35 protein-coding genes (1 of these 35 running past the window's edge) are annotated in these 41,116 nt (G+C 42.3%); 13 read left to right on the top strand and 22 right to left on the bottom strand.

All coding sequences use genetic code 11. From position 1 onward, the window contains the following. From CAN34_RS06275 to CAN34_RS06230, 10 genes are all read right to left on the bottom strand, one after another. On the bottom strand, nucleotides 1–1,137 hold a 1,137-nt coding region (locus tag CAN34_RS06275; protein WP_089554925.1), incomplete at its 3' end, for a triacylglycerol lipase. A 229-nt stretch (nucleotides 1,138–1,366) separates the two neighbouring features. After that, nucleotides 1,367–3,580, bottom strand: coding sequence for a PhoX family phosphatase (locus CAN34_RS06270; RefSeq protein ID WP_089554921.1), 2,214 nt, complete (start codon nucleotides 3,578–3,580; stop codon nucleotides 1,367–1,369). 264 nt (nucleotides 3,581–3,844) lie between these two features. Beyond that, nucleotides 3,845–4,561 carry a fumarylacetoacetate hydrolase family protein gene (locus CAN34_RS06265; RefSeq protein WP_089554920.1) on the bottom strand — a complete coding sequence of 239 codons (717 nt, stop codon included), beginning with the start codon at nucleotides 4,559–4,561 and terminating at the stop codon, nucleotides 3,845–3,847. An 81-nt stretch (nucleotides 4,562–4,642) separates the two neighbouring features. After that, on the bottom strand, nucleotides 4,643–5,368 hold the full coding sequence (locus CAN34_RS06260) for an ABC transporter permease (protein WP_089554919.1): 726 nt from the start codon (nucleotides 5,366–5,368) through the stop codon (nucleotides 4,643–4,645). Nucleotides 5,369–5,382: 14 nt separating this feature from the next. Continuing rightward, nucleotides 5,383–6,117 (bottom strand): ABC transporter permease, encoded by a 735-nt coding sequence (locus CAN34_RS06255; RefSeq protein ID WP_079690827.1) that lies wholly within the window; start codon nucleotides 6,115–6,117, stop codon nucleotides 5,383–5,385. Between the two features lie 415 nt (nucleotides 6,118–6,532). Continuing rightward, nucleotides 6,533–7,519 (bottom strand): ABC transporter substrate-binding protein, encoded by a 987-nt coding sequence (locus CAN34_RS06250; protein WP_089554918.1) that lies wholly within the window; start codon nucleotides 7,517–7,519, stop codon nucleotides 6,533–6,535. Between the two features lie 90 nt (nucleotides 7,520–7,609). Beyond that, the gene (locus tag CAN34_RS06245; protein WP_089554917.1) at nucleotides 7,610–8,545 is read right to left on the bottom strand and encodes a transporter substrate-binding domain-containing protein; all 936 of its coding nucleotides are present in this window, start codon (nucleotides 8,543–8,545) and stop codon (nucleotides 7,610–7,612) included. Between the two features lie 141 nt (nucleotides 8,546–8,686). After that, complete coding sequence (locus tag CAN34_RS06240) at nucleotides 8,687–9,487, bottom strand: transporter substrate-binding domain-containing protein (protein ID WP_174668345.1); 801 nt, start codon at nucleotides 9,485–9,487, stop codon at nucleotides 8,687–8,689. 334 nt (nucleotides 9,488–9,821) lie between these two features. Continuing rightward, a complete protein-coding gene (locus CAN34_RS06235; protein ID WP_089554915.1) occupies nucleotides 9,822–10,619 on the bottom strand; it encodes an ABC transporter ATP-binding protein in 798 nt (265 codons plus the stop codon). A gap of 197 nt (nucleotides 10,620–10,816) precedes the next feature. Beyond that, complete coding sequence (locus CAN34_RS06230) at nucleotides 10,817–11,155, bottom strand: hypothetical protein (protein WP_089554914.1); 339 nt, start codon at nucleotides 11,153–11,155, stop codon at nucleotides 10,817–10,819. Between the two features lie 520 nt (nucleotides 11,156–11,675). On the opposite strand from CAN34_RS06230, the gene CAN34_RS06225 reads away from it, so the two are divergent. From CAN34_RS06225 to CAN34_RS06210, 4 genes are all read left to right on the top strand, one after another. Beyond that, nucleotides 11,676–12,977 carry a glutamate-5-semialdehyde dehydrogenase gene (locus CAN34_RS06225; protein ID WP_089554913.1) on the top strand — a complete coding sequence of 434 codons (1,302 nt, stop codon included), beginning with the start codon at nucleotides 11,676–11,678 and terminating at the stop codon, nucleotides 12,975–12,977. A 161-nt stretch (nucleotides 12,978–13,138) separates the two neighbouring features. Beyond that, nucleotides 13,139–13,909: a ribonuclease domain-containing protein gene (locus tag CAN34_RS06220; RefSeq protein ID WP_089554912.1), complete on the top strand. Its 771-nt coding sequence runs from the start codon at nucleotides 13,139–13,141 to the stop codon at nucleotides 13,907–13,909. Nucleotide 13,910: 1 nt separating this feature from the next. Further along, a complete protein-coding gene (locus tag CAN34_RS06215; protein WP_089554911.1) occupies nucleotides 13,911–14,249 on the top strand; it encodes a barstar family protein in 339 nt (112 codons plus the stop codon). Nucleotides 14,250–14,351: 102 nt separating this feature from the next. Next, complete coding sequence (locus CAN34_RS06210; RefSeq protein WP_079690819.1) at nucleotides 14,352–15,623, top strand: sodium/glutamate symporter; 1,272 nt, start codon at nucleotides 14,352–14,354, stop codon at nucleotides 15,621–15,623. A 79-nt stretch (nucleotides 15,624–15,702) separates the two neighbouring features. Here CAN34_RS06210 and CAN34_RS06205 read toward each other — a convergent pair whose 3' ends face one another. The 7 genes from CAN34_RS06205 to CAN34_RS06175 form a co-directional block, all read right to left on the bottom strand. Next, the gene (locus CAN34_RS06205) at nucleotides 15,703–15,999 is read right to left on the bottom strand and encodes a hypothetical protein (protein WP_123891907.1); all 297 of its coding nucleotides are present in this window, start codon (nucleotides 15,997–15,999) and stop codon (nucleotides 15,703–15,705) included. 68 nt (nucleotides 16,000–16,067) lie between these two features. Continuing rightward, nucleotides 16,068–16,634 (bottom strand): IS630 family transposase, encoded by a 567-nt coding sequence (locus CAN34_RS06200; protein WP_121509224.1) that lies wholly within the window; start codon nucleotides 16,632–16,634, stop codon nucleotides 16,068–16,070. Beyond that, nucleotides 16,561–16,914, bottom strand: coding sequence for an IS630 transposase-related protein (locus CAN34_RS06195; protein WP_089554908.1), 354 nt, complete (start codon nucleotides 16,912–16,914; stop codon nucleotides 16,561–16,563). Before CAN34_RS06195 ends, CAN34_RS06200 begins: the two co-directional genes overlap by 74 nt. Before the next feature lie 59 nt (nucleotides 16,915–16,973). Continuing rightward, nucleotides 16,974–17,753 carry a hypothetical protein gene (locus tag CAN34_RS06190; RefSeq protein ID WP_089554907.1) on the bottom strand — a complete coding sequence of 260 codons (780 nt, stop codon included), beginning with the start codon at nucleotides 17,751–17,753 and terminating at the stop codon, nucleotides 16,974–16,976. Between the two features lie 154 nt (nucleotides 17,754–17,907). Further along, nucleotides 17,908–19,164 (bottom strand): serine hydroxymethyltransferase, encoded by a 1,257-nt coding sequence (gene glyA, locus CAN34_RS06185; RefSeq protein WP_079690817.1) that lies wholly within the window; start codon nucleotides 19,162–19,164, stop codon nucleotides 17,908–17,910. 402 nt (nucleotides 19,165–19,566) lie between these two features. Continuing rightward, on the bottom strand, nucleotides 19,567–20,073 hold the full coding sequence (locus CAN34_RS06180; protein ID WP_089554906.1) for a chorismate lyase: 507 nt from the start codon (nucleotides 20,071–20,073) through the stop codon (nucleotides 19,567–19,569). A gap of 245 nt (nucleotides 20,074–20,318) precedes the next feature. Next, nucleotides 20,319–21,674 carry a GNAT family N-acetyltransferase gene (locus CAN34_RS06175; RefSeq protein WP_089554905.1) on the bottom strand — a complete coding sequence of 452 codons (1,356 nt, stop codon included), beginning with the start codon at nucleotides 21,672–21,674 and terminating at the stop codon, nucleotides 20,319–20,321. A 650-nt stretch (nucleotides 21,675–22,324) separates the two neighbouring features. On the opposite strand from CAN34_RS06175, the gene CAN34_RS06170 reads away from it, so the two are divergent. Beyond that, nucleotides 22,325–24,544 (top strand): NADP-dependent isocitrate dehydrogenase, encoded by a 2,220-nt coding sequence (locus tag CAN34_RS06170; RefSeq protein WP_089554904.1) that lies wholly within the window; start codon nucleotides 22,325–22,327, stop codon nucleotides 24,542–24,544. 378 nt (nucleotides 24,545–24,922) lie between these two features. On the opposite strand, the gene icd is transcribed toward CAN34_RS06170, so the two are convergent. Continuing rightward, nucleotides 24,923–26,182: an NADP-dependent isocitrate dehydrogenase gene (gene icd / locus CAN34_RS06165; protein ID WP_089554903.1), complete on the bottom strand. Its 1,260-nt coding sequence runs from the start codon at nucleotides 26,180–26,182 to the stop codon at nucleotides 24,923–24,925. 216 nt (nucleotides 26,183–26,398) lie between these two features. Here icd and CAN34_RS06160 point away from each other — a divergent pair, with 216 nt between their 5' ends. From CAN34_RS06160 to CAN34_RS06150, 3 genes are all read left to right on the top strand, one after another. Next, nucleotides 26,399–27,025, top strand: a complete 627-nt coding sequence (locus CAN34_RS06160; protein WP_089554902.1) for an rRNA large subunit pseudouridine synthase E — start codon at nucleotides 26,399–26,401, stop codon at nucleotides 27,023–27,025. Nucleotides 27,026–27,228: 203 nt separating this feature from the next. Further along, on the top strand, nucleotides 27,229–28,020 hold the full coding sequence (locus tag CAN34_RS06155; RefSeq protein ID WP_089554901.1) for a DUF305 domain-containing protein: 792 nt from the start codon (nucleotides 27,229–27,231) through the stop codon (nucleotides 28,018–28,020). A gap of 168 nt (nucleotides 28,021–28,188) precedes the next feature. Further along, on the top strand, nucleotides 28,189–28,554 hold the full coding sequence (locus CAN34_RS06150; protein WP_089554900.1) for a glutathione S-transferase N-terminal domain-containing protein: 366 nt from the start codon (nucleotides 28,189–28,191) through the stop codon (nucleotides 28,552–28,554). Nucleotides 28,555–28,703: 149 nt separating this feature from the next. Here CAN34_RS06150 and CAN34_RS06145 read toward each other — a convergent pair whose 3' ends face one another. Next, nucleotides 28,704–30,599: a M61 family metallopeptidase gene (locus CAN34_RS06145; RefSeq protein WP_089554899.1), complete on the bottom strand. Its 1,896-nt coding sequence runs from the start codon at nucleotides 30,597–30,599 to the stop codon at nucleotides 28,704–28,706. Between the two features lie 328 nt (nucleotides 30,600–30,927). Here CAN34_RS06145 and CAN34_RS06140 point away from each other — a divergent pair, with 328 nt between their 5' ends. Together CAN34_RS06140 and CAN34_RS14230 are read left to right on the top strand one after the other, a co-directional pair. Then, complete coding sequence (locus CAN34_RS06140) at nucleotides 30,928–31,413, top strand: peptidylprolyl isomerase (protein WP_079690809.1); 486 nt, start codon at nucleotides 30,928–30,930, stop codon at nucleotides 31,411–31,413. A gap of 190 nt (nucleotides 31,414–31,603) precedes the next feature. After that, complete coding sequence (locus tag CAN34_RS14230) at nucleotides 31,604–31,813, top strand: hypothetical protein (RefSeq protein ID WP_165767620.1); 210 nt, start codon at nucleotides 31,604–31,606, stop codon at nucleotides 31,811–31,813. Between the two features lie 96 nt (nucleotides 31,814–31,909). Here CAN34_RS14230 and CAN34_RS06135 read toward each other — a convergent pair whose 3' ends face one another. Continuing rightward, nucleotides 31,910–34,120, bottom strand: a complete 2,211-nt coding sequence (locus CAN34_RS06135) for a carboxy terminal-processing peptidase (RefSeq protein WP_079690808.1) — start codon at nucleotides 34,118–34,120, stop codon at nucleotides 31,910–31,912. 473 nt (nucleotides 34,121–34,593) lie between these two features. Between CAN34_RS06135 and nagZ the strand changes: the two genes are divergently transcribed. Further along, complete coding sequence (gene nagZ, locus CAN34_RS06130) at nucleotides 34,594–35,685, top strand: beta-N-acetylhexosaminidase (RefSeq protein WP_089554898.1); 1,092 nt, start codon at nucleotides 34,594–34,596, stop codon at nucleotides 35,683–35,685. A gap of 134 nt (nucleotides 35,686–35,819) precedes the next feature. Here the strand turns inward: nagZ and CAN34_RS06125 are convergent, their stop codons facing one another. Further along, the gene (locus CAN34_RS06125; protein WP_089554897.1) at nucleotides 35,820–37,496 is read right to left on the bottom strand and encodes an OmpA family protein; all 1,677 of its coding nucleotides are present in this window, start codon (nucleotides 37,494–37,496) and stop codon (nucleotides 35,820–35,822) included. Nucleotides 37,497–37,981: 485 nt separating this feature from the next. Further along, complete coding sequence (locus tag CAN34_RS06120; protein ID WP_089554896.1) at nucleotides 37,982–39,532, bottom strand: hypothetical protein; 1,551 nt, start codon at nucleotides 39,530–39,532, stop codon at nucleotides 37,982–37,984. A gap of 479 nt (nucleotides 39,533–40,011) precedes the next feature. On the opposite strand from CAN34_RS06120, the gene CAN34_RS06115 reads away from it, so the two are divergent. Together CAN34_RS06115 and CAN34_RS06110 are read left to right on the top strand one after the other, a co-directional pair. After that, a complete protein-coding gene (locus CAN34_RS06115; RefSeq protein WP_089554895.1) occupies nucleotides 40,012–40,620 on the top strand; it encodes a rhomboid family intramembrane serine protease in 609 nt (202 codons plus the stop codon). 120 nt (nucleotides 40,621–40,740) lie between these two features. Then, nucleotides 40,741–41,116 carry the 5' portion of a metallophosphoesterase gene (locus CAN34_RS06110; RefSeq protein WP_089554894.1) on the top strand. 569 nt of this gene lie beyond the right edge of the window, so only the first 376 of its 945 coding nucleotides appear in the window; the start codon lies at nucleotides 40,741–40,743; the stop codon falls past the right edge of the window.

Below are 41,116 nucleotides of genomic sequence, written 5' to 3'. Positions count from 1 at the left end.
CAAACGCGTCGGATGACGAAACTCTGCTGGGAGGACGCTGCGCCCTTCTAAAGACTTCCAGTCAGCATCCCGAATACTGCCGTAACGTAAGTCAATAATACCGGCACTACGCAAATCGCCCAATGTCGCCAATGACCCTGCAAATGGCAGCTTCGCGATTTTATCTTGGACAAAATTACCAATGCGCTCTAAGCTTGCGCCATGATGCGGCGAGCCTAAAGTAACGAGATTACCCACGCGTTTTACCCAGCTAAAACCCTGTTCTTTACCATAAAACAGCGCACTACGGCTCACCAAACCACCCATACTATGACCGATTAGATCAATCTGATTGATGTCTGGATTATCTTCAACTAAGTTTTGCAGAACTTTAGCAAAGTTACGTCCGTTACTTGAGATACGGCGACCGGTATTGTAATTTAAATAGAGAACGGTCGAATTTGGCAAGCTGCTGACTAGCGTATTACCTAGATTATTCTCTCCAGATATCTGCCAGCTTAAGTGACTCATGCAAAGCCCGTGGCATAAAACAATTACTCGCCCTGACAATGCACCGCTTTGCACATAATTATTCTTATCATACAAAGTCATCGAAACTGCTAGTGGATTGTCATGATTGACCAGATGATCGCCCATCACCCCATTTAAGATATTGACCATGCGTCGCAAGTTTTTCGGTAGCGGTTGTACTTTTTTTGGCTTCAAAATATTGTTATAAAGGCGAAGACCAACAGCGATGTTATTTCCAACCAATTGCATCGTATTGCGTACTGCGCCATAAATTCGTCCGGTGATACCGCGCTGCCACTGGTCAAGATTACCATCATTAAAACGCCCTAAAGGACGCAATAGAATCTCGCGGTGGACAGCCTCTACAATATCAGTAACCTCAACCACACCCATCGTTGCCAGTTGAGCCAAGCCTTCAAAAAAATCAACCAAAGAAATTGGCTGATACGGCTGAGTGTCACTGTTATCTACGTTTTCTGCGCTCAGCTCATCCACATAAATATACTCAAGTTTATCCAACTCTTCATAGACATCGCCTTGAAAGTCAGATTCGCTATCGGCACCAGGTGGACGCCGAGTCGTGGCAAATAAATCATGAATGGAATTTAGAGGTTTTGGACTGCGCATAGTTTTCATATATCAAGTAATGAAGGGAGTTTGCTATATTATCCTGTAAAGGCGACAAACAGAAGAAGATGATTTAACCATCAAGTACGTTTATTGTCAAAGAAGTACTCAATCTTCTAACATCAAAGCTTGCACATTAGCGACTATTGCCCAAAACATAAAAATCCCAAGCCATGACTTGGGATTTTTATGTTTATTAAGACATATCCGTACTGATGTAAATATTTAACTAGACAAACGACTCTGCCAGTATGACATCGCCATCCTCGCGTGTAATCATCACGGTTGCTGAGCGCGGCGTACTGCCTCCGGCAACAGCGCCCCAATTATTACCCGGGTGCTGAATATTAATAAATAATGTTTTAAAGTCTGGAGTCATGGTAATACCTGTGACTTCGCAGCCTTCAGGACCGACAAAGAAACGTTTGATATTGTCATTATTAGCAGGCATACCGACTCGGGTGTGTTGTCCTGCCGAAGTCGTGGTAAGCGTGCCATCGCTGACATTACCGGGTAGCGCCGCCAGCAACATACAGCTGCTGGTATCGGTATAAGCGCCATCATCCGTTTGAATCCACAATACGCCACGTGGATCGAAGTACAAACCATCGGGTGAAGAAAAATCGTTATTATCATTCAATTGTGATAAGTTTTCTGCTGGCAAATCACTCGGCGCAGCAAATAAATAAATATCCCATTCAAAACTCGTTGCTGCATGGTCGCCACCTGCTTCCGCCCAGCGAATAATATGACCATTGTCATTGCCGCGCGCTTTGCCACCAGTATCATAACTGCGCGGATTGGACGCTGAGACTGGCTGATCATCACGTACGCCGCGATATTTATTATTGGTCAATGTGACATACACATCGCCAGTCATAGGGCTAACCGACACCCATTCTGGTCGATCCATTTTAGTGGCACCAACCGTATCTGCCGCCGCACGGGCAAAGACCAACACCTCATCTTGTCCATTAAAGGGCAAAACAGTATTGGAGGCATCCAGTCCGTTTTGACCATGGATCAGCGCTTTCCATTCGCCACGACCATTTTCATTAAAGATGGCAACATAGAGCGTGCCATCATTCAAATACTTGTCGCCCGCTTTTAACCCACCACCGATATCATTATTTGACCATGTGGCTTTGGAAACAAACTTATAGATATATTCGCCTCGAGCATCGTCCCCCATGTAAAATACCACGGGTTTTCCTTGCTCAACAGGGGCATAGGCGCAGTTTTCATGAGCAAAACGCCCCAGTGCCGTGCGTTTTTGGGGCATAGATTTTTGATCAAAAGGATCAATCTCGGTGATATAACCAAAGGTATTAAAGCCATTACGATAATCATCAGCAGCACTATTACCGACGGCGGTCATATCCCAACGTGAAAACTCGTCTGCTATCTTGGCATCTTTGGCTTCAGGAGTATGCCATAAATACTCCCAACCAGGGAAATTCTCTGTCGCCCCGTAGCGTTCGCGACCATAGTTATGCCCATCGCTTAATTGACTGGCATCTTGCCCACGTGCAAATACACCTAAGAAATTCTCTTCTGTCGTCAAATAGGTGCCCCAAGGTGACAAGCCTGCACCGCAGTTATTATTGATACCGCGAGTCTGAAAGCCTGTCGGATCAAACTTGGTCTTAACCAAATCAGAACCGGCAACTGGCCCAGTTAATTGTGCGGTCGTACTGCTGGTGATACGGCGATTGTATTTCGAATTAGGTACCATCTCATAGCCTATGCCATCGGCGCTTCGGCTCATCTCAACCACAGCTACCCCATGGCAATTGACCTCTCGGCGCACGTCGCTCGCGAGGCGGCGATTTTGATAAATTGGCGCGGCGTTATTATCTTGAACCACATGATAGCCAAATGGGCTCAGCTCGCTACTATTTACATATTCATGATTCATCACCAGCAGCCCATTTTCTGATGCTTTGGCATCATAGGCACCTTCCTTTTTGCCAAAGAACCACATGCCATCATGGTTATCACCCATTCGCCATTCGAATGATTCTGCTGACTGCTCTCGATTGTCTTTCCAATCATCGATACCAGAAATCAGCGGCGTACCAAGAGGCAGTATAATCTCTGCTTTATAGCCTGCTGCCACGCTCATCGTTTCGGCAGTGGAATGCGCCACTGCTGTAAACTTCAAAGTTTCGGGGCGCTTGAGATCACCTTGTGCAGGGATAGCAACATTATTATCGTTATTATTGTTGTTATTGTTGGTAGGACTGCTGTCATCGTCATCACTACAGCCAACCAAAGGTAGCGCGCCAAAAAACGCCGCTGCCGTTAATCCTGTGCCACCTTTTAAGATACTACGACGGTTTAAACGACGATTAATAATGGTTTGAAAATCGATATTGTTGGTCGGATTGGAATCTTCAACGACTTCATGGGCAAGTGGTTGTTTGTTATTCAATAATGTCATTATCAGTCACCTTGCTGTTGGGCTTGATTAGCATAAAAGAGTTGATTGCAATCTTATAGTTGCAATCATTAAAATACGAATTACGCCCAAGTCTACTGAGTGTTTATGACAGTACGTTGACATCCAAATGATAATTTGATGATAATCTAATGACAGTCCTGTTTGATGACCTTATAAAACAAAAAAATCCCAAGTATTAACTTGGGATTTTTTGATAGCGTCGATGCACTTAAAGATTAAAACCATACTGCTGCTACCGTAAATTTATCGAACTCGCGCTTGCCATTCATGCGCGCCGAGTTTTAGCGTTAGCGCATCACCTGCCTGCAATACACCAACGCCACTTGGCGTACCGGTCATGATGACATCACCAGCTTGCAGACTAAAAGCATGGCTAATATTGACCAGTAACTCATAGACTGGAAATAGCATCAAGGCGCTATCGCCATCTTGCTTTAGCTCATCATTGATATAAAGCTGATATTGGACATTGCCAAAGTCACCGAACGCTTGCGGCTCAAGCCAATCACCAAGTACACAGGCGCCATCAAAGCACTTGGCGCGCTCCCATGGATGACCCTTTTCTTTTAGCTTGGTTTGTAGCTCGCGCAAGGTTAAATCCAATCCTAGCGTCACGCCACCGATTGCTTGTTGTGCTTGTTCAATCGTTGCCGCAGACAAATCCGCTGACAGCTGAATACACAGCTCGGCTTCATAATGCGTCTCACCAAAAATTTCTGGGTTTGGGCGCACAACGCCATGACGCATAGAAACGACCGCAGAGGTTGGTTTCATAAACAACATCGGCGCTGTTGGCACTTCATTGCCCAATTCACGAGCATGAGCGGCATAGTTGCGACCAACGCAAACGATCTTGCCAATAGGCGCACGTAAGCGCTCATCAACGTTTGTAATAGCTTTATCGTCATTGACACCAGCAGCAATAGCATTCGCTAACGACATATGTGGTGATTGGCTCATATTAGGCTCTCACAGCAAATTATGGATATTTTTATTGGGAATAGAGGCAGCACTATCTATAGCCATCTCAATGCCAAATAATTAAGGAATTGTCTTAGTTAGCACATCTGGTGGCACATAGCTTGTGTGACGATTCATTCTTTTTTCAAACATTCTAAAGCTAAATAAGATAACCCACGATAATAGGAGATAGACAATACCCGCAGCAAAGAACAGCTCCATCAAGGTATAAGTCCGTGCACTAATCGTACGAGCGACGCCAGTGATATCCATCAAAGCAATGGTTGAAGCCAGCGCACTGCCCTTTAGCATAAAGATAACTTCATTACTGTAGGCTGGAATCACGATACCAAAAGCACGCGGTAAAGTAATACGCGTCAGTTTTTGCCATTTTGACATCCCAATCGCATCGGCAGCTTCGAGCTCACCCACTGGAATATTTTGGATAGCCCCGCGAATAATCTCTGCCAAATAAGCACTGGTATTTAAGGTAAAGGCGATAATAGCGCACCAATACGCTTGACTCAGTACTGGCTCCCATAGGAACGACTCACGTACCGCTTCAAACTGCCCAAGACCGTAATAAATCAAAAATATCTGTACCAGTAGTGGTGTGCCACGGAAAAAGAAAATATATAAAAATGGTAATATCTGTACCATCCAGTTTTTGGACAACCGTAACAGTGCCAAAACCAAACCAAAAAACAGTCCGATAACACCTGATATCACAACCAGCTGTACAGTCAATACTGCACCACCGAGTAAATCAGGAATATGATCAAAAATGACCTGCCAATTCCAATCCATAGTATCTCTCCCTTTTATCCTATGGTCGATTGACGGTGAGTGGTTTGACGGCTCAGATTTTTAGCATAACGCGCCGCCGGATTGGCACGCCATTCAAGCCACATCATAAAGCCAGTAATCAGCATGGTCAGACCCAAATAAATAATCGCCGCCGCCATATAAAAGGTAAATGGCTGCTGTGTTGACTGCGCCGCGCGCGAGGACTGATACATGATATCTTTGAGACCAACGACTGAAACCAATGCCGTGTCTTTGAGCAATACTAAAAATAAATTTCCCAATCCTGGCAAAGCGATCTGCCATACTTGTGGTAAGGTAATACGATAAAAGGTCTGAAAAGGACGCATACCTATCGCTTGTGCAGCTTCACGTTGTCCTATCGGAATCTCTTGAATCGACATGCGAAAAATTTCAGTCGCATAAGCACCAAAAGCGATAGACAACGCCATCACACCGCCCCAAAAAGCACTAATCTCGACATAGTCGTTATAGCCGAACTTTTTGAGGATGCTCATCAGTAATATAGAGCCACCATAATAGATAAACAGTACCAATAACAGCTCAGGAATACCGCGCATCGTGGCGGTATAGACAGTCGCAAGCTTACGCAGCAGCCAAATATTAGACAGCTTCGCTGTGGCACCGAGCAAACCTAAAGCCATACCGATGACCAAGCTGGTCACGGCAAGCTGTATGGTGACGGTAGCGCCGCTTAATAAAAGCGCGCCAAATCCTTGTAAATCAAACACAATTATCCACTCAGTCTCTTTATATTAGCAAGTTGCAAAATATGAGTTAAAAGAATCAGCATCAATGGCTGAGCGCTGCTAATAAGCGTATTTTAGACCAAATAGATATTGATCGCTTGCGTCATAGATTGACGCTAGATTCATACGATTATTGCCGCGGTAATTGACGCAGTAGAAATGAGCGCCGATTTTATCATATTCGTCCGCCGCTATGTTAATACTGACGCGTAAAAGCCGTGCCTAAATAGACACTTATACTGTTAAATAGCAAATAAAACAGCTAAACCTGACTAAATTTGACAGTCAGTGACACCTAAAATAGTAGCGTTACAGTAAAAACTTCAGCAAAAAATAAAAAAAGACATCGCTATTTAAGTGATGTCCTTCTCATTATTCATACCATTTTATTTAGCTGCTATTGAGCGCTGCTATCTGCCACTGCTTGCTCAGAGGTTTTCACAGTATTGCTTGTAGTATTTGTATTTGTATTTGCCACAGTACTCGTAGCAGATGCGGGCACAGCAAAGTACTTTTGATTGATTTTATCGTAAGTGCCATTGGCTTTTATATTGGCCAATGATGTATTAATTTTTGCTCGTAATTCATCACCTGGGCGTACAGCGATAGCAAAGTTATCATTGATATCAATCTCTTCGCCTTTTAGCGCATAATTACTACCTGATGGTGAGCTGAGCCACTCTATCGCTGGCAGTTTGTCAGATATCATGGCATCGACGCGACCAGCACCCAAATCTAAAAAAGCATTACTCAAAGTATCATATAGCTTCATATCGGCTTTTGGATAAGCTTTTTCTAACCACTGCGAAGAGATGGTTGAACGCTGCGCGGCAATAGAGTGAGAATCGATATCGCTGCTATTGGTTGGATCAAAGGCACTGTCTTTTTTGGCTAAAAAAACCAGTGCATTGCTAAAGTAGGCATCAGTAAAGGCAACCTGTTGCGCGCGCTCAGGAGTGACTGACATCGCTGCAACAATGGCATCATATTTACCAGCCTTCAGACCGGGGATAATACCGTCCCAATCTTGCGCCATGATGTCACAAGTCATTTTCATATCCGCACAGATAGCATTGGCTATCTCAATATCAAAGCCACCCAATGTCCCATCTGCATTGGTATAGTTAAAAGGCGCGTAAGCCCCTTCGGTACCAATACGCAGTACATTATCATCTGTTGAAGCTGCTTTTGCTTTAGCAGTTTCAGCAGCATCTGAGCTGACACTAACGTTAGACTCATTTTGACCATTGCTACAACCAACTAAGGCTAAGAGCGCAGCCATTGCTAGCATCGGCTTTGAGAAATGCTTACCTGCTACCAACATAGTAGCAGAGGTGCTGGTCATTGAACCTGAAACTGCAACTGGGACAAAATGGTTGCTCATAATCATCCTTGATTTGATTGCTAAGTAAAATACTAATAGGCAGTGGTTAAAATACGTATTGGCTAAAATAATCATTAACCAAAAACAGTATTAGTTCGTCGCTGCTTCTGCTTGCTCTTCTTTGGCAATCACAGCGTCAGCAGTATTAGCATCATCAACGACCACTACTTCTTTAACGCCACTCGTCACGCCTGCTTTTTGCACAGCAGCGGTTGAGCTGGTTCCAAAGTAACTACCCGTAATTTGGTCATAAGTACCGTTATCTTTTAGCTCAGCCAAAGCTTTATTAAATTTAGCGACTAATGGATCACCTTTACGGAAGGCTATTCCCATGGCATCTTCGCTGGTACTGATTTCTTGACCTTTAACTTCATAGTCTTTACCAGCTTCGGTTTTTAGCCAATCGATCCCCGTCACTTTATCAGACATCATCGCCCGAACACGACCTGACGTTAGATCTAAATAAGCATTGTCTTGAGTGTCATAAAGCTTAATATCAGCATCAGCATGTTTTTCTTGTAGATACTGCGAGGCAACCGTTGAGCGCTGTGAAGCAATGGGCTGACCTTTTAATGCTTCTACATTGACATCATCCCCTTTTTTACCGATTAAGATGATGCCCGTATGAAAATAAGGGTCGCTAAATTCGACGACTTCTTTACGTTCAGGCGTAATAGACATACCCGCAATAGCAGCATCAAACTTCTGCGCATTCAGTCCTGGAATCAAACCATCCCAATCTTGAGAGATAACTTCACATTTCGCTTTCATTTGTGTACATAAAGCATCGACCAGCTCAATCTCGTAGCCGATCAGTTTGCCATCAGCATCAGTATAGCTAAAAGGCTTATAGCTTGATTCTGTCGCGATTTTTATGTTCAAAGGCGCATCAGTAGCAGCATCCGTTTCGGTACTGTCTACGGGTGCTGAGCTATTATTACAGCCTGCCAGCATAAGCATTGCTGCGCTAAATGGCGCTAACCACAAGGCTTTTTTAGTTATCGATGATGTCATTGAAATGATCATATTTATTATTCCTTAATATATTTATCAGCCGTGTATTAATCCGCCATTTATGAATTAAAGGCTGCTTAGCAACGCTATTCATCAACGCTATTAATGATGAGCATTGATTAAAGCCATGGATTCAAGGTTAGCAATCAAAGCTTATTGACCAAAGTTTTGCTGTTCAAGACGTGCAAGCTCACCATTACTACGGATTTCGCTAAGCGCTTTATTAAAGTCTTCTTTAATTGCATCACCTTTACGGACAGCAATGGCAATATTATCGTCATTATCAATTTCATCACCAACGATACCGAAGCCTTGTGGGTTGTCTGCTAACCATGATTTGGCTGACACTTTTTCAGCTAACACCGCATCACTACGACCAGATTTTAGGTCTAAATAAGCATTGTCATAATTATCATATAGCTGAACGGTATTGCCGTCTTTGCCTTCATAATTGTCTTGCAAATAAGCGCCAGGCGTCGTTGAGCGTTGACCACCAAGCGTCAGGTTATTGATTGATTTAGGATCAAAGCTGCCTTTGGTATCGGTCAGCCATACCATCGTGTTGGCAAAGTAAGGCTCGCTGAAATCAACTTTTTCTTGACGTTCGGTAGTGATAGACATACCAGCAATCACCGCATCGTACTTTTGTGCCAGTAAACCTGGAATAATACCGTCCCACTCTTGGGCGACTATTTCACATTTGGCTTGCATCTGCTCACATAAAGCATTGGCAACGTCGATATCGAAACCCGCCAAACTGCCATCGGCATTGGTATAGTTAAAGGGAGGATAAGCGCCCTCGGTGGCGATACGAATGGTCTTGCCAGCTGTTCCTGCTGCGGGTGCATCAGCATTGGTATCAGTGGCTTCATTGGCAGGCTGACTACAAGCACCAAGCATTAGCGCGGCGGTGACGGTCATCGACGACCATAATAGGCGAGAATTCGACATCATGTGTTCCTTAAATTCTGATGGATTTTTTAGTATAAAGGTCTGATATTTTGTGCTCTGACATCCCTGTCCGATGAGTCACTCAGGTAATAGAATATAGAGGCAGACGCCATTAGCAACTGCCTATAAACCTTTTGATAATACCTGAGTAAAATATCAAAAACAAACGTTTTGCCTACCGGCTGTGATTATAGGGTAATAAAACTACTAACAGAGTTACTCAGGCGTAATCTTGGTCTCTCAAATGTCGCTACAGTGACTGTAACAACGGTAAAGCTGTCATCACATAAGATAAAGTTCGTTTTCTAATTTTGACGATGCTTAGTTTTGACAATGATTAGTTTTGACGATGCGATGCCATAAAATCTTTGACACGCTCAGATTTAGGATTATCAAAGACTTGTTCAGGGGTACCAATCTCTTCAACAATACCTTGATGTAAGAACACAACCTTGCTCGAAACTTCACGAGCAAAACGCATCTCGTGGGTCACAATCAGCATAGTGCGTCCCTCTGCTGCCAGCTCTCGCATGACGGCAAGCACTTCATTGACCAGCTCCGGATCTAATGCAGAAGTTGGCTCATCAAACAATAGAACCTGAGGCTGCATCGCGAGGGCGCGGGCGATAGCGACACGTTGGCGCTGACCACCGGATAGGTTTGCAGGATACGCATCTTTTTTATCGAGCAGACCAACCTTATCGAGCAGTTTTTCAGCATCGCTAATGGCTTGGTCTTTTTTTATTTTTAAAACTTGCATTGGCCCTTCGATTATATTTTGTATAATCGTTTTGTGCGGCCATAGATTAAAATTTTGGAATACGAAACCCACGCGCGCGCGCAAGCTTTCTAACTGCTTGATATCAGCCGCTTGCAGCTCGCCTGACTTAGCAGGCTTTAGCATCAGCTCATCATTACCGATGATGATGCGACCCTGATTGGGCTTTTCAAGCAAATTGATACAGCGCAGCAGGGTCGACTTACCTGAGCCGGACGAGCCTAAAATAGAGATGACGTCGCCATCATAGGCGGTGAGAGACACCCCTTTTAGCACATCCAATGAGCCGAAGCTTTTATGGAGGTCTTGTAAATCTAAGGCGATAGGCCGAGTCGGATTCTTTGCAGTATCAAGCATGGTTTAGCAGACTTCCAATAAATATGAGTGAAAATGTGAATAAAAAAGAGAGGTAGAAAAAAGGCAAGATCTATAGCTGCTGATCTTCAGATTTTGGGCGTTAAAATAGCCTCTATAAAATAAAGCCCATAACGCGCAATCAGTTATAGGCCTCATTTTATCATCTTAATACTGTTAGCGCTGTTTTATCTACTGAATTAGTAAGTTGAAATATGCTCTTCGCTCTCACTACCATCCATTATTTCTGCATCATCAGCAGTCGCCACGGCAACATCATCATTACTACCGACGACCATACCATCATTAGCATTGGCATCGGCACTTGCAACAGCAATATCATCAGAGCTGCCTGCAGTGGCAACGCCCGTCGCCTCCTCTTCTACCGCAGTCTGTGCATCGACTGCTGGTGCAGCTTCTATAGGAGCCTCTTCTTTTTTACCGCAGGCGCTTACCGTTAATGCCACTGCTACCAATCCCACAGTCAGCCAGCTTTTATACATGCCAGCTTTTTGAACCTGATTATTGTCAATTGCCATTTTTATTCTCCATTTTTAGTATTGAGCATTTAAGCATTATTATTAACAATTACTTAGAAATTGCTGAAAAACCACGTAACCGCTTATGACTTACTATACTCACGATTGATAGCCACTACCTTAGCAATTACAGCGGACTTCTGTTAAAAATACGTAACAATAAACTGGTCTTAAAATAGCGGCTATCTCATTAAATGGACAAGACTAAATATATAGAATTAAGCATAAAAAAATAACGTCGTAAAAAGACACTGCAACGCTTGCAGAAACAGTCTTTGTTCACAAAATCGACTTTACTATCGTCGTAATCTCCTCTATGTTAAATAGCAGAGCGCCATAAGGGTGCTGAAAACCATATCTTTGTAGATTATTGATGATATTTGGCAGCTTTACTGCCTTTTTAGTTACTTTTACAGCTATTTTAGCTGCTTTTATTTATTTTCGACAATTTTATAAAAATCTAGGGTCTATCATTACGGGTCTACAAACCGCTAATTTATAAATATAAGGAATAAGATTTATGAGTCAATCGAATACCACAGATATTACCGCTTATATGCAAACGGTCGGTAAGCAAGCGCGCGCGGCATCAAGGGCACTCGCTGCTGCTAATACTGGCGATAAAAACTCAGCACTTATGGCGATTCATGAAACGCTAAAAGATGCCAAACAAGATATTTTAGCCGCCAATAAAATCGACATGGATAACGGGCAAAAGAACAATTTAGACGCCGCTCTGCTTGATCGCTTAGAGCTCAATGATGCTCGCTTCGACGCTATGCTACAAGGTTTAAAAGACGTCGCGGCGCTGCCAGACCCTATTGGTGAAGTCACAGACATGACTTATCAGCCATCTGGTATTCATCTAGGAAAAATGCGCGTGCCACTTGGTGTGGTTGGTATGATTTATGAATCGCGTCCGAACGTGACTTTAGAGGCTGCCTCTTTGGCACTAAAGTCAGGTAACGCTATTATCCTGCGTGGTGGTTCTGAGGCATTTGAATCCAATCAAGCGATTGCTAAGTGCATCTTAAAAGGGTTACAGAAAGTCGCTATGTCTGGGCATAGTGTCCAAGTGCTAGAAACCACCGACCGCGCTGCCGTCGGTGAGCTTATTACTATGACTGACTATGTCGATGTCATCGTACCACGTGGCGGTAAAGGCTTGATTGAGCGTATTAGCCGTGATGCTCGCGTCCCCGTGATCAAACACCTAGACGGTAATTGTCATACCTTTATCGATAGCGATGCGGATGCTGAAATTGCCATTAAAGTAAGCGTTAATGCTAAAACCCATCGCTACGGCACTTGTAATACCATGGAAACCCTATTGGTTGATGAATCCGTTGCCAATGAGCTATTACCAAAAATTGCTGAAGCAATCGTAAAAGCTGATGATGCCATGCAACTGCGTCTTGATGATAAAGCGCAAGCTATTTTAAATGATAATGCCAGCCTTAAAGGTCATTTATCAGCCGCAACAAGCGAGGACTGGGATACCGAATATCTCGCTCCTATCTTAGCGATTAAAATCCTATCCGGCATTGATGAAGCGATTGAACATATCAATACCCATGGCAGTCATCATACCGACGTCATCATTACTGATAATTATACCAAGTCGCAACGCTTTATCCGCGAAGTTGACTCAGCAAGCGTCATGATTAATGCCTCTAGCCGTTTTGCAGATGGTTTCGAGTATGGTCTTGGCGCTGAGATTGGCATCTCAACCGACAAGATTCACGCGCGTGGACCCGTTGGACTCGAAGGTCTAACGTCACAAAAGTGGATTGTTTATGGACATGGTGAAACGCGCGCTTAAATTATTACGTCTTCAATACAATTTGTAGGCCTGTCTGCAGTATAATTGTTACATAACGTCAGCTTAATTGCTGGCGTTTTTTTATTTTTAATAAATATGTTATATATGACATATAAGCATTATTTTATCTGCAAAAACTTTATCGACAGGATGATACGCCCATGCAAAGTGGCACGATTAAGCATTGGAATTCAGATAAAGGCTATGGCTTTATCAATGTCGATAATCAAAGTGAAGATGTGTTTTTTCATGTGAGTACAGTGCGGTTATCACAGCCAATCAGCGAAGGGCAACGCGTTTATTTTAATAGTGAACGAAACGCTAAAAACCAATTGAGAGCCACTGAAGTCACCTCTAATGAGTTGAGCATATTAGAAACCGCAGATTCAAAAAGTTCAGTGCCAAATTCAGCTCATCGCCGTGCAAAAAATACTGGTCGAAATGACTCCAAGAGTACTCAGACAAATCATAAAATAAAAAACCATCGTAACAATCAACCTAAAAAAAGCTCTCTATCTACCCTATTTAGTTTGATCGCCATTATTGCTGTCGCGGTTTACTTCTTTGCAGATTTAAAATCCAGTCTTTTTGCAGATAGTACGCAACCGGATACGATATCGCAGACTTCCTCTGAATCAGCCAGCACCTCAAACGCAACTGCTATCACCGGTGATGTGCAGATAGATCGAACCATTGCGCTGATTCAGCAAGGTGGTCCTTTTCCTTATCCTAATAAAGATGGCACGACGTTTTATAATCGAGAAGGCAGCTTGCCTACGCAGTCACAAGGCTACTATCGCGAATATACCGTACCCACGCCAGGTGTTTCTCACCGCGGCGCCAGACGCATTGTCACCGGCGGTTATCCACCGACCATTTATTATTTGACTATCGATCATTATGATAGCTTCAAAAAACTGGAGGTAAACTGATATGAGCCAAGCGATTTATTACATTAATCAAAACAGCTCTGCCCTTATTGGCAGTATTCCTGAACAAGCGATTAACATTCCTATTGGCGACGTCTTAAATAAAGAAACTCTATTGACTAGCTTAGCAAAAGTAGGTAGTTTCCCCAGTTATTTTTCGCATAACTGGGACAGTGCTTGGGACTGTTTGACTGATAGCGATATAAAATACCTAAAGATTTACGTAAATGAGGTGGAAAAAATAAATACTGAGGACTTTAATGTCTTTAAACGCATCGTTGAGGACGCCTATAACGATTTTGGCAAACCACAATTATGGATTATTGTGGCATCAAACGACTGATTTTAGTCGCTAATATCACAGGAATCTAAATTCGAGATAAAAACAGATTTATCCCGAATTCAGGTTAATTTATAGAGTTATATTTATAGAAAGGATTAACTTATGGAAGTTACACTAAATGGATATTACACGCTAATATTTGCAACACTAGTGCTGTTACTTGGGCGCTTCTTGGTTAAGAAAATTAAGTTCTTGGAAGATTTTAATATTCCAGAGCCTGTCGCGGGTGGTCTAGTTGCTGCCGCAATCGTATATGCGCTTAATTTGCTATGGGGTTATACTTTTAACTTTCACCAAGGTCTACAAACAGCGACTATGCTGATGTTTTTTGCCTCAATTGGTCTGAGTGCCGATTTTGGACGCCTTAAAGCAGGTGGCTCACCGTTACTCATTTTTACCATCGTTGTATCTGTTTTTATTGTTTTACAGGATGTGGTTGGGGTGGCAATGGCAAGCGCACTTGGGCTTGATCCACTGCTCGGTTTGGTCACAGGTTCTATCGCTCTAACAGGCGGGCATGGTACTGCAGGGGCATGGGGTGTTGTGTTAGAAGAACAATACGGTGTGGTTGGCGCCACAACCCTCGGTATTGCCGTTGCTACTTATGGTTTGGTTGCAGGCGGTCTGGTTGGTGGTCCTGTTGCACGCAGATTGATCAATAAAATGGGCATTAAGCCAGCACCCATAAATCCAAATCAAAGTGACGTTGAAAAGCTTGCTGGTCAGCAGTCTTTATACAGTACCAAACACACCGAAGATAGTGATGACAGACATGAAGAGATGTTTGAAAAGCCGGATAACATTCGTCTGATTACCGCTTCTTCTACCATTGAAAGTCTGGCATTATTTGCAGGCGCTTTAGCGTTTGCCGATTTGATGACCATCGTTGCAGAGGGCACGGCATTTGAGTTGCCAACCTTCGTTTGGGCATTGGCAGGCGGCGTGATTATTCGTAATGCGCTGACCATGGTCTTTAACTTTGATATGTTTGACCGCGCGATTGATGTGATTGGTAATGCTTCGTTAAGCCTATTTTTAGCCATGGCACTGTTATCCTTAAAACTATGGGAGTTAACAGATTTGGCAGGACCGGTCTTGATAATCTTACTTGTGCAAACTGCCGTCATGATTGCTTATGCTTATTTTGTCACCTTTAGAATCATGGGCAAAGATTATGATGCCGCCGTTTTGGCAGCCGGACATTCTGGTTTTGGTATGGGCGCAACGCCAACTGCTATTGCTAATATGCAGGCAGTTACTGATCGCTATTTGCCGTCACCAAAGGCATTTTTGATTGTACCGATGGTTGGTGCTTTCTTTGTCGATATCGTTAACGCGACGGTATTGCAGATATTTACTAAGATACCGTTCTAAGCTATTAATGCAACGTAATTAGACTAAAATGAATAAGGCTGGACTACGATAATGTAGCTCAGCCTTTTTTAATACTCGATTATTCTTGTGCACTCATTGCCATAGTATCGTCCATTAAATTACCATGTACATGACAACCAAACAATAAACAGCCAAAAAATGTTCTAAGGAATTCTTTTTTTATACTATCGTCAGGCTTATGATAACTATCAGCTTTTAGCCTAACTCTTATATTACTAATGACATTTTTTGTATGTTCTATAGCTTCATTTTCTTGTTCAAGTAAATCTAGCTCATTTGCTACTCGATAATTTTCAGCCTCAGCTTGAGATTCAGCCAACGATTTGACTTCGTTTTCAAGCGTAACTTGTTTCATCCTATGCCATTTATCTTGATCAGCTTGGTAGATGGCATACCATATCCATTCCCATGAATCATCTATAGTTAATCCATAATAAAAGAGATACATCCCATATCACGAAACAGTTTAGGTAGATTATTCTCCATCCACCCTTGTCGTAGAAACTTAGCTTGTGCCCACTTCTTTTCAATGGGATTTAGGTCAGGACTATAGGGTGGCAGCCACAAAATACGATGGCCATGTCTGTTCAGTAGTTTTTGAATACGCTTATTCTTATGAAAACGAGCATTATCCATAACGATCACACACTTCGTTTTAAGGCTTGGAATAAGCGTGAACTTGCACCAGTCATAGAATATACGGCTATTGATATTCTGCTCAAAGTAATCCAGGGCAAATAGCATCTTTTCATATAAGGCACCAATGACATTAGTACGCTTTTTTGCTTGCCAGTTGTAGCGATCAATGCAAGGTTTTCCTATTGGTGCATAGCCGTAAGGGCGAATAGTTTCAGCCTCAAAGCCGCTTTCATCCATGAAAATGATGGGATAGCCTTGCTTCATAAAACGATCAAGCTTACTCTGATATTCCGCTCTTTTGATTGGACATGCTTTTGGATGTCCTAAGGTCTTTTTTTTGACTGATACCAAGGCGCTTTAAGGCAATCTCAATACCTGATTTGCTACAATTTAAACGCTGTGCTCTCTCGTACATATAATCGTCTGGATACTGTTCAACATCTTTTAATAGTGCGTCATTCGGTATTTTACTGGGTGGTTTCTTCCGAGTTTGTTTGATGTTTGGGTTTTTCAGCCAGCGCTGTAATGCGGTTTTACTAATATTGTAGAAAGTACACGCTTCACGAATACTCATGTCTTTATTTTTAACACTTTTGATCACTTGCGCTCGGAAGTCTGCTGAATAGGTCATATATTCTTATACCATTTCGCCTGTTTTAAAACAATTGTATCTTATTTATAAAAGACTGACTATATATAATTATCTGAAACCATTTCACTTGCCAGCTCATATTCGCCTATTCTTGCATAAAGGTTAGCAATATCTAAGTTATCACACTGGGTGTTTTTCTGTAATTGACTTAATAGCATTAATGCTTGTTGCCTATTTCCTATCAAAATATACAGTCGAGTTTGATTGAGTAAAAGCTTATATTTTTCATCATCTAATATAGCTTGCGATATTGCTGCTCCAAAATCATAGCTATTCAGATTTTCTAATAATTGTATACACTGTAAAAAATAACTAAGCGCTCGATCATAGTCATCCAACATAGTACAGCTACATGCAATATTGTTATATAAACCGATAGGAATTAGTGGGTACAACTGACGATGTTTGAGTGGCGCATTAGAATACTTATCCATAGCTATCAAACAGTACTTTATAACTTCCTGATAGTGCTCGACAGACTTAAAAGCAAAGCTATCGTCTGTTAACCCAACATCAAAGCTGAGCATTTGAGCATAGCTCGCATATGGATAATAAGACTGTGGTTGCAGAAGAAGAGCCTGTTTTTGTAATTCTATACCCCTCTTTTCTTCACTCCAGTACTCTCGATTTAGTTGAAATGCTAAATTATGGGTATTTTCTATCGAAGGATTAGTTTGGTAAGCTTTTTCTAAATACTCTAAGTCCTTATCACCCTCTGGATTTTCGATATAGTAAAGCGCAATTATCGCTAATAAATTATCATCATCAGGATGCTGCCCTAACTGCTCGAGTAATTCATCTATATCATAGTCTGTCATTTTTATTACTCTTTAACGGCTGTCTATTGAAGATTTAGCTTGTAATCCATAACCTATACCAATCTATCATTATATTACTCACAAAAAAACCGCCTAACCATTAAGCTAAGCGGTTTTTTGTTTTATTCAACTCTTAATAAGAGCAGATTAAAAATTACTGGTTTTTAGCATATACAGGAAGCTCTTTACAGATAGCTTCTACTTTGCCACGTACTTCAGCGGTGACTGTTTCATCGCCTCGGCTGTCTAGTACATCACAAATCCAACCAGCCAATTCAGCGGCTTGCGCTTCATTGAAGCCACGAGTAGTAATCGCTGGTGTACCAATACGCACGCCTGAAGTCACAAACGGAGATTTAGGATCGTTTGGAACGGCGTTTTTATTCACAGTAATGTGCGCATCGCCAAGCCATTTGTCCGCTTCTTTACCCGTCATTTCTTGCTTCACTAAGCTGATCAGCATCAGATGGTTTTCAGTACCACCAGAGATGATTTCATAGCCACGGTCGATGATTACTTTCGCCATTGCTTGGGCGTTTTTAACCACTTGCTGCTGATAAGTTTTGAAGTTGTCTTCTAATGCTTCTTTGAATGATACCGCTTTGGCAGCGATAACGTGCATCAATGGACCACCTTGGTTGCCTGGGAATACCGCTGAGTTTAGCTTTTTCGCCAGCTTCTCATCACGAGCAAGGATCATACCTGAGCGTGGGCCACGTAAGGTTTTGTGCGTTGTGGTAGTGACCACATCCGCAAAAGGTACTGGGTTTGGATAAACACCGCCAGCAACTAGACCAGCAACGTGTGCCATGTCAACTAACAAATAAGCGCCAACTTCATCAGAGATCTCACGGAAACGCGCCCAATCGACCACTTGTGAATACGCTGAAAAACCAGCGATGATCATTTTAGGTTTGTGCTCTTTTGCCAAACGCTCAACTTCGTCATAATCGATAAGACCAGTTTCTTCAACCAAGCCATACTGTACAGCGTTGTAGTTCAAACCTGAGAAATTGATATGCGCGCCATGCGTCAAGTGACCACCCGCGTCTAAGCTCATACCAAGAACCGTATCATTGGCATCTAACAATGCTAAGAAAACAGCAGAGTTTGCTTGGCTACCAGAATGCGGCTGGACGTTGACATACTCGGCACCGAATAGCTCTTTTGCACGGTCAATGGCCAATTGTTCAACGACGTCGACGTGCTCACAACCACCATAATAACGCTTACCAGGATAGCCTTCAGCGTATTTATTGGTCAGGTCGGTACCTTGCGCTTCCATAACCGCTTGTGAGCAGTAGTTCTCTGAAGCGATAAGCTCAATATGGTTTTCTTGACGAACGCTTTCAGCAGCCATGGCTTCAGCAAGTACGGGATCAAAATCTTTGATAGAAATATCTTTAAACATAGTAAAATCCTAAGTTGTGACTGTCGTTAGTAGTAACTTTCATTGAAAAGAAGTAAGTAACAAAAGAAGTTTGAAGTAGGCAAGCAAAAGTAGTGTGCTTGTTATTAGCTTGTCAGATTTAACAATAAATTCGATACGCGCTTGCATCGATATCATCGCTAAAGTTTAAGTGTAACATGAAAATTTATGTTACGACCGCAAAAAAATCTCACCTTATATTGAGTAGCCTACATGGTGATATTTATTTCTTATAAATACATATCAATCAGTATTTTGCGAATACATAACCCAAATACAAATTATGAAGTTATAAGACATTTATTAACTAAAAACCTCTTAATAATAAAGAGTGAAATAATAGTTGACCAATTGGTCGATCATTTTATTTTGCTAATGAAGCATTTAAAGGTCCAACTGTGTTTGACAGAATTGCGGCAAAAACGTCTCACTAATCAGTAATTTGCGCCCATACCAATCATAAAGCGTCTGCCGTTGCCAGCCATCTGTTGTATGTTCGATAAAGCGTTGATTGGGTAAGGTGCGACTGCGCTTAAACAATACATAGCCAATCGGTGTGCTTTTTAACTGTTGAAGACGGCGCGCGCGACCCTGCAAACTTGATAACGGAAAAATACTTTGAGCTTGCACCCATGGCAGCTCATCATTACCGTATAGCTGCGCCTCACGTACCCACGCTAATAATGGACGACTCAACGCCGCACCTTGCAGCCCTAATTGCTTTTTTTGTATTAAAGACAATAATCGATAACCCTCAAAGCTGCGTTCTACGCGTAGCGGCTGCCCTGCTTTTTCCTCTAGCAAGGCAGTAAGAGAGCCTTCGGTATTTAGCCAAGATAATAGCTCAGCCGGAGGTGATGAATTGGTAATACAAGAAAGAGTACTGGTCATAGTTTATGGCTAATAGGCGCTTATTAAATAGAAGCTTGTTAAAGAAGAAAGAAGATTAATCATTGCTATAGTCAGGTCTAAATAAAAAAGATACAAGTCAAACAGTGCTTTGCTGGTATAAAATTTCCTCGCTTGCTGTGTGCTTTGCACTCCAGAGGCTTCGAAAAATTCATTCCAGCAACGCTGTATTCTTTTAAAAGTGTATGAACTATATCAAACATTAGTACTATCAAACATTAGTACTATCAAACATTAGCACTATCAAACATTGGCATATTATCAATATTAAATGGCAAAGCCTCAAATGCCTGCTCTCGATACTGCGCCATATGTAGACGATCTTTTTTACAAAAATCGCCAATCGCTGGTACAAAACGCGAATCATAAATGCGATGTAAGGAGTGCGTTTTAGTAGGGACAAAGCCACGAATCAGTTTATGCTCGCCTTGTGTACCGGGGTCAAAATAAATTAAGCCTTGCTCGATCGCAAACTCAATACCTTGATAATAACACAGCTCAAAGTGCAGGCTATCATACTCGCCAAGCGCACCCCAATAACGACCGTATAAAGTCGCATTTTTACTATCGGGTTTATCATATAAAAACAAACTACTAGCGATAATTTCACCATTTACGTCAACGGCTTGTGCCAACATTAGGTGCTCAGCCATACCATTCGCCAGTGCTTTAAAAAAATCCATGGTTAAATACGGCTGTTGTCCACGTATCGCATAGGTCATCACATAACAATGATAAAACGTTTTCCAGTCTGCCTCAGTAATCTCATCACCGCATTTTCGCTGGCAAGTGATACCTTGCTCAGCGACTTTTCGTCGCTCAGCACGAATGGTTTTACGCTTTTTGGCTCTGAGCGTCGCTAAAAATCCTTCGAAGTCAGTAAATGGTTCATCATTATGACTGAGATTTTTATTTTGCCATAAAAACTGGCAGCCTTGGCGCTCAAGTATCGGCGTATAAGCAAATGTCGAATCAAAAGCAGGATTTTGGGCTTCAATACCAAGATTGATATCGGTATCAACGGGCATTAACGTGGTTGCGATAGCAGCAAACTCAGGCGTGACAAACAGTCCATGCCAACCTGACGCACCAACTTGCTGAGCAATATCATCTACTCCTGCAATCGCAGTTTGCACAATCTCAGCATTCAGTTTTTCGCCACGCGCCAACCATAAACGCTCGCCAGTGACTGGGGTATAAGGTGCACTAGTGACTAGCCGAGGATAATAGTCGAGACCATACTGTGCATATGCCTGCGCCCACGCATGATCAAATACAAACTCGCCTTGATGATGACCCTTTACAAATACTGGCATCACTGCAATCGGCTCTGATATATCTAATGGCGATGATGACAATGGTGCCAATGATGCTGTTAAAGAATCTGTTATCGCTGTGCTACTAGAATCCTCTACTCGATATATCAACACATAAATAGGCAACCAGCCCGCCTGCTCGCCAATCGCTCCGGTGTCACTGAGCGCCTGCCAAAAAGCGAATGACATAAAAGGGGTGTCTGGTATTTGCCACTCTGCTCGATTCTGCCAGCTCATATCGCCAAGTAGTGCGTACTGTAAACTCATAATGCTCACTTTTTATTTTTGTATACGCTTAGCCTAGCAAAATTCTACTTATATGCTGTCACAATTTGCAGACTAAATGAGCAAAATAGATAAAAACGATTTCTAAATAGTTATAAATCAACCATAAAAAAAGCTATCTACAGGAATATAGATCACTTTTTATGATTGATTAATTTTTTAAAATAGCATTAGAGGCGGCTTGTCTGTTACTTGTATCTACAATGTGACTATGCGCTTTATTATTTATATTAAAGAATAGCGTTTGTATAGAAAGGATGAAATTTTATCAGATGACTGGTAGAATAAGGCTCTTAATAGCTTAATGTAATTCAGATATATTAGAAACAAGCGAAAACGCTACACTTAGTTCATTATGCGAGATTGACATCGCAGCTGATTTATAATTAGTTAACTATAATGTGGCGTCCGCCATTCACTTTCAGGCAGTTCAGACAAGACAGTCAAATTGCCTTCTTAACGAAAGAAAAACTCTAAGTAGACTCGAAAGTCTTCAAGAGACTGCCTATAAAAAAACAGCTATAAGCTATTTAGTCTAACCGCATGGCCCATTACTACATAAGGGCTGTATAGCATTATTAAATTATATTTGTGCCTTATTATTAATTACAATCAAAAGGAATGTCCTACTAATGTCAAAAATTATTTATACAAAAACTGACGAAGCACCAGCGCTAGCGACCCTCTCATTTTTGCCTATTGTTAAAGCTTTTACTCACACGGCAGGCATTGAGGTTGAAAGCACTGATATCTCTGTTGCAGCTCGCGTGCTGGCTGAATTCCCTGAGTACTTAAACGAAGAACAACGCGTTCCTGATAACCTCGCTGAGCTTGGTCGACTAACGCAAGATCCTAATACCAATATTATTAAACTGCCTAACGTCAGTGCCTCTATCCCCCAGCTAAAAGCCTGTATTAAAGAGTTACAAGACAAAGGCTATGCGATACCTGATTTCCCAGATGATCCAAAAACCGATGAAGAGACAGAAATCCGTCAGCGCTACGGTAAAAGCCTAGGCAGCTCGGTGAATCCTGTATTGCGTGAAGGTAACTCAGATCGCCGTGCACCGAAAGCGGTCAAAAACTACGCGCGCAAACATCCGCATTCTATGGGTGAATGGAAACAGTGGTCACAGACGCACGTATCGCACATGCACAGCGGCGACTTCTATGCTGGTGAGCAATCTATCACTCTAGATAAAGCGCGTACCGTACGTATGGAGCGCGTCGCTGAAGATGGCACTATTAATGTCTTCAAATCAGGAATTGCTTTGCTGGACAAAGAAGTCATCGACCTGATGTTTATGAGCAAAAAAGCGCTGCTTGAATTTTATGAGCGTGAAATGGAAGATTGCCGCGAAGCTGGTATTTTATTTTCATTGCACGTAAAAGCCACCATGATGAAAGTATCGCATCCTATCGTATTTGGGCATGCGGTTAAAACATACTATAAAGATGCCTTTAGCAAACATGGCGCTTTCTTTGACGAGTTAGGTATTAACGTTAATAACGGCATGGCAAGTTTGTATGAAAAAATTGCCGAGTTGCCAGCCAGTAAGCGTGAAGAAATTGAGCGCGATTTACATGCTTGCCAAGTACATCGTCCACGCCTTGCTATGGTTGATTCATCAAAAGGTATCACCAACTTCCATTCACCAAGTGACGTGATTGTCGATGCTTCTATGCCGGCTATGATCCGCTCAGGTGGTAAAATGTGGGGCGCCGATGGTAAAATGTATGACTGTAAAGCCGTCATGCCTGAGTCCACCTTTGCTCGTATCTATCAAGAAATGATTAACTTCTGTAAATGGCATGGCAATTTTGATCCAACGACGATGGGTACTGTCCCTAACGTTGGCTTGATGGCACAAAAAGCAGAAGAATATGGCTCGCATGATAAAACCTTCGAAGCGAGCGATGCAGGTATGGCTCGTATTGTTGACGAAGAAACTGATGAAGTATTGCTTGAACAACGTGTTGAAAAGGGCGATATTTGGCGCATGTGTCAGGTAAAAGATGAGCCTATCCAAGATTGGGTGAAACTTGCAGTACGCCGCGCACGCGAATCAGATACGCCAGTTATCTTTTGGTTAGACCCTTACCGTCCACACGAAAATGAGTTGATCAAAAAGGTTCAAACCTACTTAAAAGATTACGACACCGATGGTCTGCATATTGAAATCATGTCGCAGGTTCGTGCGATGCGTTATACCTTAGAGCGCGTTGCTCGTGGTCTTGATACGATTTCTGCTACTGGTAATATCTTACGCGACTATCTAACCGATTTATTCCCAATTCTAGAGTTAGGAACGAGTGCTAAAATGTTGTCAGTCGTACCGCTTATGAAAGGCGGCGGTTTGTTTGAAACAGGCGCCGGTGGTTCTGCACCTAAGCACGTTCAACAATTGCTTGAAGAAAACCATTTACGTTGGGATTCATTAGGTGAGTTTTTAGCCTTGACGGTATCTTTGGAGCATTTGGCACAGAATGACGGTAATACCAAGGCTCAAGTATTGGCGGATACGCTTGATACGGCGACCGAAAAACTGTTATTAAATGACAAGTCGCCATCACGTAAAACTGGTGAACTAGATAACCGTGGTAGTCACTTCTATCTGACCATGTACTGGGCTCAAGAGCTGGCTGCGCAAGATCAAGACAGCGATCTAAAAGCGCAATTTGCGCCACTTGCGCAACAGTTAGAGAGCAATGAAGCAAGTATCGTTAAAGAGCTAAACGAAGCTCAGGGCAAACCTATCGATCTTAAAGGCTACTACTTAGCAGATGAAGCATTGGCTGAGCAAGCGATGCGTCCAAGTGCCTTATTCAATGATATATTAGCCTCATTGTAATTGGCTCTAAACCAGCTTTAAATTATCTATAAACTGGGCTCAGCTAGCTGGGCTCAAGTTAGGAAAAATAAAACACCTCAAAGATTTTTGAGGTGTTTTTTTGGCTGTCATTTTTGAGAGCTTTGGATTTATGAGAATTTTTCAACCGCATAAAAAAGCCATCTATTTTTAATAGATGGCTTTTTTATGCTTTTATAAAGATAGTCAGAGTACAGTTAAATCGATACATTAATAATTAGTAGCCACGTTCTACTGGGATAAATTTTTCTAGCTTGCTGTTCGCAAACGTGACAGAGGCTGCGAAAAATTCATCCCAGCAGCCCTGCCTCGTTTTTGAAGTGTTTAACTATAATTTAAGTAATAAAGCTCATCATACCATTAAGCATTCATATGCTTGATAATCGCTTTACCAAACTCAGAGGTACTTAGTAGGATGGCATCCGGCATCAAGCGCTCAAAGTCATAAGTGACGGTTTTGTTTTTAATAGCGCCTTGGATACCTTTGATTACCAAGTCAGCCGCCTCAAGCCAGCCCATATCTCTTAACATCATCTCAGCAGAAAGAATCAATGAACCTGGATTCACTTTATTTTGTCCTGCATACTTTGGCGCTGTACCATGAGTCGCTTCATAGACCGCAATAGCGCCACCCTTATTGGCACCTGGGGCGATGCCGATACCACCGACTTCTGCTGCTAGCGCATCAGAGATGTAATCACCGTTTAGGTTTAGCGTCGCAATTACTGAGTAGTCAGCAGGACGCATCAGTATTTGCTGTAAGAACGCATCAGCAATCACATCTTTGATAATAATCTCGTAACCCGTCTTTGGATTTTTCATCGTCATCCAAGGACCGCCATCTAGCAATTGGGCACCAAAGCGCTCGGCGGCAAGCTCATAGCCCCATTCTTTAAACGCACCTTCCGTGTACTTCATGATATTACCTTTATGCACGAGCGTCACACTGGGTAAATCATTGTCGATGGCATGTTGGATTGCTTTACGGACCAGACGCTGCGTCCCTTCTTTTGACACCGGCTTGATACCGATACCACAATTTTCTGGAAAACGAATCTTCGTAACGCCCATCTCTTCTTTTAAAAACTTAATGACTTTGATCGCATCTTCACTACCCGCTTTCCACTCGATACCCGCATAGATATCTTCTGAGTTTTCACGGAAAATAATCATGTCGGTCAATTCAGGATGATGGACGGGGCTTGGAACGCCTTCGAACCAACGGACAGGACGCTGACAAACGTATAGATCAAGTTCTTGACGCAGGGCTACGTTTAAGGAGCGCATACCACCGCCAACTGGCGTGGTCAGTGGACCTTTGATACTGATGACATAATCCCGTAAGATTTCAAGCGTCTCTTCTGGCATAAATTCGCCATCGTAGATTTTGGCGGCTTTTTCACCGCAATAGGTTTCCATCCAAACGATTGACTTCTTGCCTTTATACGCTTTTTCTACCGCCGCATCGACCACTTTAATCATGACAGGCGTGATATCTACGCCAATACCATCACCTTCGATAAAAGGAATAATCGGATGGTTTGGCACATTGAAGGATAAATCCGCGTTTACCGTTATTTTTTCGCCGTCTCTTGGTACGATAACCTTGTTATATGACATGAGGTGATGCTCCTTGATATATATTATGTGTTTTAAGCTTCCTTGGCATTCTGTTATGCTAGCTGTTTTGTCATGGTGATGACAGCATTATAAATATTTGTACAATAAGATAAACTTAAGATGCGACACGCCATTAGCTTTATACTTTATTCATGTATTAATTTTTATAATGTATGACCTGCTATCAGTCATTTTATTTTTGGGAAACGCTATTTTATGTCCAGCTCTAGCCTTATTTTATTTAACAAACCTTACGGAGTACAAAGCCAATTCCGTGATGACAGTAATAATGACCACACCACCCTATCAGAATATTTTACGGACAAATCTCTTAGAATCGCTGGTCGGCTTGATGCAACCTCAGAAGGATTATTGATTTTGACCAGCGATGGACGAATTAATAAGGCCATTACTCAACCACCATCTGCTAAGAATTTTGCGCAAAACAAACAAAAACAGGGCAAGACTTATTTGGTGCAAGTGGAAGGTGTGGCAACTGCTGCGCAGCTAAACGAACTGGCATCTGGGGTTGTATTAAAAGATGGGAAAACCTTGCCAGCATCCGCTGTGTTGGTCGTTGAAGCAGAATTACCTATGACACTATGGCAACGCGATCCGCCTATTCGTGAGCGTAAAAATATACCGACGTCATGGTTGATGCTCACTATATATGAGGGTAAAAATCGCCAAGTTAGGCGGATGACGGCGCATGTAGGGCTACCTTGTCTGCGCCTGATTCGCTGGTCAGTTGCAGGGTTTGAGCTTGGAGAACTGGGCGTTGGCGAGTTTGTGCGTATTCACCTAAATAGCGGACATTGTCAGCAATTAGGCATTTTAAATTAACCTATCCTTTTTCCTTTATTAGCTCTAAAGCGCTTAACTGTTGTACTCAGTAGATATATTACGACATGTTAAACATAGCGTTTTGAACGAGTAAGGTTTATCTGTTAAGATTTCAACCTACGTTATATATGAGCTGCTTGCTTTATTTGCTTATTGTTTATCTTATTTTTGATCGTTTGTCTTATTTATAGTAAGGATATGTCATGACCGCTTCTCATCGCTTTGCCTTGTTCGCTACTGGTATTTCTGCTGCTCTGTTGCTAAGTGCTTGCGAGCCAGCAGCAGATAATAGCGAGGTAATACCAGTACAAGAAGCGACACCGACTACGACTGAGCAGTCTGAAATTCCTGGTGATATGGACGCTCATGCTGGTCTTGATATGACTGAAGGCGACGCTATAGTAGACGAGACACAAATGACGGACATGCTCAAAGATTATACGAAGTCGATGACCAGTATGCATAATGAGATGATGGTTGGTATGGGTTATAACGATCCTGATACGGCGTTTGCAAAAAGTATGCTGGGGCATCATCGCGGTGCCATAGATATGGCAAAGATTGAGCTGAAATATGGTAATAATGACGAGATGCTTAAGCTTGCAGAAGACATTATTAACTTACAACAGCTTGAGATTGATATTATGAACAAATGGCTTGCCAGCCACCCTGATGCTCCCAAGCCTAAGCCCAATACCGAAGCCATGCAACAGGCGTATGCGAGAAGCATGGATGTCTTGAGTGGCGATATGGTGTTGGGTATCGCTGACCCTGACCCCGACATGGCGTTTGCGCGCGGTATGCTTGCGCATCACATTGGCGCAGTGGATATGGCAAAAGTACAGCTCAAATACGGTACTGATGAAGAAATGCGGCAATTGGCGCAAGACATCATCGATTCTCAGCAGCCTGAAATCGAAGTAATGCAAGACTGGATTACGAGAACATCATTTGATGCCAAAGAGAGTAATAATCTAACTGGTAGTGCTCAGTAGATGCTAGATGCTAGATGCTAGATGCTAGATGCTAGATGCTAGAAAGATAACTCTTAAAAACAGCCTAATTCATTATAGATTTTTAATTTACAGATATTACCGCTTAACTGAGTATTTAAACAAGGAAGTGGTATCATCCCCCATACGATATAATCCATAGAGGTCTATATGTTAGTTAATTTGATACGAGAAGGTTTAGGACGAATCATTGCTGCTATGAGTGTATTGACTCAAGGTAAGCCAATGGTACGCAGTCAGGAACAGCAAGCGCAAGTGACTGCTGCCTGTAAAAATTTATCACTATATCAATTTTATGCCTGTCCTTTTTGTATAAAAGTGCGCCGTCAAATGCATCAATTAAATTTGCCCATCGAATTTCGAGATATCAAAAAAAATCCAGAATTTCGCAGTGAGCTCGCTGAGAATGGTGGGCGCGTCAAAGTACCTTGTTTGCGTATTGAAGAAAATGGCGACGTTCAGTGGATGTATGAATCAAATGATATTATTGCTTATTTACAGCAACGTTTTGGCTAATATTTTTGATAAGTGAAAGTCATTATTGGCTCGGGTTAGCAACAGCCTATTAATAACAGCCTAACCCGACCATTTATTGATCAGATCGAGTCATGCTCATTCCTTACTAACCTTACCTACTATGCATTGATTTAAAAAACTCTATCCCTTTAAGACTTCATAAAGTCAGGCGTTAACCATTTATCAAACCCTAACTTTTCCAGCTTTAAATTCACCTTATGCGGGCTGGTTGTAGCTACTTTATCTTGTTGGCTATCATTTATCTCACTTTCCACATTCACTGCTACGCTGACACACATCAGCTCATCACGGCGAAAGAGATGGCACTCAACGTCGCGCGATGCATGACTGAGGGTTGCCAACTGCTTATTATCAGCTTTGATACCATCAAGAGCAATGATGACATCATGGGCAGATATGCCTGCTTTAGCAGCTGCGCTTCCACGTCGTACCTGATTCACCTTGAGTCCATCTGGCGTTTCCGTACAGCGCATGCCCCATGGCATAGACTTATCAGCCGTCTCTTTGCTGTTGCTATGCACCGTGATACCGTTTGCCGCTAGCAGCGCTTCAATCGGCAGCTCTTCAACACCATTGACATAATGACGCTCAAATTCTTCCCAATCTGCCAACGGCATAAACCGCCCTATCACTGCACCCATATCGGCACTACTGATACCGATACGTTTATTGTCGTTTTGCTTGGCTTGATTATAAAAAGCTTTAACCACATCAAATAAACGATAACGACCCTCACTTTTTGCAAGCAGCGTTAAATCTAAACATAATGCCACCAACGCACCTTTATTGTAGTAACTGATACCAGCATTACCGGTGTTTTCATCATTGCGATACAGCTTTATCCACGCATCAAAACTCGACTCTGCAACACTTTGATGCGCGCGACCAGGGGTTTGATAGTAGCGATTAACCTGTTCTGCCAGTAGTTTGAGATAGCTTGCTTTGTCAATAACACCTGACGCTTGCAGCATAAAATCATCAATATAAGAGGTAAAACCTTCAAACACCCATAGCAAAGGCGTAAAGGCCTCGCGGCGTAAATCCACATCCAGCATCACATCTGGACGGACGGTTTTTACCCACCATGCATGAAAATACTCATGGCTACATAGACCTAAAAAGCGCTGATAATCGGTGCTCGGCACTTCTGGCTCATTAGCACTTGGTAAATCACGACGCGGGGTAATGAGACTGGTAGAGTTGATATGCTCTAGACCGCCATAATCTTGCCCGCTGGCATACGTCATAAAGGTGTAGTTATTGAATGGCGCATCACCTAGCCAGTTAAGATAGCTTTGACAGATTTGGGTGACGTCTTGCTGTAACCGTCCCATATTAGCATTATGCTTACCGGAGAGAGAAAAGCGATGGCTGAGCGTTTGGTGCTTATGGTCTTGAATGATAAAATCAAACTTCTCTTGTACAGCGATCTCAAATGGGTAATCAATTAATTCATGATAGCTGTTAGCTTGCAGACTATACGCATGCTGTGTATCGCTCTGTAAATGTGTGGCATCAAGTCCACATGCAAGTAAAACGCTGTCTTTATCTTTATCAGCAAAAAATGCTACTGGCACGATTAAACTGACTTGTACAGCTGAATGCTCTTGCCCATCAACGGCTAATGTTAAAGAGGTAAAATTACCATAGAGACGCTGCTGGTCTACATAGGCAGTGCGCACCGATAAATCATAACAGTAAACTTCGTAATGGACTTTTAGTGTCTGCCCTGCTTTAACTTCTGGTAACTGCCACGTATGTTTATCTGTTTTTTGGGCACGATAGTATTCGGAGTATTCATTATTTTCGTTTGCTGTTTGATAATGTACCGCCGTAATGTTTCGAGCAAACTCCCGTATCAAATAACTGCCTGGAATCCATGCCGGTAACCATAAGCTAGGAGCGTCTGTCTTTGCGGTGAAAGTAAGCGTGGCGTCCACTAAATGTTCAAAAAAACGCTCAAAGTTAAATTGGTAATGGATATCGCATATCTGCTGATTAGAAGCATGTGAAGATAAAGTCATGGTCGTTTATTATCCTTATGTTTGTAACTATGGTAGAAGTCATTAGCCAAAAACGCAACTGGCTAACCTTAAACAAGCAAGATGCTAATTAGCAAATATGATAAAAATTTTGGTTAATTTACTTAATTATGCGATTAATTGGCTTTTTTTATTATTTTAACCTTGAAAGTTATGGGAGTTATCGCAATTAAAGAGGCTAACTGCTAAAGTTACCCTAATAAACTGATGATAATTGACTAATGACGTGGCTTTTTGGCTGGCTGATTGGCTTTTTTAGGTTTATTGCAACCGTATTTAAATTTTAATATCAATATATTTAGGATAATTTATGACTACTATCGCAAAAGATACTGCCGTCAAGTTCAACTACACGCTAAAAGACGACGAAGGTAATATCCTTGACCAGTCTCCAGAAGGTCAACCGCTTGCTTATTTGCATGGCCATAGCAATATCATTCCAGGTCTTGAGCAACAACTAGAAGGCAAATCTGCTGGCGAAAGAGTCAATGCTGTCGTTGAGCCTGCTGATGGTTATGGCGAATACCAAGCACAAGCGGTACAACACGTACCACGTGATAACTTCCAAGGCGTTGATGATATCCAACCTGGTATGCAGTTTCAGTCAGAAGCTGGCGGTCAAGTAATGCTGGTAACTGTTACTGAAGTCAATGATGACGAAGTAATCGTTGATGCGAACCACCCATTAGCGGGTAAGCGTTTGACTTTTGATGTTGAAATCCAAGAAGTACGCGCAGCTACTGAAGATGAACTAAACCATGGTCATGTACATGGCGCTGGTGGCGTTGAGCACTAATCTCTGGTAGATATAATGAGAAATGCTTGGGCGATGAATGATTATAAAACTCATCGTCTAATAGTAAAAGGTCAGTAGAGAGTTCTACTGGCTTTTTTTATGGGTAACTTTTAAAAAGCTTTTATATAAATTATCGTTCTTTAGAATTATCAAATGTTAGATGTAACAAAGCCGCATAATGACAAGCATTATGCGGCTTTTATCACCAACCATCCATGTTAATGTTATTCAATACTTAATCCCGAAGTATCTTATAACGGTCAGGCATCCAGCCTTATCATCCCTAATCAGCAAACCACCTATCCCTGATGCGATCTTTGAGATACCAATCCCTAGTATCCATGAAGCTATTCATTCAATCGTGCCGTACAGTTATAATCGCAGATTGACCCTAGGTTAGTAAGAGGTCTAAACGTCAATGCGTGTAAGCATATGCTTACACGCATTTTTAATAACCCTTTAATAGCAGCATTGACAGCTGATAAGCTTGCGCTTTTTACAACTTTTCTTCAGGGCTAACCAGCACTTTTGGATTGGCACTAAGCATGATATAAGCAGCTTCATTAATGAAAGCTTCGTCTTCAGGTAGCTCTGGACGCTCTAGAGCCTTCATCTGGCTACGCTCTTCGAACTTGGCATCCATTGCCGCTTGATAAGTATTCCAATTGGCATAAGGACGCTCACCGGTTGCGATAAGACGCTTATTTTCAGCTTCTAATGAGCGTTTTTCTATCAGCTGCATTTTGGCACGGCGGCTATTGATATCGAGAGGGAAAGGTTTTTTCTCATCTTCCATATTACGGATATCATTTAGCGTTGATAGATAAACAAACTGCGGGTTTTTCTGCTGGCGAATTTTTGACTGTTGGTTAAGCGTTGCTAACGTATCAGCCGTAAACTTACCTTCAGGTTTGTACGGCGCCGTTTTAATCGTATCCCAAGGCAGCGCTTTTTTCTGTGCACGCTCGCCAAAGGTCGCGTCATCGTAGATATTAACCAATTCAACATCAGGCACGACGCCTTTATTCTGCGTACTGCCACCAGTAATACGATAAAATTTACGCTGGGTTAAAGTCGCAGAACCTAAAGCTAAGCTATCCAATTGGATTTGCGCCGAACCTTTACCTGTGGTTGTGCTACCGACGACCAGCCCACGACCGTAATCTTGAATCGCTGCAGCAAATATCTCACTAGCAGAGGCAGACGCTAGGTTGGTGATGACAACCACCTTGCCCTTATAAAGTTGCTCACCACCATCTATATCATCGTAGACTTGAATATTGCCGCGATTGTCACGAATTTGCACCATTGGACCGCTTTTAATAAAGAAGCCGAGCATTTTGGCAACTTCATCGAGCGAGCCACCTGGATTGTTACGTAGATCAACCACTAGCCCGTCGATATTTTCCTTATTAAGCTCTTTGAGTGCCTTTTCGGTATCAATACTGACGCTACGGTAATCCTCACCATTACGGCGGGCGCGGTAATTTAAATAAAAACTCGGTATCTCAAGGACCCCGATGCGCTTTGGTGTTTTATCAATATTAGGACGTTGCACTTCGACGACGCGTTGAGTAACCCCTGATTCTTCTTGCTGAATGATGTCACGAACCACCGTTACATTGCGAGCGCTGGTATCAGGCGTATTGGGCTGACGCACTTTGATCGTCACCGAAGTACCGCGCTTGCCACGAATCAAACTGACAATCTCACGCGTTGACCAGCCGACCACATCGGTCATGGTTTCACCATCTTTTGCGATACCAATAATCAAATCATTGGGCTTAATCTGACCAGATTTGGCCGCTGGACCTCCATCTACCAAAGTTACAATACGAGTATAATCTGGGTTTTTGCGGTCAGGGCGAATCGAAACACCGATCCCTTCTAACTGTAGACTGGATTGGATTTGCAATTCATTGGCTTGAATCGGCGCATAATAATTACTGTGCGGATCATAGGTCAGCATCGCCGTATTTAAGATGGTTTCCATAATCTCATCATCTTTTAGACGGGTAAACTGCTCTTGCTGACGTGATAAGCGATTGAGCAAAATCTCACTCGGCGTGCGTTCATCATTACGCACTAGGTCCTGCCCGCGAGTAATATCTGGATTGTCTAAAAACACTTTTTCTTTTGCTTTTTCGTCTTCTTGACCCAAAGTAATACTCATCAACTGAAACTTAAGCTGGCGCGTCCAATAGTCACGCTGCTCTTTTTTGGTCTTAAAGTGATTGAGCTTTTCACGATCAAGAACGATTGTTTCCTTACCGGTCAAATCCAGATCCGTCTTCAACATCTTTTTTGCCATGGCAAAATATTCATTAGAGCGTTTACGATAGCGCTCAAAGACTTCTACCCCAGCGGACAAATCACCACGCTTAAGACGAGCACCGAACTCATCAGCATATTTTTTCTTAAACTCATCGACATCAGATTGCAAAAACAGCGTATGGTTTGGATCGAGGCTATCGATATACATAGACAAAATCTCGCTGCCTGTCGCCGTATCGAGTGGCTGATTGAGATAATGACTACGATCCAGCAATGCGGCTACTTGGCGGGTAGTTACCTGTTGCTCAGGTGTCTGTTTAAAGCCTTCTGTATTACTATCAGCCACTGCCGTGCCGTAGCTTTGGGTAAGAATAAGACCAGCGATACCCACTGACGCTGCACTAAGTAACCACTGTGCTGGTTGTTTTTTCATCATATATGCCTAATTATTTTAAGTTAAAAGTATGCTTGGTTTTTATCAAAATCAAAAGTTATCTATAAACAGCTGTCCATAAAATTTAGCTGCGTTTTACTCTATTATATTTACCATTAAACCATCCGTTACGCTAGCATTAAAAGCCCACAAATATATGATAGTTATTTTAGTTTTATCGTTAAAAAATCAATCAATACTAGCATGGGCATAAATACTGCACTGTCTCAAACTGTATAAACAATCTTACACGCTACGCTCTCACATACCAAACTTTCTAGCTTATCAATTAGATATGTCTATTTAATAAATATCAGCCAATGCATGCAAATCAATTAATCTGCTACATTATGCTCGGCTCGTAATAGCTGTCATAATAAGATCCTAATAGCGATGCATTATGGATGTCATTTATCATCGTTTTTCCGTTTAACTTATCATATAACAATGTATAGCATAATAAGGATCACGCAATGTATGGCGTCTTAATGATTGATATCGATAGTACTGCACTGACTGCTGAAGATGTCAGCTTAATCAAACAAGCCCAAGTTGGCGGGGTCATATTATTTGCTCGAAACGTGGCAGATGCGGCGCAAGTGCGCACGTTGTGTGACGACATACGTTATCACAATGCGGATATACTCATCGGAGTTGATCAAGAAGGTGGCCGTGTCGCCCGCCTACGTAACGGTTTTACGCCATTGCCAGCGATGGGCAAGCTCGGTGAGTTATTTAATCAAGATTCCAGCCACGCCCTTAGCTGCGCTTACGATTGTGGCTACCTGATGGCAGCAGAAGTATTGGCCGTCGGGATTGATTTGAGTTTTGCGCCGGTGCTCGATAGAGACGGTATCAGCCAAGTCATCGGTGATCGCAGCTTTCATCATGAACCCCAAGCTATTACCGCTTTGGCTACCCAGTTTATGCGCGGGATGAAAGCGGCTGGTATGGCAACCACAGGTAAACACTTCCCGGGTCACGGTGCTATCGCTCCGGACTCACATGTGGCGGAAGCCATCGATAATCGTAGTTTAGATGAGATTATAAATAGCGATATGCAGCCTTTTGCGCAAACGCTGCCGTGGCTTGATGCTTTAATGCCAGCACATGTTATTTTTTCACAAGTAGATAATAAACCAGCGGGATTCTCAAAAATTTGGCTCAAAGATATCATTCGAGATCAGCTTAAGTTTGATGGCGTCTTATTTTCTGATGACTTATCTATGGCAGGGGCGCAAGCCGCTGGCGATGTCAGTGCGCGCGTCACAGCAGCGATTGAAGCGGGTTGCGACATTGCTCTAGTTTGTAACGATCGCGTTGCCGCTCATGAGGCAGCAAAAGCGGCACAAGACCTGCCTTATCCCAATCAAAGCCGCATTAAAACCATGTGTGGACAGATACCAGTTTGGCAAGGCGACCTCGAATCTACTTGTCAGCAGTTTGAGTATTGGCAACAGGCAAAAGATAATATCTTACAGACGTTCTTTCCTGTTCAAGCAGAACCTCAAGCATTAGCTAACACTGAATTAAAAGATCCGACTAATTATAAACAATCTTTGTAAAAAATATTTTTAGCAAAATAAAAACCGCACCTTAATTAAGATGCGGTTTTTCTGTTTTAGAATTTAATTTAAGACGAACCTTTGATACCAGTCAATTACTGAGGACCCGTCATTAATACTTTACTTTCGGGTTATTAATTGCTTGCTTTCGGGTCTAATGCACTACCACGGCTGGCGTCATCACTATCTGGCATCAAATCATCGTTATCACGATCTAATGGGTTCAAATCTGGATCTGGCATATTTGTGCTTACACCGCGATCATCAGCATCAGGCATTAAATCATCATTATCGCTGTCCAATGGATTCAAGTCTGGATCAAGCGCGCTGTTGCCAATTGCTATACCATCGTTTGCCGTAGCAGTCTCGTCATATACCACAAACTCAATACGGCGGTTACGGAAACGACCTTGCTCAGTTGAGTTGTCGGCCACAGGATCGGTTTCACCCATACCCTTGGTCATCAGCTTACTTGGGTCAGCACCTTGTGCTACCAAATAATCTTTCATCGACTGGGCACGCTCTTGTGACAACTTCATATTGTAGGCAGCATCCGCTGTTTTATCGGTATGACCAATGATCATGAGCTTCATATTGGGCACTTGTTCCATCAACTTAACTGCACGGTCTAATAGCGCTTTATTAGCATCTGGAATGACAGCCTTATCCACTTCAAAATTAACTACTTGTAGACTTAGAGCACGAGCCACGTCACGAGGATCTGGATTCTCACCAAGATTGTCCATAGCGGCTTGAGAGGCTGTCAGGCTGTTATCAATCTCACTTTGAGCATCTAATGGACCTTCAGCGATCACCGTCATTGCTGGCGCAGCAGCTTGTAAGTCAGCCACTAGCTTGCTTAGAGCGGCAGCGTCAGGGGCATTGACGGTAATCTCATTGCCTTTGATCAGCATGCTGGCATTTGGTACGTTTTTAAATATAGGTAAAATAGTAGCAAGCTGAGTAGCAGCTGGCATATCTATTGAGAAGCTGTTATCGACATCCGCACGGCAATTATTGGCATCATCACCAAAGACGCCATTGAGGGCAGTCATCACATTACTTTGTAGCGTGTCATTACCAACATTCATACGGCAAGCATATAGCTCACTATTTTCGCCCGTAGCGATACGCAACGACGCAGGCTCAATACTAGCAGCGACAGATCCATCGCTATTAGCTGCCTGTTGTTCGGTAATAACGGGCGTACCAACCGGCTCAGGATTGTCTTGGCAACCTCTTAATAGCGCCCAAGCCAAGGCACCTAAAATAATCAGTCCAATGATAGGCAGTAGCGCTTTCATAAAGCTGCCATCTTTTTCCTCTTCACGTCCCAGTGGGGCCGTAGTTGTGGTAGTAGAAATGCGTTCACCAGCAGGTGCAGCGGCAATCATGCCAGCAGGCAACACAGCACTTGCCCATACAGGAATATGATGCTGATAGTTGGCAAGATTATCATTTAAAAACTGTGGTACTGGCGTTGTACCAGCCAAGCTTTTTATTTCGTGATAGGCAAGTGGCGCTGCCATAGCAAGCAGACCACGCGCAGCCGTGACATCGACATTATGTTTGCCGGCAAGCTCTCGAGCAATTTGGTCACGATGGGTGTCTTCCGTCCATACCCGATCATAGAAACCTTGGTCATCATGCGCGATATTGTCATTGGCAAAACGATTATAGGTATCATTATCTGCTAGTCGGGCCGCAAAAATAGCGTAAAACTGTTCAAGCAAATTTTTCTTGGCAGGATTGTGATCATCACCCAATACTGCTGGGCTCACCGTCCGTGTTAAGTGACTGATAATATCCATGGTGTCATTCCTCAATTAATAATTATTTTAAGTAGCTTGTCTTATACAATTTGAGTTCTCAAAAAATAGAACTTTGGTATTAGGTAATAAACGATACTAGCTAATAACCCAAAAGCAATAAAAAGCCACGCGGCGAAAATTAGCGACGACTATATCCAACTTTTGTATTATAAAAGTATTAAGCATGCATTCACAATCAACGCGCTGTTGTACAAATGCTACATTAAGTAATATTTCAGTTGTTACTCGTAACTATAGCGCCTATAAAGTACAAACTACTAACATAGAAAGGACTGGCAGCATGATTATGAATGACGTAGTTATGAATGCCGTAGTTATAAACGGCATACGTCGAATTATTTTAGAACATAAAGTTTCGCTTATTTAAAACCTATATTTTGTTCTAAACATATTAAAAGTGCCCTATAAAAATCCTTATAGGGCACTTTTTTTAACTCTTTATTATTTTGTTAAAACAGTGTTCTTTATCTTCTGACTTGCGCAGGCTCAACCACGATGACATTGTTTGCCATCTCATCTGCTTCAGATAAGGAGATCGGACCGTTTGATCTTGCAGGTACATTATTGAAATCATTGTTATTTCTTGCAGGAGCGGGCATCACATTATCATTTGTATCATCATCTGACGCCTGATATTCCACATTATTGCTATTGTTATAAGGGTTGTTTGCAGGGACACCATCATTTTGGAATTGATTATTCGAACTACTTGAACTGTTCATTGCCGTCTCATCCTCTACTCCCGCACCATTATCAACATTACTACCGTTATTAAAATTGTCAGGTAATGGTAGGGGCGCAGTACTGTCAATCATGACTGCTGGCATCAAAGTGCGTATATCCGTAACCAAACGCTGAAGCTGCATACTGTCTGGCGCTTCTAAGGTGATACGGTCATTTTTCAAGTGCAAACGAGCAAATGGAGTCGATCTCAACAATGTCAGCATATTCGGTAACGCTTCTATAGGCATATTAGCAACGCTGTTGGCAACGCCCGTTTGTACTGTCAGCTGGCACATACTTGCCTGCTCACCGAAACTGGTATTAAGTGCTTGTTGCAGTATACTTTGTAGCGCTGCGTCACCGACTGAGGCGCTACAAGTGTATAAACTACCGTTATTATCCACCCCAACAATAAGCTCAATCGGCGTTAATACTTGCGCTGGGGCCGCAGTCACAGGTGCTACTACTACAGGCGCTGTCTCTACAGCTTCAACTGGTGGCGTATCATTTGGCTTGATTAATAATGCCCACACCAGCCCAATGGCTGTGATCGCTCCTAGTAATACAAATGTCCATAACAACAGATCATTACGCTGATTGCGGGTACGAACTTTTTCGCGCCTCAAGTCTTTGTTTTCCGCTAAATGATGATCCGCAGGACTGGCATGAATAGCATCTGTACTTAGGTTATCGAAGTTATCGAAGTTTTCGACAGCAGGTTCTGTCTGCAAGTTTGTCGATGGGTTGATGGCACTAGCATCAGCGACCTCATATTTACTTAAGGCGACAGGTATCGTTGCTGCTATATTGGCATCTGCTATCACACTTTGATTATTAAACAACTCATCATCAGGATTCTGTGAAGCGGTAATGATGGGTGCTGACCATGTCGGCAAATAATGGCGCAATGAGGGTTGCTCGCCTTGTAAAAATGCGGGCAAAAACTGACCGTTTGCAAGTACCTTGAGCTCATGATAGGCAAGTGGCGCGGCATTCATGAGCAATTGCATAGTCGCAAACTCATCAATATGATGGGTTGCTGCAAGCTCTTGAATCATGGTTCGCCTTACCTTTGGTGCTTGCCATAGCTGCTCAAATAAAGGCGTTTGTGCGGCATTGTCAGCAGTAATTATCTGATCATCACGCAGTAATTGTGAGTAGACTTGTGGCAATGCTAAGCGCGCCACCAAAATTGCATAAAACTGCTCTAATAAGCTGACATGGGACACGCTACTCTTGTCACCTAACACAGCTGGGGTAACCGTTTGTTCTAGTTGATCGATGATACTCATAAGTTACTGTCTCTATCAGCGTTAATGTTAAATAGTTAAAAATTGTTTATTTATCTCTATAGGCCGCGTTTTATAAATCGCTTACCAAAGAAGTCGTTTACAAAACTGAGTAATTCGTTGGCAATGTTGGTATATTAATTGCCTTTTATCGTAGAGATATCGCAAGAATTGCGCACTCGATAAGCAATAATTGAATAATATCAGTGCATTATTTTTCGATAACGTCAATCGTTACGGTCAGTATACGAAGCATTACTCATTCTGCCTAATACGGTGTTATATTATTCGATATAAACAATCATTAAAGCATAATTTTGTCGCCTATTGGTTTTTGCATCATCACTGCTACTATCGTTAATATGAGCATATAACTTTTTATGATTGGTCAGATTTAAGTGTTATTCAGCCATAATACTTAGGCTTTAAGCATTGCCACATATATCACTGCTGTTTATCAGGCTCGGCCTAAGGATTATCCATTGTTTAACCATACAACGCTTATTATTATAATCACGGTTATTATCAGTTTATTAGCGTGGCAAAACAAAACCCTCTTTAATCGACTTATTTTTTATCCACCAGCGGTAAATAATGGTCAATGGGATCGCTTTGTCACTCATGGATTTATTCACGCTGATAGTATGCACCTCCTATTTAATATGTTTACCTTGTATTTTTTTGGTCGAGCTATCGAAGGTTTATATCAGCCGTTTTTGTTCGGTTATGGCTTCGTGGTTTTTTATGTACTCGCCATTATTGTCGCGATCATTCCAAGCTATATTAAGCATAAAAAAAACGCCAGTTATCTAAGCCTTGGTGCGTCAGGTGGCGTATCAGCCGTACTTTTTGCTTTTATTTTGCTCGCGCCTTGGGAAAAGATTTATCTATTTGCAGTTATCCCTATCCCAGCAATATTATTCGCGGTCGCTTATGTTGCTTATAGCATCTATTCAGATAGACGTGGCGGCTCAAATATCAATCACTTGGCACACTTGTGGGGTGGCGCGTTTGGGGTAATAGCAACGATTATTTTAGAGCCACAAGTACTGCCGCATTTCCTAAATGCGCTATTGTCGCCTGGTTTTTAAGCGCTGCTAATTTTTACTTTGTACGAGCTTCTTATTTCTACTAACCGTTTAAATGATTGAACGGTTGTTAATATGGCTTTATATTGTGGGCAATTTTATCTTTAAATTTGATGATTTATTATGATTATAGATGTTATCGGTGATATTCATGGTTATGCAGATAAGCTAGTCGGTCTGCTAAAACAATTAGGCTATGTTCATAATGGTCAGCATTTTGTGCCGCCATCAGGTCATCGGGCGCTATTTATTGGTGATTTAATTGACCGTGGCTCGCAGCAAGTAGCGACGTTAGAGACCGTCTTTGCCATGCTTGATGCGGACGTGGCTGATGCGGTAATGGGCAATCATGAATATAATGCGTTGGCATTTGCTACCCTGGATCCTAGTGATCATACCCAGTATTTACGCTCACATAATGAAATACATATACGTCAACATGAAGCATTTTTGGCAGAAGTGCCGTTTGGTTCAGAGAGCCATCAATATTGGCTACAGC

This window comes from Psychrobacter sp. DAB_AL32B (assembly GCF_002224105.1).
Taxonomy (GTDB): Bacteria; Pseudomonadota; Gammaproteobacteria; order Pseudomonadales; family Moraxellaceae; genus Psychrobacter.
Note: the sequence above shows the minus strand (reverse complement) of the source record. Positions and strands in the feature narration are given on the sequence as shown.

What these genes read in the sequence shown, in the direction of transcription:
- CAN34_RS06270 (WP_089554921.1), bottom strand. Translation starts at nt 3,580, where the DNA reads ATGACATTATTGAATAACAAACAACCACTTGCCCATGAAGTCGTTGAA.
- CAN34_RS06265 (WP_089554920.1), bottom strand. Translation starts at nt 4,561, where the DNA reads ATGAGCCAATCACCACATATGTCGTTAGCGAATGCTATTGCTGCTGGT.
- CAN34_RS06260 (WP_089554919.1), bottom strand. Translation starts at nt 5,368, where the DNA reads ATGGATTGGAATTGGCAGGTCATTTTTGATCATATTCCTGATTTACTC.
- CAN34_RS06250 (WP_089554918.1), bottom strand. Translation starts at nt 7,519, where the DNA reads ATGAGCAACCATTTTGTCCCAGTTGCAGTTTCAGGTTCAATGACCAGC.
- CAN34_RS06245 (WP_089554917.1), bottom strand. Translation starts at nt 8,545, where the DNA reads ATGATCATTTCAATGACATCATCGATAACTAAAAAAGCCTTGTGGTTA.
- CAN34_RS06240 (WP_174668345.1), bottom strand. Translation starts at nt 9,487, where the DNA reads ATGATGTCGAATTCTCGCCTATTATGGTCGTCGATGACCGTCACCGCC.
- CAN34_RS06235 (WP_089554915.1), bottom strand. Translation starts at nt 10,619, where the DNA reads ATGCTTGATACTGCAAAGAATCCGACTCGGCCTATCGCCTTAGATTTA.
- CAN34_RS06230 (WP_089554914.1), bottom strand. Translation starts at nt 11,155, where the DNA reads ATGGCAATTGACAATAATCAGGTTCAAAAAGCTGGCATGTATAAAAGC.
- CAN34_RS06225 (WP_089554913.1), top strand. Translation starts at nt 11,676, where the DNA reads ATGAGTCAATCGAATACCACAGATATTACCGCTTATATGCAAACGGTC.
- CAN34_RS06220 (WP_089554912.1), top strand. Translation starts at nt 13,139, where the DNA reads ATGCAAAGTGGCACGATTAAGCATTGGAATTCAGATAAAGGCTATGGC.
- CAN34_RS06215 (WP_089554911.1), top strand. Translation starts at nt 13,911, where the DNA reads ATGAGCCAAGCGATTTATTACATTAATCAAAACAGCTCTGCCCTTATT.
- CAN34_RS06210 (WP_079690819.1), top strand. Translation starts at nt 14,352, where the DNA reads ATGGAAGTTACACTAAATGGATATTACACGCTAATATTTGCAACACTA.
- CAN34_RS06205 (WP_123891907.1), bottom strand. Translation starts at nt 15,999, where the DNA reads ATGAAACAAGTTACGCTTGAAAACGAAGTCAAATCGTTGGCTGAATCT.
- CAN34_RS06195 (WP_089554908.1), bottom strand. Translation starts at nt 16,914, where the DNA reads ATGACCTATTCAGCAGACTTCCGAGCGCAAGTGATCAAAAGTGTTAAA.
- CAN34_RS06190 (WP_089554907.1), bottom strand. Translation starts at nt 17,753, where the DNA reads ATGACAGACTATGATATAGATGAATTACTCGAGCAGTTAGGGCAGCAT.
- glyA (WP_079690817.1), bottom strand. Translation starts at nt 19,164, where the DNA reads ATGTTTAAAGATATTTCTATCAAAGATTTTGATCCCGTACTTGCTGAA.
- CAN34_RS06180 (WP_089554906.1), bottom strand. Translation starts at nt 20,073, where the DNA reads ATGACCAGTACTCTTTCTTGTATTACCAATTCATCACCTCCGGCTGAG.
- CAN34_RS06175 (WP_089554905.1), bottom strand. Translation starts at nt 21,674, where the DNA reads ATGAGTTTACAGTACGCACTACTTGGCGATATGAGCTGGCAGAATCGA.
- CAN34_RS06170 (WP_089554904.1), top strand. Translation starts at nt 22,325, where the DNA reads ATGTCAAAAATTATTTATACAAAAACTGACGAAGCACCAGCGCTAGCG.
- icd (WP_089554903.1), bottom strand. Translation starts at nt 26,182, where the DNA reads ATGTCATATAACAAGGTTATCGTACCAAGAGACGGCGAAAAAATAACG.
- CAN34_RS06160 (WP_089554902.1), top strand. Translation starts at nt 26,399, where the DNA reads ATGTCCAGCTCTAGCCTTATTTTATTTAACAAACCTTACGGAGTACAA.
- CAN34_RS06155 (WP_089554901.1), top strand. Translation starts at nt 27,229, where the DNA reads ATGACCGCTTCTCATCGCTTTGCCTTGTTCGCTACTGGTATTTCTGCT.
- CAN34_RS06150 (WP_089554900.1), top strand. Translation starts at nt 28,189, where the DNA reads ATGTTAGTTAATTTGATACGAGAAGGTTTAGGACGAATCATTGCTGCT.
- CAN34_RS06145 (WP_089554899.1), bottom strand. Translation starts at nt 30,599, where the DNA reads ATGACTTTATCTTCACATGCTTCTAATCAGCAGATATGCGATATCCAT.
- CAN34_RS06140 (WP_079690809.1), top strand. Translation starts at nt 30,928, where the DNA reads ATGACTACTATCGCAAAAGATACTGCCGTCAAGTTCAACTACACGCTA.
- CAN34_RS14230 (WP_165767620.1), top strand. Translation starts at nt 31,604, where the DNA reads ATGCGGCTTTTATCACCAACCATCCATGTTAATGTTATTCAATACTTA.
- CAN34_RS06135 (WP_079690808.1), bottom strand. Translation starts at nt 34,120, where the DNA reads ATGAAAAAACAACCAGCACAGTGGTTACTTAGTGCAGCGTCAGTGGGT.
- nagZ (WP_089554898.1), top strand. Translation starts at nt 34,594, where the DNA reads ATGTATGGCGTCTTAATGATTGATATCGATAGTACTGCACTGACTGCT.
- CAN34_RS06125 (WP_089554897.1), bottom strand. Translation starts at nt 37,496, where the DNA reads ATGGATATTATCAGTCACTTAACACGGACGGTGAGCCCAGCAGTATTG.
- CAN34_RS06120 (WP_089554896.1), bottom strand. Translation starts at nt 39,532, where the DNA reads ATGAGTATCATCGATCAACTAGAACAAACGGTTACCCCAGCTGTGTTA.